50 protein-coding genes, 3 tRNA genes and 1 other RNA gene (2 of these 54 running past the window's edge) are annotated in these 57671 nt (G+C 51.1%); 29 read left to right on the top strand and 25 right to left on the bottom strand.

All coding sequences use genetic code 11. The features are described 5' to 3' along the window. A protein-coding gene (locus A8F97_RS03505) for a TerC family protein (RefSeq protein WP_033071774.1) crosses the window boundary here: on the top strand, positions 1-148 show its 3' end. The gene continues 1439 nt to the left of window position 1, outside the view; 148 of the gene's 1587 nt are visible here — the last part of the coding sequence; its start codon lies off the left edge, out of view; its stop codon occupies positions 146-148. 83 nt (positions 149-231) lie between these two features. On the opposite strand, the gene dcuC is transcribed toward A8F97_RS03505, so the two are convergent. The 5 genes from dcuC to apbC all read right to left on the bottom strand — a co-directional run bounded on the left by dcuC (position 232) and on the right by apbC (position 6372). Continuing rightward, entirely contained in the window at positions 232-1584 is a 1353-nt protein-coding gene (dcuC, locus tag A8F97_RS03500) for an anaerobic C4-dicarboxylate transporter DcuC (RefSeq protein ID WP_015730870.1), read from the bottom strand. A gap of 261 nt (positions 1585-1845) precedes the next feature. Continuing rightward, positions 1846-3681, bottom strand: coding sequence for an outer membrane assembly protein AsmA (gene asmA, locus A8F97_RS03495; RefSeq protein ID WP_015730871.1), 1836 nt, complete (start codon positions 3679-3681; stop codon positions 1846-1848). 63 nt (positions 3682-3744) lie between these two features. Next, positions 3745-4326 carry a dCTP deaminase gene (dcd, locus tag A8F97_RS03490; RefSeq protein WP_014700647.1) on the bottom strand — a complete coding sequence of 194 codons (582 nt, stop codon included), beginning with the start codon at positions 4324-4326 and terminating at the stop codon, positions 3745-3747. 106 nt (positions 4327-4432) lie between these two features. Continuing rightward, positions 4433-5074, bottom strand: coding sequence for a uridine kinase (udk, locus tag A8F97_RS03485; RefSeq protein WP_014700648.1), 642 nt, complete (start codon positions 5072-5074; stop codon positions 4433-4435). A 188-nt stretch (positions 5075-5262) separates the two neighbouring features. Further along, on the bottom strand, positions 5263-6372 hold the full coding sequence (gene apbC / locus A8F97_RS03480) for an iron-sulfur cluster carrier protein ApbC (protein ID WP_014700649.1): 1110 nt from the start codon (positions 6370-6372) through the stop codon (positions 5263-5265). Positions 6373-6594: 222 nt separating this feature from the next. Between apbC and metG the strand changes: the two genes are divergently transcribed. From metG to A8F97_RS03445, 7 genes are all read left to right on the top strand, one after another. Then, on the top strand, positions 6595-8625 hold the full coding sequence (gene metG / locus A8F97_RS03475) for a methionine--tRNA ligase (protein ID WP_014700650.1): 2031 nt from the start codon (positions 6595-6597) through the stop codon (positions 8623-8625). A 281-nt stretch (positions 8626-8906) separates the two neighbouring features. Continuing rightward, positions 8907-11954, top strand: coding sequence for a formate dehydrogenase-N subunit alpha (gene fdnG, locus A8F97_RS03470; protein WP_015730873.1), 3048 nt, complete (start codon positions 8907-8909; stop codon positions 11952-11954). Positions 11955-11966: 12 nt separating this feature from the next. Then, entirely contained in the window at positions 11967-12875 is a 909-nt protein-coding gene (gene fdxH, locus A8F97_RS03465) for a formate dehydrogenase subunit beta (RefSeq protein WP_014700652.1), read from the top strand. After that, positions 12868-13503 (top strand): formate dehydrogenase-N subunit gamma, encoded by a 636-nt coding sequence (gene fdnI, locus A8F97_RS03460; RefSeq protein ID WP_014700653.1) that lies wholly within the window; start codon positions 12868-12870, stop codon positions 13501-13503. Before fdxH ends, fdnI begins: the two co-directional genes overlap by 8 nt. A gap of 265 nt (positions 13504-13768) precedes the next feature. Then, the gene (locus tag A8F97_RS03455; protein WP_025918704.1) at positions 13769-14845 is read left to right on the top strand and encodes a sugar ABC transporter substrate-binding protein; all 1077 of its coding nucleotides are present in this window, start codon (positions 13769-13771) and stop codon (positions 14843-14845) included. A 14-nt stretch (positions 14846-14859) separates the two neighbouring features. Further along, entirely contained in the window at positions 14860-16110 is a 1251-nt protein-coding gene (locus tag A8F97_RS03450) for an LVIVD repeat-containing protein (protein WP_033071775.1), read from the top strand. Between the two features lie 188 nt (positions 16111-16298). Beyond that, positions 16299-17618, top strand: coding sequence for an esterase-like activity of phytase family protein (locus A8F97_RS03445; RefSeq protein WP_050512688.1), 1320 nt, complete (start codon positions 16299-16301; stop codon positions 17616-17618). A 36-nt stretch (positions 17619-17654) separates the two neighbouring features. On the opposite strand, the gene pgl is transcribed toward A8F97_RS03445, so the two are convergent. Continuing rightward, the gene (gene pgl / locus A8F97_RS03440; protein WP_033071777.1) at positions 17655-18653 is read right to left on the bottom strand and encodes a 6-phosphogluconolactonase; all 999 of its coding nucleotides are present in this window, start codon (positions 18651-18653) and stop codon (positions 17655-17657) included. A 1046-nt stretch (positions 18654-19699) separates the two neighbouring features. On the opposite strand from pgl, the gene A8F97_RS03435 reads away from it, so the two are divergent. Next, a complete protein-coding gene (locus A8F97_RS03435; protein WP_014700658.1) occupies positions 19700-20101 on the top strand; it encodes an H-NS family histone-like protein in 402 nt (133 codons plus the stop codon). A gap of 467 nt (positions 20102-20568) precedes the next feature. Here A8F97_RS03435 and A8F97_RS03430 read toward each other — a convergent pair whose 3' ends face one another. Continuing rightward, positions 20569-21045 (bottom strand): DUF2569 family protein, encoded by a 477-nt coding sequence (locus A8F97_RS03430; protein ID WP_015730877.1) that lies wholly within the window; start codon positions 21043-21045, stop codon positions 20569-20571. Between the two features lie 336 nt (positions 21046-21381). Then, positions 21382-21469 (bottom strand) — tRNA-Ser (locus A8F97_RS03425). A 270-nt stretch (positions 21470-21739) separates the two neighbouring features. Here A8F97_RS03425 and A8F97_RS03420 point away from each other — a divergent pair. After that, positions 21740-22561, top strand: coding sequence for a pyridoxal phosphatase (locus A8F97_RS03420; RefSeq protein ID WP_014700659.1), 822 nt, complete (start codon positions 21740-21742; stop codon positions 22559-22561). Between the two features lie 69 nt (positions 22562-22630). Here the strand turns inward: A8F97_RS03420 and glk are convergent, their stop codons facing one another. Continuing rightward, positions 22631-23596 (bottom strand): glucokinase, encoded by a 966-nt coding sequence (gene glk / locus A8F97_RS03415; RefSeq protein WP_033071778.1) that lies wholly within the window; start codon positions 23594-23596, stop codon positions 22631-22633. 187 nt (positions 23597-23783) lie between these two features. Here glk and A8F97_RS03410 point away from each other — a divergent pair, with 187 nt between their 5' ends. The 4 genes from A8F97_RS03410 to A8F97_RS03395 all read left to right on the top strand — a co-directional run bounded on the left by A8F97_RS03410 (position 23784) and on the right by A8F97_RS03395 (position 28478). Beyond that, positions 23784-25028, top strand: coding sequence for an MFS transporter (locus A8F97_RS03410; protein ID WP_014700661.1), 1245 nt, complete (start codon positions 23784-23786; stop codon positions 25026-25028). A 136-nt stretch (positions 25029-25164) separates the two neighbouring features. Further along, positions 25165-26235 carry a sugar phosphate isomerase/epimerase family protein gene (locus A8F97_RS03405; RefSeq protein ID WP_014700662.1) on the top strand — a complete coding sequence of 357 codons (1071 nt, stop codon included), beginning with the start codon at positions 25165-25167 and terminating at the stop codon, positions 26233-26235. Beyond that, positions 26232-27383, top strand: a complete 1152-nt coding sequence (locus A8F97_RS03400; RefSeq protein WP_014700663.1) for a Gfo/Idh/MocA family protein — start codon at positions 26232-26234, stop codon at positions 27381-27383. Before A8F97_RS03405 ends, A8F97_RS03400 begins: the two co-directional genes overlap by 4 nt. Before the next feature lie 114 nt (positions 27384-27497). Continuing rightward, entirely contained in the window at positions 27498-28478 is a 981-nt protein-coding gene (locus A8F97_RS03395) for a LacI family DNA-binding transcriptional regulator (protein WP_014700664.1), read from the top strand. Positions 28479-28556: 78 nt separating this feature from the next. Here the strand turns inward: A8F97_RS03395 and A8F97_RS03390 are convergent, their stop codons facing one another. The 5 genes from A8F97_RS03390 to A8F97_RS22905 all read right to left on the bottom strand — a co-directional run bounded on the left by A8F97_RS03390 (position 28557) and on the right by A8F97_RS22905 (position 32478). After that, on the bottom strand, positions 28557-29420 hold the full coding sequence (locus tag A8F97_RS03390) for a sugar phosphate isomerase/epimerase family protein (RefSeq protein WP_015730880.1): 864 nt from the start codon (positions 29418-29420) through the stop codon (positions 28557-28559). A gap of 239 nt (positions 29421-29659) precedes the next feature. Then, entirely contained in the window at positions 29660-30718 is a 1059-nt protein-coding gene (modC, locus tag A8F97_RS03385) for a molybdenum ABC transporter ATP-binding protein ModC (RefSeq protein ID WP_014700666.1), read from the bottom strand. After that, entirely contained in the window at positions 30718-31404 is a 687-nt protein-coding gene (gene modB / locus A8F97_RS03380; protein WP_014700667.1) for a molybdate ABC transporter permease subunit, read from the bottom strand. Before modB ends, modC begins: the two co-directional genes overlap by 1 nt. A gap of 2 nt (positions 31405-31406) precedes the next feature. Beyond that, entirely contained in the window at positions 31407-32177 is a 771-nt protein-coding gene (gene modA, locus A8F97_RS03375; RefSeq protein WP_014700668.1) for a molybdate ABC transporter substrate-binding protein, read from the bottom strand. 145 nt (positions 32178-32322) lie between these two features. After that, a complete protein-coding gene (locus A8F97_RS22905; protein WP_033072070.1) occupies positions 32323-32478 on the bottom strand; it encodes an AcrZ family multidrug efflux pump-associated protein in 156 nt (51 codons plus the stop codon). Between the two features lie 195 nt (positions 32479-32673). Between A8F97_RS22905 and modE the strand changes: the two genes are divergently transcribed. From modE to A8F97_RS03305, 13 genes are all read left to right on the top strand, one after another. Next, positions 32674-33465: a molybdenum-dependent transcriptional regulator gene (gene modE, locus A8F97_RS03365; protein ID WP_015730883.1), complete on the top strand. Its 792-nt coding sequence runs from the start codon at positions 32674-32676 to the stop codon at positions 33463-33465. A gap of 40 nt (positions 33466-33505) precedes the next feature. Then, entirely contained in the window at positions 33506-34981 is a 1476-nt protein-coding gene (gene modF / locus A8F97_RS03360) for a molybdate ABC transporter ATP-binding protein ModF (protein WP_014700671.1), read from the top strand. A gap of 198 nt (positions 34982-35179) precedes the next feature. Continuing rightward, entirely contained in the window at positions 35180-36199 is a 1020-nt protein-coding gene (gene galE / locus A8F97_RS03355; RefSeq protein WP_015730884.1) for a UDP-glucose 4-epimerase GalE, read from the top strand. A 265-nt stretch (positions 36200-36464) separates the two neighbouring features. Further along, entirely contained in the window at positions 36465-37511 is a 1047-nt protein-coding gene (gene galM, locus A8F97_RS03350) for a galactose-1-epimerase (RefSeq protein WP_033071779.1), read from the top strand. 151 nt (positions 37512-37662) lie between these two features. Further along, positions 37663-38115: a hypothetical protein gene (locus A8F97_RS03345; protein WP_014700674.1), complete on the top strand. Its 453-nt coding sequence runs from the start codon at positions 37663-37665 to the stop codon at positions 38113-38115. 75 nt (positions 38116-38190) lie between these two features. Further along, complete coding sequence (locus tag A8F97_RS03340) at positions 38191-38541, top strand: copper-binding protein (protein ID WP_014700675.1); 351 nt, start codon at positions 38191-38193, stop codon at positions 38539-38541. A 12-nt stretch (positions 38542-38553) separates the two neighbouring features. Next, on the top strand, positions 38554-39813 hold the full coding sequence (locus A8F97_RS03335; RefSeq protein WP_033071780.1) for a TolC family protein: 1260 nt from the start codon (positions 38554-38556) through the stop codon (positions 39811-39813). Continuing rightward, positions 39810-41303, top strand: a complete 1494-nt coding sequence (locus A8F97_RS03330) for an efflux RND transporter periplasmic adaptor subunit (RefSeq protein ID WP_033071781.1) — start codon at positions 39810-39812, stop codon at positions 41301-41303. Before A8F97_RS03335 ends, A8F97_RS03330 begins: the two co-directional genes overlap by 4 nt. Next, a complete protein-coding gene (locus A8F97_RS03325; RefSeq protein WP_015730888.1) occupies positions 41300-44437 on the top strand; it encodes an efflux RND transporter permease subunit in 3138 nt (1045 codons plus the stop codon). The genes A8F97_RS03330 and A8F97_RS03325 overlap by 4 nt, the downstream gene beginning before the upstream one ends. A gap of 137 nt (positions 44438-44574) precedes the next feature. Further along, the gene (gene gpmA, locus A8F97_RS03320; RefSeq protein ID WP_005973959.1) at positions 44575-45327 is read left to right on the top strand and encodes a 2,3-diphosphoglycerate-dependent phosphoglycerate mutase; all 753 of its coding nucleotides are present in this window, start codon (positions 44575-44577) and stop codon (positions 45325-45327) included. A 113-nt stretch (positions 45328-45440) separates the two neighbouring features. After that, positions 45441-46355 carry a LysR family transcriptional regulator gene (locus A8F97_RS03315; RefSeq protein ID WP_014700679.1) on the top strand — a complete coding sequence of 305 codons (915 nt, stop codon included), beginning with the start codon at positions 45441-45443 and terminating at the stop codon, positions 46353-46355. 172 nt (positions 46356-46527) lie between these two features. Further along, positions 46528-47142, top strand: a complete 615-nt coding sequence (locus A8F97_RS03310; protein WP_014700680.1) for an FMN-dependent NADH-azoreductase — start codon at positions 46528-46530, stop codon at positions 47140-47142. 31 nt (positions 47143-47173) lie between these two features. After that, complete coding sequence (locus A8F97_RS03305; RefSeq protein WP_014700681.1) at positions 47174-47563, top strand: DoxX family protein; 390 nt, start codon at positions 47174-47176, stop codon at positions 47561-47563. 115 nt (positions 47564-47678) lie between these two features. Here the strand turns inward: A8F97_RS03305 and aroG are convergent, their stop codons facing one another. Further along, entirely contained in the window at positions 47679-48734 is a 1056-nt protein-coding gene (aroG, locus tag A8F97_RS03300) for a 3-deoxy-7-phosphoheptulonate synthase AroG (RefSeq protein WP_014700682.1), read from the bottom strand. A 295-nt stretch (positions 48735-49029) separates the two neighbouring features. Here aroG and zitB point away from each other — a divergent pair, with 295 nt between their 5' ends. Continuing rightward, positions 49030-49962 carry a CDF family zinc transporter ZitB gene (zitB, locus tag A8F97_RS03295; protein WP_033071782.1) on the top strand — a complete coding sequence of 311 codons (933 nt, stop codon included), beginning with the start codon at positions 49030-49032 and terminating at the stop codon, positions 49960-49962. 7 nt (positions 49963-49969) lie between these two features. Here zitB and pnuC read toward each other — a convergent pair whose 3' ends face one another. Further along, positions 49970-50695: a nicotinamide riboside transporter PnuC gene (gene pnuC, locus A8F97_RS03290; RefSeq protein ID WP_033071783.1), complete on the bottom strand. Its 726-nt coding sequence runs from the start codon at positions 50693-50695 to the stop codon at positions 49970-49972. A 58-nt stretch (positions 50696-50753) separates the two neighbouring features. Then, positions 50754-51815, bottom strand: coding sequence for a quinolinate synthase NadA (nadA, locus tag A8F97_RS03285; RefSeq protein WP_014700685.1), 1062 nt, complete (start codon positions 51813-51815; stop codon positions 50754-50756). 215 nt (positions 51816-52030) lie between these two features. Here nadA and A8F97_RS03280 point away from each other — a divergent pair, with 215 nt between their 5' ends. Continuing rightward, positions 52031-52429: a YjaA family stress response protein gene (locus tag A8F97_RS03280; RefSeq protein WP_033071784.1), complete on the top strand. Its 399-nt coding sequence runs from the start codon at positions 52031-52033 to the stop codon at positions 52427-52429. Between the two features lie 14 nt (positions 52430-52443). Here A8F97_RS03280 and A8F97_RS03275 read toward each other — a convergent pair whose 3' ends face one another. The 8 genes from A8F97_RS03275 to tolA all read right to left on the bottom strand — a co-directional run. Beyond that, on the bottom strand, positions 52444-53160 hold the full coding sequence (locus A8F97_RS03275) for a DUF554 domain-containing protein (RefSeq protein WP_014700687.1): 717 nt from the start codon (positions 53158-53160) through the stop codon (positions 52444-52446). A 235-nt stretch (positions 53161-53395) separates the two neighbouring features. Next, a non-coding RNA gene (locus tag A8F97_RS03270) (RtT sRNA) lies at positions 53396-53524 on the bottom strand. A 58-nt stretch (positions 53525-53582) separates the two neighbouring features. Further along, positions 53583-53658 (bottom strand) — tRNA-Lys (locus A8F97_RS03265). Between the two features lie 41 nt (positions 53659-53699). Next, positions 53700-53775 (bottom strand) — tRNA-Lys (locus A8F97_RS03260). 175 nt (positions 53776-53950) lie between these two features. Next, positions 53951-54727 (bottom strand): cell division protein CpoB, encoded by a 777-nt coding sequence (cpoB, locus tag A8F97_RS03255; RefSeq protein ID WP_014700688.1) that lies wholly within the window; start codon positions 54725-54727, stop codon positions 53951-53953. 9 nt (positions 54728-54736) lie between these two features. Next, positions 54737-55246, bottom strand: a complete 510-nt coding sequence (gene pal / locus A8F97_RS03250) for a peptidoglycan-associated lipoprotein Pal (protein WP_010299226.1) — start codon at positions 55244-55246, stop codon at positions 54737-54739. Positions 55247-55286: 40 nt separating this feature from the next. Continuing rightward, positions 55287-56579 (bottom strand): Tol-Pal system beta propeller repeat protein TolB, encoded by a 1293-nt coding sequence (tolB, locus tag A8F97_RS03245; protein WP_005973936.1) that lies wholly within the window; start codon positions 56577-56579, stop codon positions 55287-55289. Positions 56580-56717: 138 nt separating this feature from the next. Then, on the bottom strand, positions 56718-57671 hold the 3' portion of the coding sequence (tolA, locus tag A8F97_RS03240; RefSeq protein ID WP_014700689.1) for a cell envelope integrity protein TolA. 207 nt of this gene lie beyond the right edge of the window; the window shows 954 of its 1161 coding nt (coding positions 208-1161); its start codon lies beyond the right edge, outside the window — the gene reads right to left on this strand; its stop codon occupies positions 56718-56720.

Below are 57671 nucleotides of genomic sequence, written 5' to 3'. Positions count from 1 at the left end.
GATGGAACACGCCCAGCGGATTCCACAAGTGGGCGATACGCTATCAATCGATGGTTACCAGTTCACTATTTTGGCGGTGGAAAGCCACCGTATTGTGGAAGTCCGCATCACACCAAACGACGAACCACAGACTGACTTTGAAGTGTGATAGAGTCGGTATAGCGCAGCCGCCAACACCGTCTCCATACTCACAGCCCCTTCAAGGACGGTAGGGGCTGTTGCTATATATTATCAGGCAGGGATCATAATCTCTGTAGCAACCACCACCACTATCAGCCCCACCAGCACGGGAACTGATGTGCGCTTCACTACCTCAAACGGCGATATTTTCGCCATCCCTGCTACCGCAACCACTACCCCGGATACCGGAGAAATGGTACGCCCCAAATTGGAAGCCTGAAGCATCGGAATGGCAAGGTAGGCAGGGTTGATACCCATTTGAGACGCCAACTTTGGAATCAGCTCAACAAACGCATAGAACGGCGCATTGCCCGAACCGGTCGTCATTGCGGCCAGCATCGTGATGACCACCAACACCAGCATAATCACCAACCCACCGCTGCCAAATGACTGCGCGAGACCAATCAATCCGCTGATAAAGCCAATCGTGCCAAGCCCCTGAGCAAAGACGCCGGCCGCGACCAGTAGAATAACGACGCTAGAGAAGGCCTCTGCCATGCCACGATAAGCTACATCCAACCCATCAAACACTTTTTGCGCATTGAACGAGCGAAAAAATTCCAGCACTGCGGCAAGCACCATACAGATAACCAGTACGGTGATGATGTGAAGCTCAGGCCCCCATTTGCCATCAAAGACCAGAACGCCCATGATCGGCGTAAACGGCAGAATAGCGTAAAAACGCGGGGCATTCGTCGTGATCTCACTGACATCCAGAATCTCATGGCTAACATTCGCTTTGTTGTCCAGATAGCGCTGCCAGAAAAAATGGGCAACGGCCATGCACACGATCGCTATGATGGAAATGGGCAGCGTAGCCTTAAAAGCGAAATCAACCAATTTCATCTGCGATGCCTGTGCGGCAAGTACCACATCGCCTGACGTCGGCGACAGGATCAACGCTACAGGGGAAGCGCAGATTGCAGCAGCAGCGCCACGGCTAATGCCGACGTTCACCATGACAGGGAACAGCGTTGCCATCAACAACACCCCCAGCCCAGTAGCCGATGACACCGCCAACGACATCAGACAAGCGACAAAATAGGCTGCAATCATCAGCAAATAAGGCGAGTTGATCATTTTCAGCGGGCGGGAAACCAGCTTAACGACGACATCATTGGCACCGATATGCGTCATATACGCAGCAAAGCCACACAGTACCATAATCATCATGCCGAGATCGCCACCGCGGCTCATCAGCAAAATTTTTACGTATTCAACAATATCTGTAGCATTCCAGCCCGTCGCCTTCGCACTGGCTGGCAATACGTTTTTCCCCAGCATGGCGCTGATTGCCAAGAGTAACAGGCCTCCCACCAACAACACGCCAGTCGCGGAGTACCCTTTTATAATGTAACGACCAACCAGAGTCGTTACAGCAACACCAATCAAAAGTTCGAGCATAGTGAGTTTCGATACCTGAGTAATAAATTATCTGACAGAAATTCCCCGGCAGCGGAATATGGCACCGCACCGAAAACAGGGTGCGGAGTTTACTGCTTTAGAAAATAAAAAAAGAGAAAAATATTAATATGCAGCGTTAAAAAAGAGACATCGAACACAAAGCCTGTCTGGGGAAGTATAAAAAAGGAAAGCATTGAGGATAAGCCACCGATTTGCTGACGGAAAGCAGCAAATCGGCCTGGGACACAGTATGTCTGGGAATTAAAGACGGTCGAGCAGTTGCTTCAGGTCTTTGCCCTTCTGGTTTTGCTGATTTTGACTGGCCCAGTCATTCAGGCGTTTCTTCAGTTCATCCTGTAGACGTTTACGCAGTAACTGATCCACCTGTAACTGGTAATTCAATTTATCCCACTCGCCATAGACGCGTAACGGGATTGCCGTATTTTTCAACACGCTGACCAGTTGCTCATCGCCTTGCCATCCCTGCGTGATAGAAACATTCACGTTGACATCACACGTCTGAGCCGGCAAATCGAATTGTCCGACACCGCTTAGTGACAGCAGCTCTGAGCGACCATTAAGATCGGTAAGGCGCAACTTACCTGCGTTCAACTGTACTTTTCCGGTCAGTTGTTGCAGTTCAGTATAACGCTCATAGCGTTCTTGACCGCGCACATTGCCGTTGCTACGTGCCACAGCCATCTGCACCATTTGCTGAATATTCAAGCCCTGCAAACGGACATTATTGGCTTGCAGCACCGCCGTTCCTTGCCACTGCTGGAGCAAAGCAGGCAACGCAAAGCTATTGCCGCTAAATTGTCCTGTCATCGACAATTTTCCACTGACCGCCTCGGCAGGCAGCGTAAACGCAGACATCAGTTGAGACAGTTCAATATCCTTGAGATCGGGTCGTAGCGTGATATTGGTTGATGATTTCGTCACAACTTTACCGGGCAATGAGAAATGCCCACTGCCCAGTTCGCCACTTAGGGTCGAAATATCGAGCAGCCCCGGCTGATTATCTGCCCGTAATATGAATTGGCGGGCATTAAGGCCACGGTAAATCAGTGATGCCGCCTGTAGCGACAGACGCGCGGTGAATCGCTGTAAGCTATCTTCTGGCTTGGACGCTTCAGCTTCATTTGAAATGACAGGAGCTGATGGTTTAACCGCTACCGTAGGCGCGTTATTTTCTTTTACCGCCGCAACCCCCAGCAGAGAATCTAGATCCAGCTTCTCAGACAACAAATCCAGTTCGTAATGGGGAATATCACCCAGAGTCACACTACCTGCCCCCGACAACTGACTGTTATTGGTATTGAGTACAAGCTGGTTAAACGTGATTTTTTCAGGCTGTTGCTGATAACTTACCTGAACACTTCCTGTTCCGCTGATACCGGTTGTCGGTATTCCAGCGCCCTGGAGCTGGTAATCTAGTTTGGTGATAGTGGCATTGACCTGCTCGGGGAAACGCAGCAGATCGACATCTGCTGCGAGAGAGAAGGCGATATCACGCTGATCGCGGTTGATACGACTCGATAGCTCGATGTTAATCTGGCGATCGCTATTCTGCTCCATCGCAAGATTAATATCGCGAACATTAATCTGTTCATTATTACTGCGTTGCAGAATTAACAGGCTATCGGCGACTTTTATCTTATCGATATCCAAACGCCAGCGCCGTTCTTCAGATGGAGCCTGTGATCCCACTGGAGCAATTGGCGCATTGTTGGCCTGCCTGGCTTCACTTTCCGGCGTCAGGCGAATAATAGCCCCTTTCAGCATCACCTGTTTAACTGCCAGCTTATGCGATAGCAGCGGCCACAGTTGCACATCAAGGCGCATATTCTCAGCACTGACAATTGGCGCACTAGAACCCGGCGCACTTAGTGACATACCGCCGGATAAAATACTCAGTTGCGGCCATACGTGCCAGCGCAGATCGCCGTCCAGTTGGAGGCGATAGCCGCTACGTTCCTCAACCTGCTTCACCATGTAAGCGCGGAAGTCATTGGGATTAACCAGTACGACCAAGGCCGCCATTCCTGCCACCAGCACCACAAGCAGAATTGCCAGCGTCGTCAGAAATCTTCTCATGCCACCCTCATTGCGAAACGCGCGACTGCCTGATTATTACGTTACAGGCCTATTGCCAAACGCTCAGTCTTTATCGATCCGGCTCGCTACCGCACCCTGTTGATCTTTATATTTGGCATCCTGACGGCGGTTGTACGGACGAGCAGCCGGCCCGGAAAGCGGTTCAAAACTCAGAGCACCAATCATCATGCCGGGGCGTAACGCCAGCGGCAACTTACCTGAATTATAGAACTCCAGCACAATTCTTCCTTGCCAACCGGGATCGATACGGTGTGCGGTGACGTGAACCATCAATCCCAGGCGAGCCAGAGAAGAGCGACCATCCAGCCAACCTACCAAATTATCCGGCAGTGTGACGGACTCAAACGTTACTGCTAGCGCTAATTCTCCTGGATGCAGAAAAAACGCCTCGCCTTCCGGCAAATTTATTTCATCGCTCATGACGCGATCCAGCGCCGCGCTAACTTCATCTTTAGGGCCACTTAAGTCAATGAACGCCGCAGTGTGTCCGCGGAAAACGCGAAACTGATTCCCCAAACGAACATCAACGGTCGCGCCACTAATTCTCTCCATTGGCGGACGGGGCGTAATCACCAGTCGGCCATCATCCAGCCAGGCTTCAATGTCTCGGTCACACAGTCTCATCTTATTCTCCATTCGACACCGGTATCTATCAGATAAACCTCATCTACTCGTCATATTTCACGCTGCAGTGCATTATCTGTGCAACGTGAAATATTTAAGATATCCACTACTCAAAGAACTGGCTTATCTTGGCTTTCAAAATATCAATCGCAATACGGTTTTTACCACCACGTGGCACGATAATATCGGCATACTGCTTAGAAGGCTCAATGAATTGAAGGAACATCGGGCGCACTGTCTTCTGATACTGCTCCATCACGGAATCCATTGAACGCCCGCGCTCATTAACGTCGCGGCGCATGCGGCGCAGCAGGCAAATATCCAGCGGCGTATCGACAAAGATAGAGAAATTCATCTCATCACGCAGACGTGCATCCGTCAGTAGCAGAATACCTTCCAGGATAATGACCTTTTTCAGCTCAATATGCACCGTTTCCTGTTTACGGGTGTGCTCGACATAGCTGTACTGCGGGACTTCGATAGCCTGACCCGCTTTCAGCATTTGCAAATGCTTAACGAGCAGGCTGTGATCCATCGAACTCGGGTGGTCATAGTTGGTTTTTACCCGCTCTTCCATGGTCAGGTGGCTTTGATCTTTATAATAGCTGTCCTCAGATATCACCCCGATATGCTGATCACCAACCTGATCGCGTAATTCGCGATATAAGGTGCTGGAAATAAGACTTTTACCCGAAGCGGATGCTCCAGAGATCCCGATGATGACGCACTGGTGAGACTGATCAGTCATGGTATTAACGACCTGATTAACATAAATAAAAGAGAGGGGAATGCGCCGACGGGCGCTTTGACGTGCAATTATAGGGAGTTAGCCGCCCTCACGCCACCCTTTCCATGCATTGCGCTCAAGGGGAACTGAGGGCTGGCGCAGATTTAAGCCGGGACAGAACCCGGCGTTTTTACTCACTGACGGATGGGCTACAACGCTCGGAAAGAAATTTCTCCGGGAATAATGTCCCCCTGCCAGTAGAGCTGGGCGGCAACCTGCCCCGCCAGTTCACGATACAGATAAGTAAATTCGCTGTCCGGCTGGCTGACCACAGTCGGTTCACCGCGATCGAGATCTTCACGCAGGGAAATATGTAGCGGAAGCTGGCCTAACAGAGAACAGTGGTATTTTTCCGCCAACTTCTGCGCACCGCCCGTGCCAAAGATCGGCTCCAGATGCCCACAGTTGCTACAGATATGGACACTCATATTCTCAACGATACCCAGCACCGGCACGCTGACTTTTTCAAACATCGCAATGCCTTTCATGGCATCCATCAGCGCGATATCCTGCGGTGTCGTCACAACGACCGCACCAGTGACGGGAATATTCTGCGCCAGCGTCAGTTGGATATCCCCCGTTCCCGGCGGCATATCTAACACCAGATAGTCCAGATCCGGCCAAAGCGTATCCTGCAACAGTTGCAATAACGCTTTGCTGGCCATCGGCCCACGCCACACCATCGCATTATCATCCGTCACCAGATAACCAATCGAGTTGGTTGCCAGGCCGTGCGCGATAATCGGCGCCATATGCTGCCCATCCGGCGAGGTTGGGCGCTCACTGGCCGAACCCAACATGGTAGGAATGGAAGGCCCGTAGATATCGGCATCCAGAATGCCCACATTGGCGCCTTCAGCCGCCAACGCCAGCGCCATATTGACCGCCGTACTGGATTTGCCAACGCCGCCTTTCCCAGAACTGACGGCAATGATATTTTTCACGCCCTTCACACCAGCCTGATCGTTCACCCGGCGCAGCGTAGCGACATCATGTGTTAAGCGCCATTCAACCGCCTTTGCGCCTGATAAACGCAATAACTCATCGCTAACCGTTTCTTTTAAGGCTGCCAAACCGCTCAACCAGACAAACGGCATCGTCAGTTCGAGGTGCAACACATTATCCAACAGCGCACAATGGCGCAGCGCATTCAGTGTCGTCAGGTTATTTTTCAGTGTCGGGTGCTGAAAAGTAGATAAAACCCCGGTGACCATTGCACGCAGTGCTTCAGGACGTTGTTCGGGGACTGTCGCGTTCATTCCGGCTCCTTGAAATTCTCATATTTGACCGTTGAGACTGTGCATAGCATATCAGAGCCATCGCCACCTGACGCCCTTCGGCATCAAAAACGTGGAAACGCTACGCAAAATAGAATCAGCCATGTCGTTTCCTGCCGTTTTACTCACGCCAGCGGTTTACGCAGTAAGGCGCTATCGGTTAACATCGATCTCCCTCTATTCACAAAAGAAAGCAAGTTCCTCATGACTCAAGTCGCAAAGAAAATTCTGGTAACGTGCGCGCTGCCTTACGCTAATGGTTCGATTCACCTCGGTCATATGCTTGAACACGTTCAGGCCGATATCTGGGTTCGTTACCAGCGAATGCGCGGCAACCAGGTTCACTTCATCTGTGCGGACGACGCCCACGGCACACCAATCATGCTGAAAGCGCAGCAGATGGGGATTGCGCCAGAACAGATGATTGCGGCAATGAGTCAGGAGCATCAACAGGACTTTGCCGGTTTCAATATTAGTTATGACAACTACCACTCTACGCATAGCGAAGAGAATCGTGAGTTGTCAGGCCTGATTTATCGTCGTCTGAAAGAGAACGGTTTTATTAAAAACCGCACGATTTCCCAGTTGTACGATCCAGAGAAAGGCATGTTCCTGCCGGATCGTTTCGTGAAAGGCACCTGCCCGAAATGTAAGGCAGCCGAACAATATGGCGATAACTGTGAAGTGTGTGGCGCAACCTATAGCCCAACAGAGCTGATCGAACCGAAGTCCGCGGTTTCTGGTGCGACGCCGGAGATGCGCGAATCAGAACACTTCTTCTTCGATCTGCCTGCGTTCAGCGACATGCTACAAGCCTGGACACGTTCTGGCGCATTGCAAGAGCAGGTTGCCAACAAGATGCAGGAATGGTTCGATTCGGGTCTGCAACAGTGGGACATTACCCGCGATGCGCCGTATTTTGGGTTTGAAGTCCCTGATGCTCCGGGCAAATATTTTTACGTCTGGCTGGATGCGCCAATCGGCTACATGGGCTCGTTCAAGAACCTGTGCGACAAACGTGGCGATCTGAATTTTGATGATTTTTGGAAGAAAGACTCAGACGCGGATTTGTACCACTTTATCGGTAAAGACATCGTTTATTTCCACAGCTTGTTCTGGCCGGCAATGCTGGAAGGCAGCGGTTTCCGTAAGCCGACGAATCTGTTCGTTCATGGCTATGTCACAGTCAACGGTGCCAAGATGTCTAAATCACGCGGCACCTTCATTAAAGCGGGCACGTATCTGCAACATTTGGATGCCGATTGCCTACGCTATTACTACGCAGCCAAACTGTCTTCTCGCATTGATGACATCGACCTCAATCTGGAAGATTTCGTCCAGCGAGTGAATGCGGACATCGTGAATAAAGTCGTGAATCTGGCGTCACGTAATGCAGGTTTCATCAGTAAACGCTTTGACGGCAAACTGGCGGACAAACTGGTCGATCCTGATCTGTACAAAACCTTCACCGACGCCGCCGCCAGCATTGCGGAAGCTTACAACAGTCGTGAATCCGGGCGTGCCATTCGTGAGATCATGGCACTGGCGGATATCGCCAACCGCTATGTTGACGAGCAGGCACCGTGGGTAGTGGCGAAAGCCGAAGGTCGGGATGCCGACCTACAAGCCATTTGCTCAATGGGCATTAACCTGTTCCGCGTATTAATGACGTACCTGAAGCCGGTTCTGCCTTCGCTGGCACAGCGTACCGAAGCGTTTTTGAACACGGAACTGAGCTGGGATGCGATCGCTACCCCGCTGCTGAACCATCAGGTCAATCCATTCAAAGCACTATTCAATCGCATCGATCTGGATAAAGTCAGCGCAATGGTTGATGCCTCTAAAGAAGACATGGTCACCACACAAAAAGCCGTGTCCGGCCCATTGGCAGATAACCCGGTGCAGGACACCATTAACTTTGACGATTTTGCTAAAGTTGATATGCGTATCGCACTGATTAAGCAGGCCGAATTGGTTGAGGGTTCTGACAAGCTATTACGTCTAACGTTGGATTTAGGCGGCGAAACCCGTCAAGTCTTCTCCGGCATTCGTGAGGCTTATCCCGATCCGGCTAAGCTGGAGGGCCGTTTAACCGTGATGGTCGCCAATCTGGCTGCGCGCAAAATGCGCTTCGGTATATCGGAAGGTATGGTAATGGCAGCCGGCCCTGGCGGGAAAGATATCTTCCTGCTGAGTCCAGACAGCGGCGCACAGCCTGGCATGCAGGTCAAATAACAACCCCATCAAGCCGGATTCTTATCCGGCTTTTTTTTTGCAACAATTCCTCCACAAATACCCGCTGATCTCCCTCCAATTGCCTCGTTGCTTTGCATAGTTTGTAACCATGAAATAACAAAATCGTTATGCATTACAATATATAACGAATAAAAAATATACCTCTTTGTAGGTGTAATGGGCATTTAAATACGTAAATTTTGATTTTGCGCAAAGCCCACATTTTATGTGTTGTTAAATTGCTCGCAACAAAAATGACACATAATTACACAGGGAAACTAATGCAACTCAATAGAAGAGGTTTCTTTAAAGTTTGCGCGGGAGGGATGGCTGGAACCACTCTCGCGGTATTGGGCTTTACACCCACAGAAGCAATGGCATCAGTCCGTCAATACAAATTGTTGCGGGCGAAAGAGACACGTAACAACTGTACATACTGCTCGGTCGGTTGTGGTGTGCTCATGTATAGCCTGGGCGATGGTGCAAAGAATGTAAAACCCTCCGTTTTTCACATTGAAGGCGATGCAGACCATCCGGTCAGCCGCGGCTCCCTTTGCCCGAAAGGTGCGGGCCTGGTCGACTACATCCACAGCGAAAACCGCCTGCTCTACCCTGAATACCGCGCGCCAGGTTCAGACAAGTGGCAACGAATCAGTTGGGACGACGCGATTGAACGTATCGCACGTCTGATGAAAGCGGACCGAGACGCTAACTTCCAACGCACCAACGCGAAAGGCGAAATCGTCAACCGCTGGCTGACTACCGGTATGCTGTGCTCTTCTGCCGCCAGCAACGAAACCGGTATTCTCGACCAAAAATTTGCCCGCGCACTCGGCATGGTGGCTATCGACTGTCAGGCCCGTTTGTGTCACGGGCCAACCGTTGCCGCACTGGCACCAACATTTGGCCGCGGTGCGATGACCAACAACTGGGTGGATATCAAAAACGCCAACGTCATTATCGTGATGGGCGGCAACCCGGCAGAAGCACACCCGGTAGGTTTCAAATGGGCCGTTGAAGCGAAAACACACAACAATGCGAAACTGATTGTTGTTGATCCGCGCTTTAACCGCTCCGCTGCCGTTGCCGATCTTTATGCCCCGCTTCGCGCAGGTTCAGACGCTGCTTTCCTACTCGGCATCGTTAACTACCTTATTACGAACAATAAAATTCACCGCGAATACGTGGTGTCTTACACCAACGCCAGCTTGATCGTGCGCGATGATTTCAGCTTCGATGAAGGGTTGTTCAGCGGTTACGACGAACAAAAACGCCAGTACGACAAGTCCAGTTGGCAGTATGAGCTTGATGAATCTGGTTTCGCCAAACGCGATAACTCGTTGTCCCACCCGCGCTGCGTCTGGAATCTACTGAAAAAACACGTCTCCCGCTATACGCTGGAAATGGTGACGTCCCTGTGCGGAACATCAGCCAAAGACTATGAAGAAATTTGCCGCACGCTGGCTGAAACTTGTGTGCCAGATAAAACGGCAACCTTCATGTACGCGCTGGGCTGGACGCACCACACCAACGGTGCGCAAATCATCCGCACAGCAGGCATGATCCAGCTTCTGCTGGGCAATATTGGTATGGCGGGTGGCGGTATCAACGCCCTGCGCGGTCACTCCAATATTCAGGGCTATACCGACCTCGGGCTACTGACGACAAACCTGCCGGGCTATATGCCACTGCCGTCAGAAAAGCAGCCGGATCTGAAAACCTATCTGGGACAAATCACGCCAACCGCCGTACTACCCGATCAGGTTAACTACTGGAAAAACACGCCAAAATTCTTTATCAGTATGATGAAGAGCTTCTATGGTGATAACGCACAGGCTTCGAATAACTGGGGTTATGACTGGTTGCCGAAGTGGGATCGTAGCTACGACGTTATGGTGCAAACCGAACTGATGGTTGAAGGCAAAATGAACGGTTACATCGTTCAAGGCTTTAACCCTGTTGCCGCGTTCTCCAACAAGAACAAAGCGACCGAAGCGCTCTCCAAACTCAAGTATATGGTTGTCATCGATCCGCTGGTCACAGAAACGTCCACGTTCTGGCAAAACTACGGCGAATTCAATGATGTGGATACGAAGTCCATTCAGACTGAGGTCTTCCGTCTACCTTCTTCCTGCTTTGCCGAAGAAAATGGTTCTATCGCCAACTCAGGCCGCTGGTTGCAATGGCACTGGGCGGCGGCTGAGCCACCAGGAGAAGCCCGCCACGACGGGAAAATCCTCGGCAAGCTGCTGATGCGCCTGCGTGAGTTGTATAACGAAGAAGGCGGTGCTTATTCCGATCCGTTGATGAACATCAACTGGAACTATAAAGACCCAGAAGATCCGTCGCCGGAAGAAATTGCCCGCGAAGCCAACGGTATGGCGCTGGCGGACATTTACGACGACAGCGGTAAACTGATCCTGAAAAAGGGCCAGCAGCTTGCTGATTTCTCACAACTGCGTGATGACGGCACAACGTCAAGTTTCTGCTGGATCTACGCCGGTAGCTGGACGGAAGCCGGTAACCAGATGGATAAACGCGATAATGCTGATGCCGGTCTGGGCTGTACACCAAACTGGTCATGGTCCTGGCCACAAAATCGCCGCATTCTCTACAACCGCGCCTCCGCCGACCTGCAAGGCAAGCCATGGGACAGCAAACGCAAACTGTTGGAATGGAATGGCAAGAAATGGCAAGGCATTGATGTGCCTGATTTCGCCGCCACCGTACCGCCGGGCGCAGACACTGGGCCGTTCATTATGCTACCGGAAGGTCTGGCGCGTCTGTTCTCCACCGACAAACTGGTAGATGGGCCATTCCCTGAGCATTACGAGCCGGTCGAGTCACCTATCGGTACTAACCCGCTACACCCTTCAGTGATTTCCAGCCCGGTGACACGCCTGTTCGCACGCGATGCGAAAACCATGGGCACCGCAAAGGATTTCCCTTACGTGGCAACGACATATGCCATTACCGAACTGTTCCGCCATTGGACGAAACACGCACGTCTGAACGCGATTGTGCAGCCCGAACAGTTTGTGGAAATTGGCGAAAATCTGGCGAAGATCAAAGGCATTAAAGCAGGCGATGAAGTCAAAGTCTCCTGTCAGCGTGGCTACATCAAAGCCAAAGCAGTGGTGACCAAGCGTATCAAAACGCTGGAAATTGCCGGGCGCAGCGTGGAAACCGTTGGTATTCCCTGCCACTGGGGCTATGAGGGAACCACGCGTAAAGGGTTCCTGGCTAATACACTCACCCCGAGCGTCGGCGACGCTAATTCACAAACGCCTGAATATAAAGCGTTTTTGGTTAATGTAGAGAAGGTGTAAGGGTAGCCAACTATGTCAATGCAATCACAAGATATTATCAAACGTTCGGCCACCAACGGCTTTACACCGCCTCCGCATGTACGTAATGACAAAAGCGAAGTGGCAAAACTGATCGATGTCACCACCTGTATCGGCTGTAAAGGCTGTCAGGTGGCCTGTTCAGAGTGGAATGACATTCGTGATGAAGTCGGTCATAACCTCGGGGTTTATGATAACCCCGCGGATCTGAGCGCCAAATCCTGGACGCTGATGCGCTTTTCCGAAGTGGAAGAGAACGATCGTCTGGAATGGCTGATCCGTAAAGATGGCTGTATGCACTGTAGCGATCCTGGCTGTTTGAAAGCTTGTCCTTCCGCCGGTGCCGTGATCCAGTACGCCAATGGTATCGTCGATTTTCAGTCTGAAAATTGTATCGGCTGCGGCTATTGCATCGCCGGTTGCCCGTTCAATATTCCTCGTCTGAATAAAGAAGATAACCGCGTCTATAAATGTACACTGTGCGTCGACAGAGTCAGCGTTGGGCAAGAACCAGCCTGTGTGAAAACCTGTCCAACCGGTGCTATTCGTTTCGGTACGAAAGAAGAAATGAAGCATCTGGCGGAAGAACGCATTGCCGACCTGAAAAGCCGTGGTTACGAGCACGCAGGTCTCTACGACCCGCAGGGCGTCGGCGGTACGCACGTGATGTATGTTCTGCACCACGCAGACAGACCATCGCTCTACCACAACCTGCCGGATGACCCGCAGATTTCTACGCCGGTCAATCTGTGGAAAGGCATTCTGAAGCCGCTCTCTGCATTAGGGTTTGTCGCTACGTTCGCCGGGTTAATGTTCCACTACATCGGTGTGGGTCCAAACACCGAGGAAATGGAGCATGAACATGAGGGAGAAGACAAAGAAGGGGGAGACAAACATGAGTAAACCAAAAATGATTTTGCGTACCAAGTTTATCGATCGCATCTGTCACTGGATTGTGGTGATTAGCTTTTTCCTGGTCGCACTCTCAGGGATTGCTTTGTTCTTCCCGACCCTGCAATGGCTGACGCAGACGTTTGGTACGCCGCAAATGGGACGTATTTTGCATCCGTTTTTTGGCGTATTGATCGTCATCTGCCTGATTCCGATGTTCTTCCGCTTTGTTAGTCATAACATTCCGAAGAAGCGCGATCTGCCGTGGTTTCTCAACATTATTGAAGTGTTGAAAGGCAATGAACACGAAGTGGCTCAGGTGGGTAAATACAACCCTGGCCAGAAAATGATGTTCTGGAGCATCATGGGGCTGACGCTGGTTCTGCTGATCACTGGGGTTATCATGTGGCGTCCTTACTTTGCTCACCTGTTCCCAATTGATGTCGTGCGCTATGCCATTCTGATTCACGCGGCTGCGGCTATCGTGCTGATCCATGCCATCCTGATCCACATGTACATGGCATTCTGGGTTAAAGGCTCGATTAAAGGCATGATTGAAGGCAAAGTCTCCAAACGCTGGGCGAGTAAACACCACCCACGCTGGGCGCGTGAAATGGAAGAGAAAGAAACAAAGAAATAATTCACTCTTTCCACTCCATTGCTTTCCTCAAATGCCCGCCTTGCGGGCATTTTTCTTTTCATCCGCAGTCAGTACAAATCGTTATAACTTAAATCCAAACGTCATAACTTCCCCCTCTTTCTCGGCTATCACTCGATAGCCATGATGCAGTATTATTTTTAAATAGACATCCAGACATAAAGACAGCTATAACGTAGTGACGCAAACTACATAACAATACTGTCATCGACACAACATCAATTTATAAAACGCCATGGAGCTGATAATGAAGAAATTTACGCCCGCCCTGCTTGCATTGAGCTTACTGACCGCATTACCGGCACTGGCTAATCAGAGCGCCACCATTGCTCCCGTTCCGGCAGCGATCGCCAATCATAGTGGCCCGGTTCGTATCGCTGTTATCCGCAATCTGGGATCGGATGACAACACGACCCAGTTCGTTTCCGGCGTGCTCGAAGAAGGTAAAAAGTTGGGCTTCAAGGTCAGCACGTTCCTAAGCAACGGCGATGATGCTCGTTTTCAGGATTTCGTAAATCAGGCGATTAGCCAGAAATATGATGGCATCATCCTGTCGCAGGGCCGCGATCCCTACTCTAGCGATTTGATTAAGCGCATCGTCGACAGCGGCATTGCCGTTTCCGTGTTTGATACCGCCGTGAACGGCGAAATTCCAGGCGTAACCGTCACACAGCAGGATGACGCCTCGCTCACTAACGAATCACTCGGCCAACTGGTGAAGGATTTCAACGGTAACGCCAACATCATCAAACTGTGGGTCGCTGGCTTCCCGCCGATGGAACGCCGCCAACTCGCTTATCAACAGATCCTGAAAGCCAACCCCGGCATCAAGGAACTGGAATCAATTGGTGCTGTCTCCTCTGACGTACAGGGTGATACCGCCAACAAAGTCGGTGCAGTACTGGCGAAATACCCTAAAGGCAAGATTGATGCGATCTGGGGCTCGTGGGATGCCTTCAGCCAAGGTGCTTATAAAGCCCTGAAAGAAAATGGTCGGACTGAAATCAAACTGTACAGCATCGATATCTCCAATCAGGACTTACAACTGATGCGCGAAGCGAGCAGCCCGTGGAAAGTCAGCGTGGCTGTCGATCCTAAGCTGATTGGTAAAGTGAACCTGCGTCTGGTTGCCAACAAAATTGCTGGTGAACCGACGCCAGCCACCTACGAGTTCCGTGCCGCTGCAATTCCACAGGCGCTGTTAGCCAGCCAGCCGGGTGCGGTCAACGTCGCCGGACTGGCAAAAATCATCCCAGGCTGGGGCCATACGGATGATTTTATCGCACCGTGGTTTGCTACACTGGAAGCCAAACAGGCGAAATAATACGGAGATAACTCATGGCATCGACACCTCTGCCCACACCCGATTACAGCCGCAATATGCGGCTGATTGGACACAGCGATCAGGGTGGCAGACCCGATGGTGTGCAGGTAATGGTCCATCGCGGCTATGCTTACATCGGGCATATGGTTTCACAAGGTGTGTCGATTGTGGATGTGCGCGATGCCAAGAATCCCAAGCCAGCGGGGTTTATTACTGCCCCGCCCGGCACCTGGAATATCCATCTGCAAACTCACGATGACCTGTTACTCGTCGTCAACGCGCGCGACTTATTTGCCGACGCCAGCTTCGCCGAGGAAAAGGTCTACTACACCCGCTCCGTCGCTGAGACGGTCAGTACTAAACAGCAAGGCAAAAGCTGGAGTGCCGGATTACGGATTTTCGATATCTCTATGCCGGATAAACCACGTGAAATCAGCTTTCTGCCGCTAGACGGCATCGGCATTCACCGCATCTGGTACGTGGGTGGGCGTTGGGCCTATGTCTCCGCTCTGCTCGATGGCTACAGTGACTACATCTTTCTGACTATCGATCTGGCCGATCCGCAGCGCCCGGAAGTAGCCGGGCGTTACTGGTTACCCGGCATGCATACCGCAGGCGGAGAGACCGCAAGCTGGCCGGAAGGTAAACGTTATGCACTTCACCATGCCATCATTAGCGGCGACACCGCCTACGGAAGCTGGCGCGATGGTGGCTTGACGCTGTTGGACGTCAGCGATCGCACCAACCCGCAGCTCATCAGCCACCGTAACTGGAGCCCACCGTTTGGCGGTGGTACACACACTGCGCTACCGCTGCCGGACCGCGATCTGTTGGTCGTATTGGATGAAGCCGTGTTGGATAATCAGGAAGATGGCGAAAAATTGATTTGGGTGTTCGATATTCGTGATCCGAGCAATCCGGTGAGCATCTCCACCTTTCCACAGCCGAAAGAGGCAGATTATGTGAAAAAAGGCGCACACTTTGGCCCACATAACCTGCATGAAAATCGGCCTGGCAGCTTCATTAGTTCGTCACTGATTTTCGCCACTTATCAAAATGCAGGAGTGCGCGCTTACGACATCAGTAATCCATATCAGCCAAAAGAAACAGGCGCACTCGTGCCTGCTGCGCCAACCAGAATGGTCGATAAACGCCCCGGCAGACCGCAGATTATTCAGTCTTGCGATGTGTTTGTGGATGCCGATGGCATCATCTATAGCACGGACTACAACGCAGGTTTGTCGATTATCGAATACCGGGGCTAAGCTCTTTCATCTTCTTCTTACCCCTAGGCGCGGCATCAGTATGCCGCGCCTGTTTTCATACTGCTGTCATTGTCGATTTCTATAGTGGCTAACCTTACGGCTTATTCACCATGACCCAAAAAGGAATCGTAATGAGAACGTATCACCGTTTCCCCCTCCGTTGGCCAACGCTGGCACTTTTCACACTTATGGGATTGAATCATTCATTTGCCACGCAGACATCGGCAACTACCGCCTCTACGGCTGAATTAGCGGGCCACGTGGTTATACCCGCAAAATCTTTTATCCCCGCGCCCAATGATGCCCCAGCGGATATGAAAATCAGCGGTAAATACACGACGGGTTCACGCGTCACGACGCTAAACAGCGTGCCGGCAAAATCTGCGGATCGGTTAACGGGGCTTTCGCTTCCCGTTGAAGGGCAACCGCTGCAAGGCCATTCTGGTATCAAACATATGCCTGATGGCACCTATTGGGTGCTGACAGACAATGGCTATGGCACCAAAGCGAATTCTCCCGACTCGCTTTTGTACCTGAATCACTACCAAATGGATTTTAAGAACAATACCGCGAATCGCTTGGAAACGGTGTTCCTGCACGATCCCGATAAACGAGTGCCGTTCCATATCGTCAACGAAAGCACAGATAAGCGCTATCTTACCGGTGCCGACTTCGACCCGGAAAGTTTTCAATTTGCAGATGGCAGCTTATGGATTGGTGAGGAATTCGGCCCTTATCTCATCAAAACGGATCTGACAGGAAAAGTACAAGCGGTATTCGATACCTATGTTGATGGCAAAATGGTGAAATCGCCAGACAATGCAACACAGCCTTCCCCCGGCACGCCAGACGGCAAACCGAGCTTTCAGGTGTCTCGCTCTAAAGGCTTTGAAGGCATGGCGGTATCAAAAGATGGTTCAAAACTGTACCCACTGCTAGAAGGCGCATTATGGGACAGCGCACGCCAGGAGTATGAGAATATCGCGGGTAAACGTTATCTGCGCGTTCTGGAGTTTGATGTTAAAAAACAAATCTGGACAGGTCGTAGCTGGCAATACGTGCTGGAAGATAACCAGAACGCGATCGGCGATTTCAACATGATTGACGATCGGCAGGGGTTAATCATCGAACGTGACAGCAACGAAGGCACAATGGACAAAGCCTGTCAGGCAGGTACCACAACCACGGACTGTTTCAGTGCGCCAGCCCGCTTTAAGCGAATCTACAAAGTGGGGTTCTCAGATGACAATGTGGGTAAACCTGTCGATAAATCAGCTTACCTCGACCTCATGAACATTCAAGATCCCAACCATCTGGCACGCAAACCGCTAATGCAGGGTGTATTCACCTTCCCGTTTATGACGATCGAAAACGTCGATGTTGTTGATGACCGCCATATCATCGTCGGCAATGACAATAACTTCCCATTCTCATCCAGTCGTCAGCCCAATGCGGCGGATGATAATGAGTTTATCCTGCTAGACGTAAAGGATTTTCTCTCCCAATAAACCATAATGCTCCCCTTCATAGGGGAGCATACCGACTTAATCCAACGCCAGCACCGACACCCACATTGGCCCTTGGCCGACGGCGTAACGCGCCAGCGGTTGCAGATTGCCCGTGTGCTGATCGATGTGATAGACCTCGATGTGCTGAGATTTCTGCCCTGCTGAAATCAGAAACTCACCGGTATGATCGATATTGAAACCACGTGGTTGCGTTTCGGTCGGCTGATGGCCGGTCAACGTTAACGTGCTGCCATCTTTAGACACCTGGAAAACACTCAGCAGGCTGGCAGTGCGATCGCTGATGTACAGGAAGCGTCCATTCGGCGTGATGTGAATATCCGCTGCCCAGCGCGTATCGCTGAAACCAGCAGGCATCGCATCCAGCGTTTGCACTTTCTGTAAATCGCCGCTGGCTGCATCCAACTGATACACATCGACTGAGCTGTCCAGTTCATTCACACAATAAGCAAAACGCTGATTCGGGTGGAAAGCCATATGGCGCGGACCCGCACCTGTTACCGTTGTCATTTCTGCCTGGCGATGTACGCTCAATTCACCTGCTACTGCCAGATCGTACAAACGAATACGGTCTTCTTTCAAACACGGAGCCCACACCACGGTATTGGTTGGATCGATATTGGTAGAGTGACACCCTTCCAATCCATCCAATTGCTGAATCGGCTCGCCGACAATGCCGTTAGCATCAATCGGGCTCACGCTAACGCAGGCACCGCTGTAAGATGCGCTGAACAGGAAACGTCCGTCGTTATCGGTAGACAGGTGCGTCGGGCTACCCGGTAAAGAAGCGACGCCCGCTTGCGTCAATTTACCCTGTGCATCAATACGATAGCTCAGAACCCTGAAATCAGGACGAACCCCGACATACAGATGGCGCTTATTCGGCGCAATCACCATCGGCTGAACCTGTCCCGGCACTTCAACGGTTTGCAATAATGTCAGATTTCCTTGGACACCGAGCTGCCAAACATGGATTTGCTGGCTTTCCGGGCTAGCGACATAAACAACTTGCTGCATCGTATTCTCCTTAATTTCACTCGAATGTGGTGGCGCAGGAAGGCTCAAAAGAGGTAGAGGTTCATTGAAAGGATAGCGAACTGGCTCAACCTGACGCGCGGTATACCATAGATGACCAATCACTCTATTCTACAGTGACATTGCAAGGCTACTATTGATTTAAGTAATGACTGATTTAGCTAACGGGCATTGATGGTGCAGCAATAATGAATGTCCTTCACCAACTGAAAGGTATTCCAACGCAAGCACAGGAACCACCGTTCATGATTGAGCAAGTGAAATCACATCACACCAGCAAGAAGTTATCGAACATGCATTAGCGCATCAATTGGCAGATAAAGTAGGAGCGACTTGTCAGCGTGAAATACGCTGGCCTAAACGTGTTGCGCTGATGGATTCATGTAAAAAGAATCATTTTTTGCCACATCAAGGGATTTCATTTTGATCATATTTAGCTGGTTTCAGCTCTTTTACATTCTCAGGCCAGTCATCTTGTAATCTAAAAAGCATCTTCATTTAATCATTCCTGTTACCGATTGTTAAAATACGATCGTGTTACTTTTCCTGATTTGCACAGTGTTACTGTTTTATCGGCGACCACATAGTTTCCGTTCCATATGGTTCGATAAGCAAGCGGCGATAACGACACGTTATTGATTGTTGTTCAATATTTCAAAATATTTCCCCGCTAATTACGTTGCTAATATTGCACAAGATTTATCAGACATCTTTTTTAAGGTGAGCTTTAGAACACTAGCCTTAGCGTATATCTGGTTATACCCCAACGAATACGCGCTACCTATCGGTGCGTTAAAAACACCACTAACTGGTGGCGCTAGCCCAGAGAAACAGCTTGCGATTAATAAACACACACTCTTTTTTATTGAATGACATAATACCGCCTGAGATTTTTATGTACCCTCAGGAGATAACCAATTTATTTTTTGTTGACACGTGCTTGAGGTATTATTTTATTTTTTAATGTTGCTAAATTAACGCATAGGATTTATGATTAATTCGATAAATAACCATCGGGATAATAAATCATGAGTGAAGCTTTAAAAGTATTAAACAATATTCGTACTCTACGTGCCCAAGCGCGTGAAATCGATCTGGCAACATTGGAAGAAATGCTAGAAAAGCTTACGGTCATCGTTCAAGATCGCCGTGAAGAAGAAGCCAGCACACAGCAACAGAATGCTGAACGTCAGGCCAAAATTGATGCGCTTCGTGCTCAACTTCTTGAGGATGGTATAGATCCGTCTGAACTTCTCGGCACCCCTTCGGCTAACAAATCAACAAAAGCCAAACGTGAACCTCGTCCTGCCAAATACAAATATGTTGATGAAAATGGCAATGAAAAGTTATGGACTGGTCAGGGCCGTACTCCTAAAGCGATTGCTGCGGCGCTTGAGAACGGTAAAAAGCTGGAAGATTTTGAGATCTGATGAACATATCAGCCTGCAATCCTGTTTACTACAGGGTTGCAGGCTGAATAAAGATTCATGATTCTGAATCTTTAAATAATGAACGACCTTGATATTCTTCGCCAACGCTTTACGAATTTAATACTTCCCTCTGACGTTCCGTCATTGGCATCTGCTGGGTAATACCATTACCATTCGGATGTCACACTATTTTTTCAAAACCACTACCCTATGTATGATGATGGGCAACACGTGGATAAACGAAAGTTCAGAATCACCAACTTGAGGCTTACAACAAAGCTCTCATTAAGCGCAGTTCCATTCCTTTTTGGCTTGACGAATCAAGATGAAACCACCATATGATAGCATCAATCTCTGGATTTAAGACTGGAACGTGTCAACGCTATTCAGGGCGAGTCTGTACATAATAAAAAGCCCCATGATAAACATGAGGCTATGATGATATGGATGGGTGGTCGGTTTTCTGACTATTGATATGTGTTCTTTACTCTATCAGATCGGTGTAGATACGAAACCCAAATGGCCGCCCAAATGAAAGTTCTGGCTATGTCTTTAGGTATGTCAGAGTCGACCGCTAAAGCCTCGCTGGGGGGCATCCCTAAAAATAAATAAGGGGATACAATATACCTAACCAAAATAAGAAAAGGGAAAACAACACCGATAATCAGCTTTACAGATATTACGGTGCCAATAACCTTTCTCTTTAAAAGAAGAAACCCAGCATAAAGCAAAACGGCGCCAGATAAAAAGCCTACCACTCTGTCAGCCATCTGAAAATTCTGAAATCCAGAGTGATATATTAACTCAGGGCTTTCTCTTTCAAGGTCTTTCCACTCTAAGCCTCCGATGCTAACTAAGATGTGCAATGCCCCACCAATAAAAATTATTATTACTAAAAACCTAAGCCAACCCGCAACACCAGAAAGCGACCTATCTCTAGTCATGTTAATCCCCAAATACTCGACTTAAACCCAGCTATCTGTCTGGAGTGGTATCACCAGGTTCCTACCAAAAACGCTGATTTCCGTCTTTACGTGCTCGGTTTTTCATTCGCAGCAAATAACCGGGTGACGCCTCTTCCATCATTTGGTTATAGAATGCATGAGCAAATGCAGTTTTGGTATACCAGAGGTTCATAAAGTTAACGCAGGGGGTCACATTAACAGCATCAATGTCAGTGAAAATCGGGGCTGGTTGTGATTGAGGATTTTGGAACCGAATTTTGCCAGAACGGACTCAGAAACGAAAACGGGCTAGCCTAAGCTAACCCGTTGAATTTTTGGCGGAGGAGTAGAGATTCGAACTCTAGAACACTTTCGCGTCGCCGGTTTTCAAGACCGGTGCCTTCAACCACTCGGCCACTCCTCCGCAATGACGCGCACTATAAACAGTACGCCGCGCGTTGTAAAGCGGCGTTGTGGTCAATTGCTTAAAAAATAGATGACAACCTGTTGAAAGCATAGAAAATAAACAGTGGCATTACCAATCCGTCCAGTTATCCTTATTTCTCCTCGCAGCGCCGGCACTTCTTCACCACATGACGTGAGACACATTTATCCATTGTTGTCTGTCTATTTTTCGCCGCGTCCTTTATCGTAAGACGCATTCGATACCCACATTTTTATTTGCGAGACAACGATGACCTACCGAGTAATTGCGCTTGATCTTGATGGTACCCTATTGAATCAACAGAAAAAAATCCTCCCCGAATCCCTTAGCGCACTCGCGCTAGCCCGTCAGCAAGGCATAAAAGTGATGATCGTCACGGGACGCCACCACTCAGCGATCCACCCTTTTTATCAGGGATTGCAGTTGGATACGCCAGCGATCTGCTGCAATGGCACCTATGTCTATGATTACCAGCAGAGCAAAACGTCACATACCAATCCGCTCTCTGTCGAACAGGCAAAAAATGTCATCGCACTGCTAGAGGAATTTGATATTCATGGCCTGATGTATGCCGATGACGACATGTATTATCAGTACTCTACAGGGCATGTGGTTCGCACGCTGGCATGGGCTTCCACATTGCCGGAACCGCAGCGCCCTCGTTTTGCACAGGTGGAAAATCTGTTGTGCCAGACGGAAGCCTCCCGCGCCATCTGGAAATTTGCGACCACGCATACCGATATCCCCACACTGAACCATTTCGCCGCAGAAGTGGAAAAGCAGCTCGGACTGGCCTGCGAGTGGTCATGGCAGGATCAGGTTGATATCGCCCAAACCGGCAACAGCAAAGGTAAGTTGCTTCAGCAATGGCTTGGCGAACAGGGCATCAGTATGAAAGACGTCGTGGCATTCGGCGATAACTTTAATGATATCAGCATGCTGGAAGGTGTTGGATTGGGTGTTGCCATGGGCAACAGCGCCGATGAAATCAAGGCGCGAGCCGATCTGGTGATTGGCAGCAATGAAGAACCCAGCATCGCAGAGGTTATCCGTACCCGTATTCTGGCATAACCAATAATGGCGCAATCAGGCAGGCAAGAAGCATCGCCTTTCCTGATTGCGTTCGACGACCAGACTGACTTATAGCGCGCTACCCAACACCTGTCGCAGGTAAGCTCCCGCCCCCATTAACCCCGGCTGCTCATGGGTAATCAGGTACACAGGGATATCTTGCATATAGCCTTTAAATCGCCCTTTGTCTTCAAAAGCCGCACGAAAGCCAGAAGCTTTAAAAAATTCAAGAAAGCGCGGTACGATGCCGCCAGCAATATACACCCCACCAAATGTGCCTAAATTTAACGCCAGATTGCCACCGAAGCGCCCCATGATGACGCAGAAAAGCGAGAGCGCGCGGCGACAATCCACATCCGTATTATTGACCGCCCGTTCGGTAATATCCTTCGGCTCCAGCGCCTCCGGCGTGCGATCGTCAGACTGCACGATGGCACGGTAAATATTTACCAGCCCCTGCCCGGACAGCAAGCGCTCCGCGGAAACATGTCCTAATGATTGGCGCAGAATAGCGAGAATATGGTCTTCTTCATCGCTATTGGCCGCGAAATCTACATGTCCGCCTTCACCCGGCAAGCTGATCCATTGGTTGGCGACATGAACCAGGTGAGCAACCCCCAGCCCGGTGCCTGCACCATACACAGCGACGGGCTTACCCGGCACCGGTTCCCCGCCACCGAACTGGAGCAAACTCTCACGCCCCAGCACCGGAACCGCCATGGAAACAGCAGTAAAATCGTTGATGACCTCAAAATGGCGTAAACCCAGACTCGCTTTCATTTCAGCAATGGAAAATGCCCAGGTGTGATTCGTCATCGCCACCCAGTCACCGGTAATCGGGCAGGCAATCGCGATACAGGAATCCTGTACCGTGGCCTGCCGAGAATCGAGATAATCACGGATCGCCCCTTCCAGAGAAGGAAAATCCAACCCAGAATACGTTTCGATTTGCGACAATTCGCCTGTCATGGCGTCACACAGCGCCAAACGCGTATTGGTGCCACCAACGTCGCCCACTAGAACAAAGTGCGTCATTCTTCTTTTCCCCTCAAGCAAAACAGATACCCGATCATTGCGCGAAAACAGCCCGCTACGCTATGGCTATATAACTTTCTAGTGATAAGGATCTCATTTATGGCTAAAAGCTGCGGTTAAGTTAAAAGTAATCGATTACATTCTTAAAACACAAATTGTAATCGATTACTTTTAAGAGGGATACCGCATGGTTTCTTCATCTGAAAACACAGCTACCAAATCGTTACAGCCGACCTTCGTGGTTCCCAGACTGTCGCTCATGATGTTCTTAGAGTTCTTCATCTGGGGTTCATGGTCAGTCACCCTAGGTCTGGTTATGACACAGTATAATTTGGCCGCCATGATTGGCGACGCCTTCTCCGCTGGGCCGATCGCTTCGATCCTTTCTCCGTTTGTGCTGGGCATGGTGGTTGACCGCTTCTTCCCATCGCAAAAAGTCATGGCGCTGCTGCACCTCATCGGCGCGGTCATCCTGTGGTTTGTACCAACCGCGTTGATCAACGAAGACGGCTCACAGCTACTGATCCTGCTGTTCGCCTACACGCTGTGCTTTATGCCAACGCTGGCATTAACCAACAACATCGCGTTCCATAACCTGACTAACAGTGAAAAAAGCTTTCCGGTTGTGCGGGTCTTCGGCACCATCGGTTGGATCGTTGCCGGAGTCTGCATCGGGACGGCAGGCATCTCCGCAAGCGTCAATATTTTCTACGTCGCTGCGGCGTGCTCCGCCATTCTGGCGGCCTACAGTCTGACGCTACCGCATACCCCAGCCCCGGCAAAAGGCTTGCCGCTGGCAGTGCGCGATTTGTTCTGTGCCGATGCGTTCGCGCTGCTGAAGAAAGGCCATTTTCTGGTATTTGCCATCTGCGCCATGCTGATCTCCATTCCGCTAGGCACCTATTATGCTTACACCGCGTCCTTCCTGAGCAATGCGGGCATCAGCGACGTCAGCACCGCCATGTCGTTTGGTCAGATGTCCGAAATCGTCTTTATGCTGATCATCCCGCTGCTGTTTAGAAAGCTGGGTGTGAAATACATGCTGTTCATCGGCATGGTGGCGTGGTTCGTGCGCTATGCCCTCTTCGCCATGGGCGTGAATGAAGAAACACGCTGGCTGCTCTACATCGGCATCCTGCTGCACGGCGTTTGCTATGACTTCTTCTTCGTCATTGGCTTCATCTACACCGACCGCATCGCCGGAGAAAAAATCAAAGGTCAGGCACAGAGTCTGGTGGTTCTGTTCACCTACGGGATCGGCATGCTACTGGGATCGCAGGTTTCTGGCGCGATTTACAACCGCCTCTTCGACAACGGTACGTTAAACGCTCCCGAAATCTGGGCGACGTTCTGGTGGATCCCTGCGGTTGCCGCAGCAATCATCGCTGTCATTTTCCTCTTCTCCTTCAAATATAAAGAAGAGCACGCCTAACCGTCTGATACGGATTATTTAAGGAGAAAAAGGATGAGGTCGCCTATGGCACCTCATCCTTACACATTTTCCACTACTGCTATCGCAATCGTGCAACGGTATTCATGACCACAACCCGTTGTCAAAGGAGGTAATAATGAAAACGTTAAAAGGACCGGGTATTTTTCTCGCCCAGTATATTGGCGATCAGGCTCCCTTTAACTCGCTGGAAAATCTGGCGCAATGGGCAGCCGAATTAGGTTTTAAAGCGCTGCAAATTCCCTGTAACCATCCGCATATATTCAATCTCGTCACGGCTGCCGACAGCCAAACGTACTGCGATGAGGTGAAAGGCCTATTGGCACAACATGGGCTGACCATCAGCGAACTGTCGACCCATCTGGAAGGACAGCTTGTCGCCGTCCACCCTGCGTATGACGCTGCCTTTGACGATTTCGCCCCACCGGCCTACCGCCGCAATCCACAGGCTCGCCAACAGTGGGCCATCGCAGCGATAAAGCAGGCAGCAAAAGCCTCTTCACGCTTAGGGCTCAACGCCCACGCCACATTTTCTGGCGCGCTGGCCTGGCCCTATTTTTATCCGTGGCCACCGCGTAAAGACGCCCTGATTCAAGAGGCCTTTAAAGAACTCGGCCGACTGTGGACGCCGATCCTTGACTGTTTTGACGAGCACGGCGTGGATGTGTGTTACGAGCTGCACCCTGGAGAAGATTTACACGACGGCGTAACCTTTGAACGCTTCCTTGATGTCGTCAATCATCACCCGCGCGCCAATATTCTTTACGATCCGAGCCATATGCATTTGCAGCAGATGGACTACCTTGGCTTTATCGATCGCTACCATGCGCGAATCAAAGCGTTTCATGTGAAAGATGCAGAATTTACCCCATCGAGCAAAAGCGGCGTCTATGGTGGCTATCAGTCATGGGCGGAACGTGCCGGACGCTTCCGGTCACCGGGGGATGGTCAGATCGATTTTGGCGCGATCTTCAGCAAACTTGCCCAATACGATTACGACGGCTGGGCGGTGCTTGAGTGGGAATGCTGCCTGAAAGACAGCAACTGCGGGGCGAAAGAAGGTGCGGCATTCATCAATCGCCACATTATCCCTGTCGCTCAGCGCGCCTTTGACGATTTCGCCGCCACCAGCGACGATCGTCCGTTGGTAAGAAAAATGTTGGGATTAAAAGAGGAAGACACAGAATGATCCGCGTTGGCATTATTGGTTCCGGTTTTATCGGCCCGGCACATATAGAAGCGATTCGTCGCCTCGGTTTTGTCGATGTGGTGGCGTTGGCGGAAAACTCGCTGGATGTCGCTCAGCAGAAAGCTCGCCAGTTAAATATTCCTCATGCCTACGGCAGTGTCGCTGATTTGTTAAACCATCCAGATATTGACGCGATCCACAACTGCACGCCAAACCACCTCCATGCGGCGATCAATAAGCAGATTATTCAGGCTGGCAAGCACGTCTTTTCAGAAAAACCGCTGTGTATGACCAGCGAAGAAGCGCGTGAACTGGTCGCACTAGCAGAAGAAAAGGGTGTTGTCCACGGCGTCAGTTTTGTCTATCGCCAGTTTGGCATGGTGCAGCAGGCCGCCAGCATGATTAAGCGTCAGGAGATCGGCCGCCTCTTTGCAGTACACGGCGGCTATCTGCAAGACTGGATGCTGCGCGACACCGACTATAACTGGCGCGTTGAACCGGAGTATGGCGGCATTTCCCGCGCAGTGGCCGATATCGGTTCACACTGGTGCGACACGGTACAGTTTATTTCCGGCCGAAGAATTGTCGAGGTTCTCGCCGATTTCGCTATCGTCCATCCGGTACGCAAATCCAATCGGAATGGCACTGCCACGTTCTCCTCATCCGACACACCACTCGAGTACGACGATAAACCGGTCAAAACCGAGGATTACGCGACCGTGTTGCTACGTTTTGATGATGGCAGTCGCGGATCGTTTACCGTTTCTCAGGTCAGCGCTGGCCGGAAAAACCGCCTTACATTTGAAGTCAATGGCAGTGAACGATCGCTGGCTTGGGATCAGGAAACGCCTCAGCAGTTATGGATTGGCCATCGTGATAAGCCAAATCAACTGTTGTCGGACGATCCGGCGTTGCTGAATCCAGAAGCCGCCGCCGCGGTCCATTTCCCCGGCGGGCATATCGAGGGCTGGCCGGATGCGTTCAAGAATATGATGGCGAATTTTTACAGCTATCTGCGCGACGGCAAGCAACCGGGCGTCGATCCGTTCAATTTCGCTACCTTCTACGACGGTGCGAACATCATGTTTATCATTGACGCCATCGTGCAAAGCCATCAGCAACAAACGTGGGTGAAGGTCGCCAAATAAGGTATCAGGCCCCATGATATTCATCCCGCAGGGGCGATGCCTGCGGGATGCAGCCAGAGATATTTATGGTAATCTGCTCAGCCAAGCATAAGTAGCGTGAGTGCCTTCTGAATTATGTCGATTCAAAAAATAGCACGGATAGCTGGAGTCTCGGTTGCCACCGTTTCACGGGTGTTGAACAACATTGGTACCGTGAAGCCGCAAAACCGGGAACGTGTTCTCAATGCGATAAAAAGCAGCAATTATCAGCCGAACTTACTGGCCCGCCAGCTACGTACCGCGCGCAGCCAGATGTTATTGGTCATGGTTTCCAACATTGCCAACCCTTTCTGCGCCGATGTGGTGAAAGGCATTGAGGCGGAAGCGGAAGAAAACGGCTACCGCATTCTGCTGTGCAATTCAGGTGCCGATATCGTTCGCGCCCACTCCAGCCTGCAACTGCTGTCCGGTAAAATGGTCGATGGTGTGATCACCATGGACGCTATTTCGACGCTTTCTGCGCTTCAGGACATGATTGGCAACGCACCTTGGGTGCAGTGCGCCGAGCATGACGATACGTCTGCTATTTCATCCGTCGGTATTGATAACGCAGAGGCATCCCGTTTTGTGATTAATCACTTTATTGGCAAAGGCCGCCGCCGTATCGCCATGATTAACCACGATATGAATTACCTCTACGCCCAGCAGCGAGAAAAAGGTTATCGCGACGCGCTCGCGGAGAATGCGTTTGATTATGACAGGGTAGAATACGCCAACGCGTTGAGCTACCAAGGTGGAAAAGCGGCAATGAACGAGCTACTTAGCGCCCCAGATAGGCCGGATGCCGTCTTTGTGGTGTCCGATACGCTGGCCGCAGGCGCATTGTCGGCAATCTGCGAGGCGGGGCTGAGTGCGCCACAGGATATTGCCGTCATCGGTTTCGACGGCTCGGAGCTGGGTTACATCACTTCCCCCCAGCTCAGCACCATTCAGCAGCCGTCTGCACATATCGGCAGACAAGCCGTGAAGCTGCTATTGCAACAGATCGACCAACCTGACAGCGCAACAGAAAAGCGTTTACTGGAATGGACGTTTGTCGAACGGGCATCCAGCTAACTCACGCTACATTCACCTTTCGCAATCCTACTTCTGATAACCTGCGGTTCGCTGACCGCAGGTTGATATTTCCGCTTCTTACTTATTTTTTACCTTACTTAGCTTTTCATACAACGACTGGTAGGCCGCGGAAATAATGGCTTGTGGATCTTTCGGCAAGTCATGCTCAGCAACAAACCAGTGTGCACCCGCCTTAGTCGCCGCAGGGATAATTTCTTCCCATGCCAAAATACCTTCGCCCGGTGGAGCAAAGTTCATTTCATCATCACGGATACCGATGGAAGTATTGTCTTTCGCATGAATCGAGTAGATACGGCCTTTGTATTGGCGCAGAAGGCGCGCAGGATCCTGCCCTCCTCGGGATACCCAAGCGACATCCATTTCCAGCATCAGGTTCTCTGGCTCTGCGGCATCTAACATGATTTCCAGCGCCGTTTTACCGCGATACTTCTTCATCTCAAAATTATGATTGTGATAAGCCAACTGCATGCCCTGCTTCTTCAGTTCACGCCCAAGGTCGTTCATTTCCACACCAAAGCGCTGCCATCCCTCTGCGCTATTCGGTCGGTCTTCAACATTGAGCCACGGCACGATAATCATGCGGTTGCCTATCACCTTGTTAAAGGCCACAACCTCAGACATATTACTTTTCAGCTCGCCAAACTGGACATGCGCCGCAATGGCTTTCAACTGATATTTGCCCAGCAACCCCTTCATTTCTGGCGCACTAATATCGTGCGTTCCCACTAACTCAACCGCCTTAAAGCCAGCGTTGTGCGCCATGGAAAATTGCTCATCAAGCGTACTCACGCTACGCAGCGTATACATCTGCAACGCGATTTTCTGATTTTCTGCTGGACGCTCGGCAAGCGCCAGACCTGATGAAACCATCAACAACAGCGGTATCGCAAACACACGGCGCAACAATGTCATAGCAGGCATGTCCTTCTCCTATTTTTATCCCGTAGTACAGGTGAAAACAAAAAAGTAATCGATTACTTTTTATGGTGAAAAAATAATAACGCGGGAATAATTTATCTGACTACCCTGTTCATACGGTAGGAAAAACGAATTGAAAATCACTCTCAATGTGTATTCTGTTATCTTAGTCACAGAATACTGACGAAATTAACACGATAAACCGAGCGATACGGATCACATCTCTATCGCTCGGCCTGTGTTTACGCCGTAATCGACACGCTCTTAATCTGCGCATAGAGCGTTTGACCTGGATGAAGCGCGAGATCGTCCCGAGCCCACGGCGTGATACGGGACCACAACGTCTGCTGACCAATCGCAAGCTTCACTTCAACCTGTTCGTCGACATCAATGCACTCCACCACGCTGGCACACAGTACATTACGAATACTGCTTTTTTCCGGCGGCTGTAGCACCAGAGAGACATCGGCAGCATTCACGCGAATACGCAATGCAGCGTCCTGCGGCAACTCGACTTTTCCGACCCACACCTGCTGGTCGCCTAATGCCAATGCCGTCATGGCGTAATGCTCATGCTGAGCCAACACGTGCGCACTGAGAATACTGCTCTGCTCGTCTTTCGGTAACCAAGGACGTAGTGCACTGCTTGCCCACACATCCTCCAACAAACCTTGTGCTTTCACTTTGCCTTTATCAAGCACCACAACATGATCGGCTAACCGGACTATTTCTTCCAAACTGTGGCTGACATACAGAATCGGAATATTGACCTCTTTCGCCAGCCGTTCCAAATACGGCAAAAGTTCACGCTTTCTCGGCAAATCCAGCGACGCCAGTGGTTCATCCATGAGCAACAACTCCGGCGCAGTCAGCAACGCCCGGCCTATCGCAACACGCTGCTTTTCGCCACCAGACAGCGTCAACGGATAGCGATTTAGTAAATGTTCAATACCCAGCAAATTGACAATGTCATCAAACTGCGATGCCATTTTTTCAGCCATACCGTAACGCAAATTGCCGCGCACACGATAATGCGGAAACAGACGGGCATCCTGAAACACATAGCCGATATGCCGTTTTTCTGGCGGAAGAAAAACACGCTGCTGCGTATCCACCAGCACATGCTCATTAAGCACAATCCGACCACTATCGGGCCGAGTCAGGCCAACAACCGCGTTGATCAGCGACGTTTTCCCTGCTCCGGACACGCCAAAAATCGCGGTAATACCGTTCGCGGGCAATTCAGACTGAACGTGGAGTTCGAGGCTACCCAGTTGTTGATAAAAATCGAGTTGTAGCATTATCCCCCCAACCGCTTGCGGCTCCAGTTTGTTAGCCATTCCGATGCCAACAACGCTGCCAGCGACAGGACGATGGCAATGATACATAGCCTTGCAGCATCCGCCTCCGCGCCTGGCGTTTCAATCAAGGTATACATCGCCAGTGGTATGGTTCGGGTTTCGCCGGGGATATTAGAAACAAACGTAATGGTTGCGCCAAACTCACCCAGAGAGCGAGCAAACGCCAATACGGTTCCAACCACAATTCCGGGAAAAGAGAGAGGTAAAGTGATGGTGAAAAATACGCGCCAAGGCGAGGCACCCAGTGTTCTAGCGGCTTGTTCCAGATGCGTATCGACAGCATCAAGCGAGAGACGAATCGCTCTGACCATTAGCGGAAACGCGACTACCGCAGACGCTAATGCAGCACCGCGCCAGCTAAAACTAAAGCTGAAGCCGAACCAATCATAGAGCCAGGAACCGATTACGCCACGTTTTCCCATCGCCACCAGTAGCAAATAACCAATGACCACTGGCGGCAGCACCAGTGGTAAATGGATAATGCTATCCAGCAATGACTTACCGGGGAACCGACAGCGTACCAAAACCCACGCCATCAGTATCCCAAACGGCAAGCTGCAAGCCACAGCCACAACGGATACTTTGAGGCTCAGCTCAATAGCCTGCCATTCGTAATCACTCAGCATCGTTAACGCGGCGCAAAGCCATAACGTTTAAACACTGCTGCAGCTTCTGGCGTTTTCAGGTAGTCATAAAAACCAGTAACCGCAGGGTTTTTATGTTCTTTTACTACCGCCATTGGATATTCGACAGGCTTGTGGCTCGCGGCAGGGAACGTACCGACAACTTTAACTTTGTCGCTGGCAACCGCGTCAGAACCATAAACAATGCCCAGCGGCGCTTCTTCTCGCTCCACCAGTGCCATAGCTGCACGCACGTTGTTAGCCCGTGCCATCAGCGGGGAGAGTTCATCCCAGGCTTTCAGATTCTGTAAAGCTTCTTTAGCATAGATTCCGGCAGGCACATGATCTGGGTCGCCAACGGCCAGACGGCCGCCTTTCAACAGGCTTTTCCAGTCAGTTTTATCATCAATTTTGATATCTTTCTGCGCACTTGCCTTCGGCGCAATCACCACCAACTCATTGCCCAGCAGTGTGTGACGTGTGGCAGTATCCATCAGGTTTTTATCCTGCGCATAGTCCATCCACTGTTGGTCAGCGGAGATGAACAGATCGGCAGGTGCACCTTGTTCAATCTGGCGCGCCAACGTTGAGGAAGAGGCATAAGACGCCACGACAGCAACGTTTTTCTCTTTCTGATACTGCGCGGCGATTTCCTGCAACGCATTGGTGAGTGATGCCGCGGCAAACACCGTGACTTTATCTTCTGCTGCTGCGGGCAGCACCATTCCTGCACTGAGGGTCAATGCGGCAAACCATTTTAACCATTGCGGCTTCATTCTTGTCTCCTGACAATTATCGTTGTGTAAATAATGATATAACGAATCATGAAGCACTGTCATGCGCTTTAAAGAGGTAGATGTGGAGAGGTAGAAAAGCAATGTCCGGCAAACGCCGGACATTAAAATAGAAAAGGATCGTAAATCAGTGCTGATTATTTACGCGCTGACCATCGGAATGGCCGATGCGGGACAACACGTTAAATACTTCGCCCAGGCAATAAATTGAGCCCATAATCAGCACCATCATCACCGGAACCATGGCCACTGCAAACAGCAGGCTCTTCAACAACTCCAACATGCTTACCTCACTTATTGCAACGGTTACCGCTACTTTAGCCGCCTGATGCGCTATTTTACGATAAGCCGAAATCGTCGTAATTGCCATGTAGTCTACCGCAGTAATAGAAAATAGTGCGTCTATTTGTGCGATTTGCCCCTGATGAAGAAAATAGCGACAATACAGCCAATTAAACTCACCGACGGTGCTCTAACTATGCAGGCCGAAATTCTTCTCACCCTGAAACTCCAACAGCGTTTATTCGCCGACCCGCGGCGTATTGAATTGCTCAAGCAAATTCGTCATACCGGTTCAATCAGCCAGGGGGCCAAACTGGCGGGGATTAGCTACAAAAGCGCATGGGATGCCATCAATGAGATGAACCAACTGGCCGAGCAAACCATCGTCGAGCGTATGACCGGCGGTAAAGGCGGTGGCGGTGCGCAACTCACTCGTTATGGCGAACGTCTTCTCCAATTGTACGATTTGCTCGCACAGATTCAGCAAAAAGCCTTTGATGTATTACAGGAAGACGGGTTGCCGTTGGATAGCCTGCTGGCAGCCATCGCGCGTTTCTCGCTGCAAACCAGCGCACGTAACCAATTTTTTGGAACCGTGCTCGCACGAAGTGAAGAACAGGTACAACAACATCTGGATATTTTGCTCGCCGATGGTAAAACAGCGATCAGCGCACTGATTACGCAGCAAAGCGCCGAGCGTCTGCAATTACAGAAAGGGAAAGAGGTACTGGCACTCATTAAAGCACCGTGGATCGATGTATACGCTGCCACCTCTACCGCGCCCGCCGTTGATAACGTCCTACCAGGGCGGATTCAGACCATTCAGCAGGGTGTGGAGAACAGCGAACTTTTGATTACGCTTAACGGAGGCGAAACCCTGTGTGCCATGGTGCCGAATACCTTGCTTGAGCAACAAAAACTACAGCAGGGAACGGACGTAAAAGCCTGTTTTAATGCCGACCGGGTCATCATCGCCACGCTTTGTTAATCACGCGGGTATGCCACAGATCACTGACGAGGGATAGAAGATGTCATTGTTGAAAATCATGCAGGGGTTATTTCGTCTCAGCGATACCCGCATGCTGCGTCTGGACGAATTGACGCTTAAACAAAACCAGTGTTGGGCCTTTGTCGGGGCCAATGGAAGTGGTAAATCGGCACTGGCGCGGGCGTTATCCGGCGAACTGCTTCTCTTGAATGGTGAACGCACCACGGGATTCCAATGCCCTGTTCGTCTGTCGTTTGAACAATTACAAAAACTGGTTTCTGACGAATGGCAGCGTAATAACACCGACATGCTGAGTGAAGGCGAAGATGACACCGGGCGCACCACGGCAGAAGTGATTCAGGATAGCCTCAACAACCCAGCACGTTGCCAACAGTTGGCACACCAGTTTGGCATTACGCACTTGCTGGAGCGTCGCTTCAAGTACCTCTCTACGGGGGAGACTCGGAAGGCGATGCTTTGCCAGGCGCTAATGCCTCACCCCGATCTGCTGATCCTTGATGAGCCTTTTGACGGACTAGACGTCGCCTCCCGCCAGCAGCTTGCCGATGAGTTGCGGAAACTGGCGGACAGCGGCTATACGCTGGTGCTCATTCTCAACCGCTTTGACGACATCCCTGACTTTATCAACCATGTTGGTGTGCTGGCAGACTGTACGCTGACCCGCGTTGGCGAGCGTGAAGCGATCCTCTCTGAGGCGCTGGTGGCCCAGCTCGCTTTTAGCGAAAAGCTATCTGGAAGCTCGCTGCCAGAACCCGAACATCCACTTCAATATATGACACTTCCCACCGATGAAGCACGCATTCTGCTGCGCAACGGCGTGGTACAGTACAACGATCGCCCTATTCTTCACGAACTAACGTGGGAAGTCTTGTCCGGCCAGCATTGGCAGATTGTCGGGCCAAATGGCGCAGGAAAATCGACACTGCTCAGCCTGATTACTGGCGATCACCCACAAGGCTACAGCAATGACCTCACCCTGTTCGGCCGTAAACGCGGCAGCGGTGAAACGATCTGGGATATCAAGCGCCACATCGGTTATGTCAGCAGCAGTTTCCATCTGGACTACCGCGTCAGCACTAGCGTGCGTAACGTTATCCTCTCTGGATTCTTTGACTCTATCGGTATTTATCAAGCTGTCTCCGACCGTCAGCACCATCTAACCGAACAATGGCTTACCCTGCTTGGACTCAATGGCGCTATCGCCGATACACCGTTTCAGTCGCTTTCTTGGGGTCAGCAGCGCCTGACGCTGATTGCTCGTGCATTAGTCAAGCACCCCGCTCTGCTCATTCTTGACGAACCCTTACAGGGGCTCGATCCGCTCAATCGCCAGTTGGTACGCTGCTGGCTGGATATCTTGATTGGCGAAGGGGAAACACAGCTACTCTTTGTCTCCCACCACGCGGAAGATGCGCCCGAGTGCATCACACACCGGCTCACTTTCGTTCCGCATAACGACATCTATCGCTATCAGATTGATGAGTTATGTAAATAATGCCTAAAAACAGGGATGATAACGCTACCACAAAATAAAATGTAGGGTAGAAGACCAGGCTCATTTACACTATAGCCTACGTTTCACTACGTTTATTCGTAAAAAAACCATCGATAACAGAGGCGGATTCTCGCTGTAGATCACCTTTTTCAGTATCTAGCCATGTTATTTTGCAACATTGCGATAATAGAGGTCATTATGAACGTTCTCATCACTGGTGGTAGCGGTTACATAGGGAGTCATACTTGTGTACAATTGCTGGCAGCCGGGCACACTCCCGTCATCCTCGATAACTTGTGCAATAGCAAGGCTAGCGTCGTTAAAACCATTACACGTTTAACGGATAAAGCGCCCATTTTTTATCAAGGAGATATCCGCGACAGCGCACTGCTGGACGATATTCTCGCTAAACATTCTATTGATTCCGTCATCCACTTTGCCGGCTTAAAAGCGGTGGGGGAATCCGTGCGTGAACCGCTGAGTTACTATGACAATAACGTCAACGGTACGCTCGTGCTGGTTGAGGCGATGAAGAAAGCGGGCGTGAAAAACCTGATTTTTAGCTCTTCCGCCACCGTCTATGGCGATCAACCACACACGCCTTATCAGGAAAGTTTCCCAACGGGACACCCCGCTAGCCCCTATGGCCGCAGCAAGTTGATGGTTGAGCAAATCCTGCAAGACTTACAGCATGCCGAGCCAGAATGGAGTATTACGCTGTTGCGCTATTTCAACCCAGTTGGCGCACATCCATCCGGTGAGATGGGCGAAGATCCACAGGGCATTCCCAATAATCTGATGCCGTATATCGCTCAGGTTGCTGTCGGGCGTCGCGACTCGCTGGCGATTTTCGGTAATGACTACCCTACCGTTGATGGTACTGGTGTTCGAGACTACATCCACGTCGTCGATCTGGCCGACGGCCATATCGCCGCCATGAATACCCTGCAAAATCGTGCTGGTGTGCACATTTACAACCTCGGAGCAGGCGTAGGCTACAGTGTATTACAGGTTGTGGAAGCTTTTAGCCAAGCCTGTGGTAAACCGCTGGCTCACCATTTTGCTCCGCGCCGTCAGGGCGATCTACCTGCTTATTGGGCGGATGCCGGACGTGCAGCGAAAGATCTTAACTGGCGAGTCACGCGCTCATTAAAAGAAATGGCGCAGGACACCTGGCGCTGGCAGTCCAACCATCCCAATGGATACGAAGAGGCGTAGCAGCGTTTTTTATGCCCGGTGACGAATTAGGGGATAACTACTTTAAATAATTCAAGTTTCAGGACAAAACGTTAACGTTTTAAACAACGCAGGGCGTTGGCTCTTTAGAGCGAGGCCCACGCAAGTGGGTCGAGTAGCGTAGCCAACGCACACGCACACGCAACTTGAAGTATGGCGAGTATAAGCAGAACTGATTTCTGTTACCTTCCCCAACATTACGCACATCGCCGCCCTCTATCTTGTCGGGCCTCTACAGGAGCAAGTTATGTTGAATGAAAATCTTGGCACGCTGGCACCAGATGGTCAGCCGTTTCAATTAACGACCTTGCAGAACCAGGCGGGTATGCGTGTTTGCCTAATGGACTGGGGGGCAACCTGGCTTTCCTGTGAACTTCCTCTATCAGAGGGTGAGGTGCGAGAAGTGCTATTGGGCTGCGCCTCGCCCGAACAGTATCCGCAACAGACGGCTTATCTTGGTGCATCAATTGGCCGCTATGCTAACCGCATAGCCAAAGCCACATTCAGCCGAGAGGCAGAAATCTTTCATCTGGTTCCAAATCAGAATGAACACCAGTTGCATGGTGGCCCGGAAGGTTTCCATGCCCGCCGTTGGCGAATTATCAGTCACGATGCGACGCAAGTTACTTACCAATTGCACTCACCAGATGGCGATCAAGGGTATCCGGGACATCTCAACGTACAGGTGACCTACGCACTGACCGAGCATAATTCGCTGGAAATATCGTATCAGGCAACGGTAGAAAAAGCCTGCCCTGTCTGTCTGACTAACCATGCGTATTTCAACCTTGATGGCGCGCCGACTGATGTACGTAAGCACCAGTTGCAACTGTTTGCCGACTATTATTTGCCGGTCAATAGCGCGGGGATTCCCAACGCCGATCTGACGCCGGTAAACGCTACTGGAATGGATTTCCGCCAGCCGAAAACGCTGGAAGAAGATTTCCTGCGTGACAGCGTTCAAATGGCCGTCGGCGGCTACGATCACGCCTACTTATTGCATCGCACCTGTGGTTCCAGCGAAAGCCCTGCGGCCAATCTATGGTCACCTGATGGTCGCGTGCTGATGAGCGTTTTCACCAGCGCCCCCGCCTTACAACTCTATAGCGGCAACTTTCTGGCTGGAACTCCCTCACGGGACGGTGGCCAGTATGAAAACTATGCTGGTGTCGCGCTGGAAAGCGAATTCCTGCCTGATAGCCCGAACCATCCAGACTGGCCGCAGCCTGACTGCTGGCTGAAGCCGGGGAAAATCTATCGCTCGGATACCACGTACCAGTTCCTCATCCAGTAACCGAACGATTAAATGTAATTAACTCATTGATAACATTGGCAGGTGGATACCTGTCAATTTACAAAACGACTTTACAAAACTATGCCATTCCCCGCTTGCCCCCTTCCAGCGTAGACGCTTACACTGCAATGACGCCCAAAAAGGAAATGCAATGTCCACATCATCACGGTCTCCACTATTCATCCATCATCTGCGCCATAAAGGCAGGTGGGGATGGCTATTGGCGCTGTGCTGGCTTTTCCTGAATGCACAATTAGCTATCGCAGGTCATCAATGCGACATGACGCTCAGTCAGGCATCCCCCGCGATCCAGCATCAAGCACATCTGCAACAGGGTGATGCTCAACCCTTATCGCCTCACGCTCATCATGCGACGAAAGCGTCTTACGCAACGGACCAGCAAACGCCGCTGTGTGAAAAGCACTGCGTGCCGGATAGCGTGAAGCAGGATAATGGCTCACTGGCATTATTAGCGTTGCCTGTCAGTAGCGAACTGGTGTTAGCGGATCACTCTGTCACACTGAATCAGTCATGCGATACCTGGCTCTCTCCTCCTGCGGCTGGCCCTCCGGCTGAGATCCGCTTCTGCCGATTCAGAGAATAACCCAAGCGATTGATAACACCTGCGCCATCGAGCGCAAACTTTTGTTTATCAATAACTTTTATTGGGATTATTTCTATGCGTATCACTTATTCGGCTATTATCAGCAGCCTGATTTTTTTCGTTTCTTCTTTTATCTCCCCGGTGTGGGCAAACGACCACCAGCACCATGCGATGATGCATACCACTCCCCCTGCGGCGACTGCCGTTTATCAGACTACCGGGATTGTTAAGCAGTGGAACGCCGACAGCGTCACGCTCTCTCACGCCCCGGTTGCCGACCTAAAATGGCCAGCGATGACAATGGCATTCACACTGCCATCAACGAGCGAAATAACGCCACTCGCTGTTAATACGCCAGTCACGTTCAGTTTTATCCAAACTGATAGCGGCTATACCCTGACCGCGATTACGCCACAGCAGCCTTAACCGGAGCACATCATGAACGTATCCAAACACGACGCCGCGCGCGCGTGTCTGGCGATGTTGCTGTGGCTGCCTGCCGCCGTTTTTGCGGCAGATCTGAGTCTTGATCAGGCTTTACAGGCGGCGGAACGTTATTCCGCCGATCTGTCAGCCAATCAACACCAGATTAACGCGCTACAGAACATGGCTGACTCCGCCACACAACTTCCCGACCCTAAACTAAAATTTGGCGTCGAAAACCTGCCATTAGGCGGCAACAACGGTAGCCGACTCACGCGAGAAGGCATGACGATGCAGCGTATCGGTGTCATGCAAACCTATGTCAGCAGCCGTAAGCGTGATAGCAAAGCGCAGGCTATTCGGGTAGAAGCCGATGCGCTGCAAAGTAATAGCGAAAGTATCCGTGCTCGCCTGCAACGGGAAACCGCGCAGGCATGGCTAGATCTGGCGCTCTCGCGCAAAGCGTTGAGCGAGGTCGCGGTGCTGGTCAACGAAAGTCAGCGGCAGATCGCCTCGCAAAAAGCGAGTGTGGCAGCAGGCAGCGAAGCCAGTAGTGTACTGGATGCGCGTCTGACGCTGGCGGCCATGCAGGACAGACTGGCCGATGCCGAGCGAGATACCCGTATCGCGCACGCCAGACTGGTGCAGCTTACCGGTATCGCGGACATCAATGTGAACGGCGAACTGCCCCGCTTTGAACGCTTGCCCGCCTCACCGGAGGTGTTAGGCAACGCCATTCATCAGCATCCCGAAATGCAACAGGCACAGCGTGAAGCCGAACTAGCTCAGGCCCGCTCGGCACAGTCAGCCGTTGCCGCCATCCCCAATGTTGATGTTGAAGTCTATTACGCGAAACGCGGAGATGATTACGACGATATGGCGGGCATGATGGTGACGGTCGATCTGCCGCTGTTCAAATCTAAACGTCAGGATAAAGACTACGCCGCAGATGTATCGCGCAGTATGGAAGCGCGCGACAAAGTCTTGCTCACCGAACGAGAACATCAGGCACAGCTCGATACGCTGATTGCCCAATATCAAGCCGCACAGTCACGCTGGCAGCGTCAGAATAACGAGATTCTTCCGCTACAACAGCAGCGTATCAAACTGATTCAGGCTCAGTATCAATCTGGCAGCAGTAATCTTTCAGCCGTACTGGACGCCCGCCGGGCGCTACTCGAAAGCCGGATTGCCGTTCAGGATACCGCACGGGAGATGGCTCAATATTGGGCCGCCATTCGCTACCTGACGCCACAAGGAAACCCTACGCGATGAGCAAAACAGTAATGAGAAAATCACTGATGTTTAGCCTGATTACGCTGGCTATTCTCAGCGCGGGTAGCGTGGGCTATCTGGTGGGTAAACAGCAAACATCACTCTCCCCCCCTACTACAGAGTCAGAACGGTCAGTTCTCTATTGGTACGACCCAATGGTGCCAGATAAGCGGTTCGACAAACCGGGAAAATCGCCCTTTATGGATATGGAATTGGTTCCCCGCTATGCCGATGATGTGCAGGAAGACGGCGGAGTCACCGTCAGCGCCCGGCAGCAGCAAAATCTTGGCGTTCGCACAGCCCGCGCAGAAATGCGCGAACTTGCCGACCGCAGCACGGGTTACGGCACCGTCGCGCTCAACGAACGCGGATTGCACACGCTGGTCGCACCTAGTGGTGGTATTGTCGAGAAACTCACGGTCAACGCGCTGCAACAACAGGTGAAGAAAGGCGAGACGCTAGCCATATTGTGGAACCCAACCTGGGCAGCGGCACAGCACGAATATCTGGCGGTACGGCACCTGGGCGACAAAATGCTGACCCAATCGGCTCGCCAGCGCCTGGCGCTGCTCTTCATGCCGGAAGCGATTATTCTCCAAGTCGAGCGTAGCGGCAAACCGCAGGATAGGATCGCGATTATCGCACCAGAAGATGGCTACGTGAATAAACTAGAGGTGCGACAGGGTATGCAGTTGAGCCCTGCTCAGCCGCTATTCGAGATTGCCAGCCTGAATCCGGTTTGGATTGATGTCGATTATCCCGAGACGCAGGCCGCGCAGTTAACGATCGGCAGCGATATCGGTGCCACCAGCGCCGCCTGGCCGGGTAAAACCTTCCGCGGCAAAATCAGCGAACTGCTGCCCGTATTGGATAGCGCCACACGCACGTTAAAAGCACGCGTCATACTCGACAATCCGCAGCAGCAACTTAAACCCGGCATGTACCTGACCGTACAGCTTTCTCACGCTCAGGCACAGTCGCGTCTGGCGATCCCGCAGGAGGCCTTGTTGGTCAGCGGTAGCCAAAATCGTGTCTTGCTAAGCGACGGTAACGGCCATTTTACTCCACGTCACATCACTGCAGGCGCATCGATGGGCGACTGGGTGGAAATCATTGATGGACTGAAAGAAGGCGACAATGTGGTCACCTCCGGTCAGTTCTTGATTGACTCCGAAGCCAGCCTGCGCAGCGCCTTACCGCAGTTTGGTGCTGAAGCATCAACAACACCTACAGCTCCCGCAGGCTATCAAACGCAAGGAGTGATCAAAGCGATAAACAGCAACCAGATCACCATTGAGCATGAAGCCGTTCCGGCACTCAACTGGTCACCGATGACGATGGATTTCACGCTGCCGTCGTCAGGGTTGCCACAGGGTGTGGGTGTCGGCAGTACCGTCAACATCCAGTTCACTATGGATGACAACGGGATTCACATTCTGCATTTTTTGTCCGCTAACAATCCGCATGCCGAACACGGAGGTCATCCATGATTGCCTACGTGATTCGCTGGTCACTTAAAAACCGCCTGCTGGTTTTACTGGCTGCGCTGTTCATGGCAGCGTGGGGCCTGCTTTCTCTGCAAAAAACGCCGCTGGATGCCCTACCCGATCTGTCTGATGTTCAGGTCATCATTCGCGTTAGCTATCCGGGGAAAGCACCGCAGGTAGTGGAAAATCAGGTGACCTACCCATTAACCACCACCATGCTTTCCGTTCCGGGTGCCAAAACGGTACGGGGCTTCTCCATGTTCGGCGATGCCTACGTCTATGTGCTGTTTGAAGATGGCACCGATCCTTATTGGGCACGTTCCCGCGTACTGGAATATCTCAGTCAGGTGCAATCCAGCCTGCCTGCCGAGGCCAAAACCTCGCTCGGCCCGGATGCCACTGGCGTCGGCTGGATTTACGAGTACGCGCTGGTCGATCGCAGCGGAAAATACAGTCTGGCCGATTTACGCGGCTTTCAGGACTGGTTGCTGAAATATGAGCTGAAAACCGTGCCCGATGTGGCAGAAGTCGCCAGCGTGGGCGGCATGGTCAAACAGTATCAGATCGTCGTCGATCCAGAACGTATGAGGACGCAGGGTATCACCCACCAGCAGATTGTGAGCGCCGTTCAGGCAGCCAATCAGGAAAACGGTGGCTCGGTGCTGGAGTTGGGTGAAGCCGAGTACATGGTACGCACCACCGGTTATCTGAAAACCGCACAAGACTTTAACCACGTGGTGATTACCACCCGCAACGGCATTCCCGTGCTATTGCAAGATGTGGCAACGCTTCGCGAAGGCCCGGAGATGCGGCGTGGTATCGCCGAACTGAACGGTGAAGGTGAAGTAGCAGGCGGCATCATCGTTATGCGCTATGGCAAAAACGCGCTGAATACGCTGCATGCCGTCAAAGCGCGGTTACAGGAAATACAAAAAAGCCTGCCTGCGGGCGTGGAGATCGTACCAACCTACGATCGCTCACAACTGATTGAACACGCCATCGACACGCTGAGCTTCAAACTGCTGGAAGAATTTGCCGTCGTCGCGGTCATCTGCGCCCTGTTCCTGTTTCACTTCCGCTCAGCGTTAGTCGCGATCATCAGCCTTCCGCTGGGGATTCTGGGGGCATTCATCATCATGCGTTATCAGGGGGTGAACGCTAACATCATGTCACTGGGCGGTATCGCGATTGCCATCGGCGCAATGGTGGATGCCGCCATCGTAATGATAGAAAACATGCATAAAGTCATTGAACAGTGGCGACATGAAAACCCGGGAAAACAGCCGCAGAATAACGAGTGGTGGCAGCTAGCAGAACGAGCAGCGGTGGAAGTGGGCCCCGCGCTGTTTTGCAGCCTGCTGATCATTACGCTGTCGTTTGTGCCTGTGTTCTCATTGGAGGCGCAGGAAGGCCGCATGTTTTCACCGCTGGCCTTTACTAAAACCTATGCCATGGCCGTCGCTGCGGGATTAGGGATTACGTTGGTGCCGGTGTTAATGGGGTATTTCGTTCGCGGAAAGATACCGGACGAGCAGGCGAATCCAATTAACCGTTGGCTGATCGCGCTCTATCATCCTGTACTACAAAAGGTATTGAGCTACCCAAAAATCACGCTGCTGGTTTCTGGTCTGTTACTGCTACTGACGCTATTTCCGCTCAGCCGTTTGGGAAGCGAATTTATGCCGCCGCTAGATGAGGGCGACCTACTGTATATGCCCTCTACTCTGCCCGGCATCTCCGCACGGGAAGCAGGCCGACTGCTGCAACAAACGGACAGGTTAATTAAAACAGTACCCGAAGTCGAGTCGGTCTTCGGCAAAGCAGGCCGTGCCGACACGGCGACTGACCCAGCACCGCTGACCATGCTGGAAAGCACGATCAGGCTGAAACCACGCGATCAATGGCGCGAGGGTATGACGATGGACACGCTGGTTGCCGAGCTGGATCGCACTGTCAACTTGCCGGGTATTGCCAACGTGTGGGTGCCGCCGATCCGCAACCGACTGGACATGCTGGCTACCGGAATCAAAAGTCCGGTGGGTATTAAGGTTAACGGCAATAATCTGGAGGATATCGAACGTACTGCCGCGCAAATCGAGCAGGTGGTAAAACAGGTTCCAGGCGTGACGTCTGCGCTGGCTGAACGGTTAGCCGGAGGGCGATATATCGATATTGATATCGACCGTCAGCGTGCCGCACGCTACGGCGTGTCCGTCGAGGAACTGCAGTCGGTGGTGGCTACGCTAATTGGCGGGCAAAACATTGGTGAAACCATTGAGGGTCGTCAGCGCTACCCCATCAATATCCGCTACCCACGTGAATTACGCGATTCGCTACAAAAGTTGCGTGACCTACCCATCGTGACAGCCAATGGTAGCAGAGTCACACTGGCCGAGCTGGCCGATGTTCGCGTCAGCGAAGGGCCGCCCATGTTGAAAAGCGAAAACAGTCGACTGTCGGACTGGATTTATGTCGATCTGCGCGGCCGCGATCTGAAATCTGCCGTTGAAGACATGCAACAAGCCGTCGCCCAGCAAGTCACGCTACCGGAAGGCGTGTCGTTAAGCTGGTCCGGGCAGTTTGAGTATCTGGAACGTGCCACGGAGAAAATGAAGGTCGTCATCCCCTTCACGCTGCTGATCATTTTCGTGCTGCTCTATATCACCTTCAACCGCATCAAAGATGCACTGCTGATTATGGCAACGTTACCCTTCGCGCTAATAGGTGGCGTCTGGCTGCTCTATCTCCTTGACTATAATCTTTCTGTCGCCGGTGCGGTGGGCTTTATCGCACTGGCGGGGGTATCGGCCGAATTTGGCGTCATCATGCTACTGTACCTCAACCATGCGGTAGAAAAGCACCGTGTGGTTGGTCAGGCACTTTCGCGCCAACAGTTGATGGATGCCATTCACGAAGGTGCCGTTCTGCGCGTGCGGCCGAAAATGATGACCGTGGCAACCATTATGGCAGGGCTGCTCCCCATTATGTGGGGCGGCGGTAGCGGCTCCGAAATCATGCAGCGGATCGCCGCACCGATGATTGGCGGCATGGTCAGCGCTCCCCTGCTGTCAATGCTGGTGATTCCAGCCGTTTACCTGTTATTGCACAAGGGAGATTCCGGTTTGCTGAAACGGTAAAGCCCGAGCGTGATTTTACGCAAATAACCTGCGGATAAATCACGCTTGCCATCGACTATCGATTGCCGATAACCGTTCTCCCCCCCTATAATGAAATCAGTTATCACAGAAATCTTAGGATAGGAAGGAGTTTAGCTATGGCTGTAACTAAGCTAGTACTGGTAAGACACGGTGAGAGCCAGTGGAACAACGAAAACCGCTTCACAGGCTGGTACGATGTTGATCTGTCCGACAAGGGCCGTTCAGAAGCCAAAGCCGCAGGTCAACTGCTGAAAGACGAAGGTTTTGCCTTTGATTTCGCGTATACCTCCGTGCTGAAACGTGCCATTCATACACTGTGGAACGTACTGGACGAGCTGGATCAAGCCTGGTTGCCAGTTGAGAAATCCTGGAAACTGAACGAGCGCCATTACGGTGCGCTGCAGGGTCTGAACAAAGCCGAAACCGCTGAAAAATACGGTGACGAGCAGGTTAAACAATGGCGTCGTGGTTTCGCCATCACGCCTCCAGAGTTGACGCGTGATGACGAACGTTTTCCAGGCCACGATCCACGTTATGCAGCGCTGAGTGACAAAGAGCTACCGCTGACTGAAAGCCTGGCTCTGACCATCGAACGCGTTGTGCCTTACTGGACCGAAACCATCCTGCCACGCATCAAGAGCGGTGAGCGTGTGATCGTTGCGGCTCACGGTAACTCGTTGCGTGCCCTGGTGAAATACCTGGACAACATGGGTGAAGACGAAATTCTGGAACTGAATATCCCAACTGGCGTACCGTTGGTGTATGAGTTCGACGAGAACTTCAAACCAATCAAACGTTACTATCTGGGCAACGCGGATGAAATCGCCGCAAAAGCTGCCGCAGTAGCGAACCAGGGTAAAGCGAAGTAATTTACCTTTGAAATAAAAAAACCCGGCCTGTGCCGGGTTTTTTTATTTCATAATCTTCAGCACTGGCATTCACAATCAATGCCTCATTGATAAAAAGACGAGGGCTACTTTGTATGATAAATGGAGTATCGCTTGATCAATTAAGAACATTCATCGTTGCAGTTGATGAAGGAAGCTTCTCCGCCGCAGCACGCAAACTCTATCGCGCGCAATCTGTCATCAGCGATTTGGTGAGTAATCTCGAAGCGCAGATGGGCGTTCAATTATTCGATCGGTCCGGGCGATATCCCAAACTCACTCCGGCTGGGCAGGCTTTGCTGGCCGATGCACGCGGCATCGTAACCTCTGTCGATTTCATGAAAGCACGGGCAAAGGGGTTATCAGAAGGGCTGGAAGCAGAGCTTTCCGTTGTCATCGATGTGCTGTTTCCTATTGCCACTGTTGCTACTATTGCAAACGAGTTCAAACAGCGCTTTCCTGGTACGCCTCTTCGAGTGTTCGTCGAGGCGCTGGGAGCCACCTATCATCGCGTGCTCGACGGGACGGCGGCGATCGGGGCTGTCGCGGCCTTGCCGAGCGCGCTTGCCTCACTGAGCACCGAGCACCTTGCTGGCATCACACTGGTTATGGTCGCCTCACGTAATCATCCGCTTGCCGCATTCAGGGGATTCATCCCTAAATCGGAACTGGTAAAGCATGTGCAGCTTGTCCTTACCGACCGAACAAGCCTATCCGAGGGGATTGAATACGCCGTTATGTCCTCATCGACCTGGCGGCTCACGGACTTATTTGCCAAGCACGCTTTTCTTCTTAGCGGACTAGGCTGGGGCGGTATGCCATTACACGTAGTACAGCGTAACATTGCAGAAGGAGAGCTGGTTGAACTGATGCTTGAGGATGTCCCGCCCGCAGGCATCTCTGTCCCCATGTCCACCATCTACCGAACAGCAGCGCCCCCCGGCCCTGCCGGGCGTTGGTTCCTTGACCGCCTGAAAAGTCTTCATGGGGAAACAACCGCTGGCCAATAAACGCTCAAAAAGGCGTTCGGCTCACACCGACCTATCGCAGGAACCGATAGGTTCGTTCGGAAAATATCGGGTTTTCGGGTGTCTTTAGCGCAAATATACTGACATGGAAACGATCGGTGCCTGATCGTTGTGCTTATTCGTTATGCTACGAAACCAGTCAGGAAGTCACCTTATGAAAATTCTTCATATCGATTCCAGCATACTCGGCGACTATTCCGTCAGCCGACAACTTTCCGCCGATATTGTCGTAAGGCTGCGTGAATTACACCCAGGTTCCGAGGTCGTCTATCGCGATCTTGTCGAAGATGCCGTGGGTCATCTTTCTGGAGCATATATGGCCGTAATTCGCGGCGGTGGCAATCCCGATCCGCAATTGAGCGACGAAATTGCCCATGGCGATGCTTATATCAACGATCTCTTTGCCGCCGAGATCATTGTCATTGGTGCCCCCATGTATAACTTTACCGTTTCTTCCCAACTCAAAACCTGGATTGATCGTGTCGTTATCGGCGGACGCACATTTGCTTACGGGCCCAACGGACCGCAAGGGCTAATACAGAAAGGGAAGAAACTGTTCATCGCTTCAACTCGCGGCGGAACCTACAGTAGTGATGATGCTACCGCCACGCTTGAACATCACGAAACGTATCTGAAGGCTGTACTTGGTTTTATCGGCCTGACCGATGTAACGGTCATCCGCGCCGAAGGCTTGGGCCTGGGAAATGAAGCAACTAAATCAGCCATCATTAGCCAGGCAAAGCTCAGCATTGCAACGTTAGAAGCCTAACAACGCCAACAGACCAAGAAAGGGAATCGCCATGGAAAAGAATGCTTCAATCATTTCAACAATCGGCCGAGCACTCATTGCAATTGTTTTTGTACTGAGTGGCCTGAGCAAAATTGGTGCATCAGAAGCCACCCAAGGCTACATCACCTCGGTCGGTTTACCCTTTCCTCTTCTCGGTTATTTGATCGCCTTAGTGGTCGAAATCGGCGGAGGAATTCTTTTACTTATTGGTTACCACACGCGAGTGGTTGCTCTCGTGCTGTCCGCCTTTACCGTCGCCACGGCGGTGTTTTTCCATCATAATTTTGCAGACCAGAATGCGATGATTAATTTTCTTAAAAATATAATCATTGTGGGGGGACTGTTACAAATTGTGGCTTTTGGGCCGAGCAAATTTAGCCTTGATGCAAGACGTCACTAGGTGGGCATTTATCATTGACGGCAGTGTTGGCCCGGTTTGCGTTTTCACGAACACAAAACGCAAGACTTTCACTGCCGTTTTTTCACTGGCGTACCGGATAGCACGCCATTCGATATTACTTGCTGCGGCGTTCGCGTACAGCAGACGCTAACTGACGCAGCAGAGATTCCGTATCTTCCCAGCCAATGCAAGCATCGGTCACGCTACGGCCATAAACCAGCGGCTCACCACTTTCCAGATTCTGGTTGCCTTCAACCAGATGGCTTTCCACCATCACACCCATAATCGCTTTTTCGCCCTGAGCGATCTGCCCACAGACATCAGTACAGACTTCCATCTGCTTTTTGAACTGCTTGCTGCTGTTCGCATGGCTAAAATCGATCATGACCTGTGGAGTCAGACCCGCTTTTTCCAGACCAACTTTCACGTCTTTAACATGCTCTGCGCTGTAGTTCGGCGTTTTACCACCGCGTAAGATAATGTGGCAATCGTTATTACCGCTGGTATTCACGATAGCCGAATGACCCCATTTGGTGACAGACAGGAAGCAGTGTGGTGCGCTGGCAGCGTTGATCGCATCAATCGCTACCTTGATCGTGCCGTCCGTACCGTTTTTAAAGCCAACAGGACATGACAGGCCAGATGCCAGCTCACGGTGTACCTGAGATTCCGTAGTACGTGCGCCGATAGCGCCCCAGCTCATCAAATCCGCCATGTATTGCGGGGTAATCATGTCCAGAAACTCACCCGCAGCCGGTAAACCGATATCGTTAATTTCCAACAGCAGTTGGCGCGCAATGCGCAAACCATCATTGATCTGGAAACTATTATTCATGTGCGGATCGTTGATGAGCCCTTTCCAGCCAATTGTGGTACGCGGCTTCTCAAAATAAACCCGCATAACCACTTCCAGATCGTCGTTCAGCTCATTGCGCAACGTCAGCAGACGCGCGGCGTACTCTTTCGCCGCTTTTGTATCATGGATCGAGCAAGGGCCAATCACCACCAGCAGGCGATCGTCATTGCCGTTAAGAATTTTATGGATGGCTGTACGCGCGAACGATACCGTTTCCGCGGCCTTCTCCGTGGCTGGAAACTTTTCTAACAAAGCAACCGGCGGCAAAAGTTCATTGATCTCTTTAATTCTTAAATCGTCATTTTGGTAATTCATAAATAAATCCATCGGTTCCGAAACGGTATGTTAACCCCATCCAATATGCGCCATCCCACCTGTGCGGGCAGCCTGAAAAACGGGATGTTTCATATTGAAGATTGATTATTATATGTCAAGCTGGTGTTATCGGGGCGCTGAAATCAGTAGGATTTACGCGATCAAATGCTCTCAGATGCCGCATCCGTCCTATTTTCACCAGAAAATAGCCCTATCGACAGGCCAGCGAGCGGTAGGATAGGTTTCTCTGTCGGGTTCCAGTAACGCAGCATAGCAACGAAACTTAGGGTAATTTATGGCACATAATCACAGCCACACGGGATCCAGCAACAGTAAACGTCTGTCGGCCGCATTTATCATTACCGCCACGTTTATGGTGGCAGAAGTCATTGGCGGTCTGCTGTCCGGCTCTCTTGCTCTACTTGCGGATGCGGGTCATATGCTGACGGATGCCGCTGCGCTGTTCGTCGCCCTTATCGCTGTACGTTTCGCTCAGCGTAAGCCCAATGCGCGCCATACCTTCGGTTATTTACGGCTCACCACCCTCGCCGCCTTTGTGAACGCACTGACGTTGATACTGATTACCGGCTTCATCTTCTGGGAAGCCATTCAACGCTTCTATGACCCTCAGCCCGTTGCTGGCGTCCCCATGTTGCTTGTCGCCATTGCCGGGCTGCTGGCAAACATCGTGGCGTTTTGGCTGTTACACCACGGCAGCGAAGAGAAAAACATTAACGTCCGTGCGGCGGCCCTACATGTGCTGGGCGATCTACTGGGCTCCGTCGGTGCGATTGCTGCCGCCGTCATCATCCTTTATACCAACTGGACGCCTATCGACCCGATTCTCTCTGTTTTAGTGTCGTGTCTGGTGCTACGCAGTGCATGGTCGCTGTTGAAAGAAAGTATTCACGAACTGCTAGAAGGCACACCGAGCCAACTCAGCGTTGAGGTTCTACAGAAGGATCTGACGCTGAATATCCCCGAGGTCAGGAATATCCACCATGTTCATTTGTGGCAGGTTGGTGAAAAAACCATGATGACACTGCATGCACAAGTGGTTCCACCTCACGATCACGATGCATTGTTAAGACGTATCCAGGAATATTTACTGAAGCATTATCAGATTGAACACGCGACGGTTCAGATGGAATATCAACGCTGTGATGATGACCACTGCTCTTTTCATCAGGAAAGCCATGATACAGAAGGCCACCATCACAAGCATTAAGTTTGGATTACGCGCCGTTTGAAACCATACTGACGCGATTTTCCTGTGCGCTCTTAATCCACAACCAGGAACCGTTCAGGGCAATCAACGTCAGGATCGCGTATTCTACCGCCATCGCATACACGCCCTGATAAGCAAAAATCACCACGCTTATCACATCAATCACCACCCACAGCAGCCAGTTCTCGACGTATTTACGCGTCATCAGGATCATCGCCACGATCGACAACACCATCATGGTGGAATCCCAGAATGGGAACGCATCTGGCTGAAGATTAGGCATCTGCACCGCCAATCCGAGTCCCTGCATGCCAGAAACAGCGATACGCGTCAGCACCACAAATACCGCATCAATGTAGAACGTCATCAAGCCAATCGTGATAATACAGGCCACCGACCAGCCAATCAGCTTCTGCACCGGCAGCCAGCGGATACGCAACTCCACTCCCTGCGCATCGGTCTTACGCGTCCAGGCGTACCAGCCATAAATATTGGCGGCGAAGAAGAAAATTTGTAGTAACAGGCTGGCGTACAGTTGGATCTGGAAAAAGATCACGGCAAACAGCGTGACATTAATCAACCCAAACAGATAGTTGATATTTTTTTCCTGACTCGCGAACCAGATACACAGCAAGCCAAACAGCGTGCCGATCGCTTCAATCCAGGAAAGCTCATATCCCCCTTCGCCAAAAGGGATATGAATTAAAATATTACTGGTACTAAAAAAATCCATCTCACCACCCTGTCTCAATTATTGTAAGAAACGCCTATCAAACTGCCTGGGATCCCCGTCAGGCATTCCCCTTCACACGCAATTTTAGCGAAGCCGCAAAATCCAGCATGCGATTCAGCGGGATTAACGCGCCTTCTCGCAGGGCTGCATCAACATGAATCTCATGTTCATGGCCACCTTGCTCCAGACCGTTAGCAATCGCCTCCAGCCCATTCATCGCCATCCACGGGCAGTGAGCGCAACTACGGCAGGTTGCTCCCTCTCCCGCAGTCGGCGCTTCCAGCAATGTTTTCTCCGGGCAGGCCTGCTGCATCTTGTAGAAAATGCCACGATCGGTTGCCACAATCAGTTCGCGCTGTGGCAGTGTTTTCGCCGCCTGAATCAACTGGCTGGTTGACCCAACGGCGTCAGCCATCTCTACCACACTCTGTGGTGATTCTGGATGAACCAAAATCGCCGCATCGGGGTACAGGATCTTCATACGCTGCAGCGCCTGCGTTTTAAACTCGTCATGCACAATGCACGCACCCTGCCAGCACAGAACATCCGCCCCTGTCTGCTTTTGCACATAGCTTCCCAGATGGCGATCCGGTGCCCAAATAATCTTTTCTCCCAGACTATCCAGATGTTCGATCAACTCCACCGCGATGCTGGATGTGACAACCCAATCTGCACGCGCTTTCACCGCCGCTGAAGTATTGGCATACACCACCACGGTTCTATCTGGATGCGCATCACAAAAACGGCTAAATTCATCAATGGGGCAACCGAGATCGAGCGAACATTCGGCTTCCAATGTGGGCATCAGAACCGTCTTTTCTGGGTTGAGGATCTTGGCCGTCTCTCCCATAAACCGGACCCCCGCCACCAACAGCGTCGATGCTGCATGGGTGCTGCCGAAGCGCGCCATTTCCAGCGAATCCGCCACACAGCCGCCCGTTTCTTCTGCCAACGCTTGAATTTCAGGATCGGTATAGTAGTGAGCAACCATAACCGCGTTTCTTTCCCGCAGCAGTGCCTTTATCCTGCTACGATAGTGCTGTTTTGCATCAGCCGATAATGGCTTGGGCTTTGGCGGAAAGGGATAAATGGTCTCATTGCTATCAAAAAGAATACTCATTATGGATTTCCACGATGATAATTCGGGTTGCAACACCTAACACTGATTTAGCATCGGTATCGGAGTTTTTTATCCTAAACAAAATACCGAAAACACGCCGCAAAGTCGCGGTATTTTTTCCAGATCACACACCATTTTGTTTATTATGCTTAAAATAATGGAATGAAATGCATGAAAGGTATTATCTGTAGAAGAGAGACAAGGAGATAAATGGCATGGCCAGCCTCTATATCAGAATATATCGCGATACGCTGATGCTCAGAAACGTGGACACTAAAAAAGAGGTGGCCGGGCAATCAGAACCCCCTTTTACCACCTCGCGCTTACTGCTCGGACAGATGATCCCGGCGATGAAGCTATTGGATCAACTCTCACGCAAAGTGGCGGGAAAGCGACTGGTTGATCTATTCACCTCGCACAAGGTCATCATCCATGCCATGGAGATGAATGAAGGCGGACACAGCCAAGTAGAATTTGCCAGCTACATAGAGCTCGCCAGGAGCATCAGCCCGCAAGGAAAGCATATTTATGTGTGTAGCAAAACTGTGCCGCTTACCGACCAGGAAGTTATACAAATATTTAGCGGCGACATGCCTTCGATCGTCAACCGCTAACCCGACGTTGTGCTTTAGGCGAAGAGCCGATGCCAATAGAGAGAGAGCGGAATAATCAAAACCAAAGCGGGAAGAAAGTTAACCACCGCAAATGATTTTATCTGCGCAATCCGTAACCCAACGGCAATCATGATAATCCCACCACAGGCAGAAAAATCGCCCATCGTGACATCTGTCATAAAGGGCATAATCAATTTGGCGGAGAAGAACAACAGCGCCTGAACAATCATCTGCGGTATCGCAATCGACATCACAGCAAGGCCAAGCGTGATGGAAAAAATCAGTGCGGTGAAAATATCCAAAGCAGATTTGATAATCAGTAGCTGATAATCACCGGTTAATCCTTCCGTCAACGCCCCAACCACACCAGTACCGCTGGCACAAAACAAGACGATTAGCGCGGTAAAATTCTGAGTATACACATCCTGCGGTAAACGGTGTTCCTGTGCAGGCAGAACGCGGTTTAATCCTTTTTGAATCATCATGCCAGCCCGCTGCACGGCAGACTCCATGCGTAGCAATTCTCCTAACGCAACACCAATCACGATAGCCAGCGCCACCGCCGGCAGTTGCTGAACTTTAACAACCAGCGTGATACCCATTGCAATCGATACCATCGCAAACGCCGGAGGCAGGCCATCCTGCAAACGTTGGGGAATAAAGCGACGCAAGGCAATGCCCAGCCCACTACCAATCAAGATAGCGGCACCATTAATCAACGGACCAATCATATACTTTCCTAAACAGGGCAACGCACGCTTCCCTGTGGCAATGACTCCATCCCTGCTCGATAGGTTTAGAAAACCGTTCCTGATGGGTTATACAGTCGATAGAGAGGGATAAAGACCCTAATATACTCCAAAGGCTTAACGAGCAGGGAATGATAATGGGGTTTTATCTCATCGACACGGTACGTGTGCTAGCCATGACGTGAGTTTCTTTGAGGGAGGAAGTTTATTACTGAAGTGGTGGGTCGTGCAGGATGACTCGTCCTTCGGACTCGCCCCTTCGGGGTCAACGCTGACGCGTTGCTGTCTCGCTTCGCTCGGCTCGAACCTGCGACCAATTGATTAAAAGTCACGGTGTTCGTTATGTTGGTAACCGGAGAAGCTAGATTATTTAATTTAGAATCGTGTTGCTAATTACTAGAAGATGGTGGGTCGTGCAGGATTCGAACCTGCGACCAATTGATTAAAAGTCAACTGCTCTACCGACTGAGCTAACGACCCGCAATGCGGAACTGCTTTGATACTACAACTACATTTGAAATTGGTGGGTCGTGCAGGATTCGAACCTGCGACCAATTGATTAAAAGTCAACTGCTCTACCGACTGAGCTAACGACCCAATTTCATGCTGCTTTAGCGTTTCGCTGTTTGCCTTGGCAACGGCGGCACATATTACTGATTTAAATTTTCAGCGCAACCTATTTTCTTAAAAAACTGTTTGATTGCTTACTCTTAAGACGTTTAGGCACAAAAACCGCTCATGATGCGCAATTTTTGTGCCAATTAATACGGTATTACGATCCTGATAAACGCTTTTGCGCTTGCTTTGCACTTTCCGTATTGGGGTACATTTTTACAACTTGCTGGTAAACGGCTTTGGCTTTATCAGCCTGACCTTTTTCCTGCATGATCACCCCAACCTTCAGCAAGGCCTCGGAACTTTTTGGTGACTTAGGGTAGTTTTTAACAACATTGGCGAAATAGTACGCAGCATCGTCCTTTTTCCCTTTATTGTAATTCAACTGACCAAGCCAATAGTTGGCATTCGGTTGATAGGTTGAATCTGGATATTTCTTGACGAATGCCTGAAATGCGCTAATAGCCTGATCGTACTGTTTTTTCTCCAGCACGAGAGCGGCTGCGGCATTGTAATCACTATTCGCATCACCCGTACTGGCCGGTGCAGCCGTATTGGCCGCACCAGTATCAGTACCCACAGCAGCGGAAGGCGTACTGCCTGTCGTCGGAGTAGAAGATGATTGCGAACTTAATCCATCAATTTGCTGATAGATCTGTTTCTGCCGTTCAACGATCTGATTCAACTGATACTGACTTTCCTGGATCTGCCCGCGGAGGCTGTCAATATCTCGCTGGTTATCAGACATCTGCTGTTGAAGTTGAGTTAAAAGCTGACTGTGAGCGTTAGAAATACGCTCCAATTGAGTGACGCGGTCTTCGACCGAGCCTGAGCCGACATTACTGATTGGCGCTTGGGCAGTAGCGGCCCAAGGGACCGCTACGCCAACCAGTAACGACAGACCCAACAGGTGACGTCTGAAGTTACTGCTCATGCGATTCTCTTAATATACCAGAACGGCACGACGGTTTTTGGCATAGGCCGCTTCGTCATGACCGAGAACTGCTGGTTTTTCTTTACCGTAAGAAACGATAGAGATCTGATCGGAAGAAACGCCTTTGCCCTGCAGGTACATTTGTACTGCGTTGGCACGACGCTCACCCAGAGCGATGTTGTATTCTGGCGTACCGCGTTCGTCCGCGTGACCTTCGATAGTCACTTTGTAAGATGGGTTGCTACGCAGGAATGCAGCGTGGGCGTCCAGCATCTGAGCGAATTCAGAGCTAACATCATACTTGTCCAGACCAAAGTAAACGATGTTGTTGCGCTGTAATTCTTGCATCTGCAAACGAGCTTGCTCAGAAGAAGACATGTTGCCGCCGTCCATCATGCCGTTGTTACCAGCACCCATGGAAGATTGGTCATTGTCCGCATTCTTGTTGGAGCTACAAGCGGCCACTGCCAGTACCGGCAGAGCCAACATCAGGCCTTTCAGCACTTTATTGAATTGCATTTCTTATGTCCTTTGACGAGTTTATTGTACATATTTGTACTTATAGATACGGCGACCAGGCAGGGAATTTAACCTGTCCATCAGTAGCCGGAAGACGCGCTTTGAAACGACCATCGGTCGAAACCAGTTGTAGCACTGAACCCAGCCCTTGTTTAGAACTGTAGATCACCATCGTGCCATTTGGTGCGATGCTTGGCGTTTCGTCCAGGAACGTGTCCGTTAATACTTGTACGGCACCCGTTACCAGATCCAGTTTGGAAATATGCTGAGCCCCACCATTCGAGCCCACCGTTACCAAAAATTTCCCGTCGGCGCTCACATCAGAGTCCTGGTTCTGAGAACCTTCCCAGGTCACACGCTGTGGAGCACCGCCGTTAACATTAACTTTGTAAACCTGAGGACGACCAGCCTGGTCTGAAGTATAGGCCAAGGTTTGGCTATCTGGGAACCAGGTTGGTTCCGTGTTATTGCTGCGGCCATCAGTCACCTGACTGATCTGACCCGATCCCAGATTCATCACATACAGATTCAGACTACCACTCTTAGACAGAGCAAATGCGAGTTTGCTGCCATCAGGAGAGAAAGAAGGTGCACCGTTATGACGCGGGAAGGAAGCAACCTGACGGATCGCGCCATTGGCCAGCGTTTGAATAACCAGCGCAGAACGACCGCTTTCAAACGTGACATAGGCGAGTTTGCTACCGTCGGCGGACCAGGCCGGAGACATCAGCGGCTGTGGTGAACGATGAACAACGAATTGATTGTAGCCGTCATAGTCGGCAACGCGCAGCTCATAAGGGAACTGACCACCGTTGGTCTGAACCACGTAAGCAATACGAGTACGGAATGCACCTTTGATACCACTCAGTTTTTCAAACACTTCATCACTGGCTGTATGCGCGGCATAGCGCAACCACTGTTTGGTTACTTTGAACTGGTTCTGAGCCAGTACGTTCCCTGGGTTACCCGACGTATCGACGAGTTGGTAAGAAACCAGATAGCTACCATCAGCACTCGGTTGAACTTGACCAACAACCACCGCATCAATGCCCAACGCCGTCCATGCAGCAGGCGTCACTTCAGATGCCGTTGCAGGTTGCTGTGGCATACGATTTGCGTCGATCGGGTTGAATTTACCGCTATTACGTAAATCAGCACCCACGATACCGCCTACGTCTTCAGGCGCAGCGCCCGGCCCGGCCCATTTGAACGGAACCACACCGATTGGGCGTGCAGAGTCTACCCCTTGGGTAATCTCTATACGTACTTCCGCGTGCAGCACCGCTGCCCACAGCATTAAAAAGCTTACTGCAACTTTCAGTACTTGCTTCATCTCATCTCCCTTATCCAGACACGAAGTCTACGATAAATTAGCAGAATTTTAACAAAAACAAACCAATGTCAACAAAACAACATAACCTGGTTCATTTACCATCGTCATAATCTTAAATCTATTGGGTAAACAGCCCGGTTACTGCGGTTTAAAGTCTATTGGCGCATTTTTGAAAGCCTCATAAACATCCGTACTCGGTGGCTTCGGTATTTTGGCCTGTTTGGCAGCCGCAATAGCCGCCTGACATAACGCTGGATCGCCGCCTTCAGCCGTGACATCAACCAGCAAGCCATCAGGCGCCAATTTAATCCGTAGTGTACAGGTACGCCCTTTATAGAGCTGCCAGTCATAAAACTTACTCTGAATGGCTGAACGTACCTGACCACCATAACTATCGAGCGCCGCACCTGATGCACCACTCTTCTTATTGTTACCCGCGCCAGCAGGTGCTCCGCCGCCAGACTTCGGCGCATTTTTCGACGAAGCCAGCCCGCCTAGCAAATCATCAACGGCGCTTTCCTGCTTAGCAGCCTCTGCTGCCGCTTTCTTTTTATCATCAGCAGCTTTTTTAGCTGCAGCGGCGGCCTCTGCTTTTTTCGCTGCATCAGCCGCTGCTTTTTGTTTCGCTTGCTCAGCCTCTTTTGCTGCCTCTGCTGCTGCCTTTGCCGCTTCTGCTTTCGCAGTTTCTGCTGCCTTTTGTTTGGCAGCCTCAGCGGCTTTTTCTTTAGCCTCTTCTTCCGCCTGCTTCTTAGCAGCAGCGGCCGCAGCCGCTTGTTTCTTCGCTTCGTCTTCCGCTTTCTTTTTAGCGTCTGCTGCTGCTTTCGCCTGCTGTTCAGCTTCAGCCTTCGCTTTTGCGGCCGCCGCTTCGGCTTGCTTCTGCTGTTCCTTAGCTTGCTGTGCCGCCGCTTCAGACTGCTTACGTTGTTCAGCCTGCTCCTGAGCCTGCTTTTTCGCTTCTTCCTGTGCTTGCAGACGCTCTTTTTCTAGCTCTTTCAGCCGCTGCTGTTCAGCGGCTTGCTTCTGCTGAAGCTCTTCGGCCTGCCGTTCAGCCTGCTTTTGACGCTGCTGTTCAGAACGTTTCGCATCGGTCTG

It is taken from the genome of Pectobacterium parmentieri, from assembly GCF_001742145.1.
Classification (GTDB): Bacteria; Pseudomonadota; Gammaproteobacteria; order Enterobacterales; family Enterobacteriaceae; genus Pectobacterium; species Pectobacterium parmentieri.
Note: the sequence above shows the minus strand (reverse complement) of the source record. Positions and strands in the feature narration are given on the sequence as shown.

Excerpts from the sequence above, each read along its gene's own strand:
- glk (WP_033071778.1), bottom strand. The coding sequence starts at position 23,596 with ATGACGCACTTTGTTCTAGTGGGCGACGTTGGTGGCACCAATACGCGT.
- A8F97_RS03390 (WP_015730880.1), bottom strand. The coding sequence starts at position 29,420 with ATGCCTGCTATGACATTGTTGCGCCGTGTGTTTGCGATACCGCTGTTG.
- zitB (WP_033071782.1), top strand. The coding sequence starts at position 49,030 with ATGGCACATAATCACAGCCACACGGGATCCAGCAACAGTAAACGTCTG.
- modE (WP_015730883.1), top strand. The coding sequence starts at position 32,674 with ATGCAGGCCGAAATTCTTCTCACCCTGAAACTCCAACAGCGTTTATTC.
- pgl (WP_033071777.1), bottom strand. The coding sequence starts at position 18,653 with ATGCAGCAAGTTGTTTATGTCGCTAGCCCGGAAAGCCAGCAAATCCAT.
- A8F97_RS03330 (WP_033071781.1), top strand. The coding sequence starts at position 39,810 with ATGAGCAAAACAGTAATGAGAAAATCACTGATGTTTAGCCTGATTACG.
- modB (WP_014700667.1), bottom strand. The coding sequence starts at position 31,404 with ATGCTGAGTGATTACGAATGGCAGGCTATTGAGCTGAGCCTCAAAGTA.
- metG (WP_014700650.1), top strand. The coding sequence starts at position 6,595 with ATGACTCAAGTCGCAAAGAAAATTCTGGTAACGTGCGCGCTGCCTTAC.
- A8F97_RS22905 (WP_033072070.1), bottom strand. The coding sequence starts at position 32,478 with ATGTTGGAGTTGTTGAAGAGCCTGCTGTTTGCAGTGGCCATGGTTCCG.
- A8F97_RS03420 (WP_014700659.1), top strand. The coding sequence starts at position 21,740 with ATGACCTACCGAGTAATTGCGCTTGATCTTGATGGTACCCTATTGAAT.
- pnuC (WP_033071783.1), bottom strand. The coding sequence starts at position 50,695 with ATGGATTTTTTTAGTACCAGTAATATTTTAATTCATATCCCTTTTGGC.
- A8F97_RS03345 (WP_014700674.1), top strand. The coding sequence starts at position 37,663 with ATGTCCACATCATCACGGTCTCCACTATTCATCCATCATCTGCGCCAT.
- fdxH (WP_014700652.1), top strand. The coding sequence starts at position 11,967 with ATGTCAATGCAATCACAAGATATTATCAAACGTTCGGCCACCAACGGC.
- A8F97_RS03430 (WP_015730877.1), bottom strand. The coding sequence starts at position 21,045 with ATGACTAGAGATAGGTCGCTTTCTGGTGTTGCGGGTTGGCTTAGGTTT.
- dcd (WP_014700647.1), bottom strand. The coding sequence starts at position 4,326 with ATGAGACTGTGTGACCGAGACATTGAAGCCTGGCTGGATGATGGCCGA.
- A8F97_RS03340 (WP_014700675.1), top strand. The coding sequence starts at position 38,191 with ATGCGTATCACTTATTCGGCTATTATCAGCAGCCTGATTTTTTTCGTT.
- fdnI (WP_014700653.1), top strand. The coding sequence starts at position 12,868 with ATGAGTAAACCAAAAATGATTTTGCGTACCAAGTTTATCGATCGCATC.
- A8F97_RS03445 (WP_050512688.1), top strand. The coding sequence starts at position 16,299 with ATGGGATTGAATCATTCATTTGCCACGCAGACATCGGCAACTACCGCC.
- A8F97_RS03405 (WP_014700662.1), top strand. The coding sequence starts at position 25,165 with ATGAAAACGTTAAAAGGACCGGGTATTTTTCTCGCCCAGTATATTGGC.
- A8F97_RS03410 (WP_014700661.1), top strand. The coding sequence starts at position 23,784 with ATGGTTTCTTCATCTGAAAACACAGCTACCAAATCGTTACAGCCGACC.
- tolB (WP_005973936.1), bottom strand. The coding sequence starts at position 56,579 with ATGAAGCAAGTACTGAAAGTTGCAGTAAGCTTTTTAATGCTGTGGGCA.
- galE (WP_015730884.1), top strand. The coding sequence starts at position 35,180 with ATGAACGTTCTCATCACTGGTGGTAGCGGTTACATAGGGAGTCATACT.
- modF (WP_014700671.1), top strand. The coding sequence starts at position 33,506 with ATGTCATTGTTGAAAATCATGCAGGGGTTATTTCGTCTCAGCGATACC.
- modC (WP_014700666.1), bottom strand. The coding sequence starts at position 30,718 with ATGCTACAACTCGATTTTTATCAACAACTGGGTAGCCTCGAACTCCAC.
- modA (WP_014700668.1), bottom strand. The coding sequence starts at position 32,177 with ATGAAGCCGCAATGGTTAAAATGGTTTGCCGCATTGACCCTCAGTGCA.
- cpoB (WP_014700688.1), bottom strand. The coding sequence starts at position 54,727 with ATGAGCAGTAACTTCAGACGTCACCTGTTGGGTCTGTCGTTACTGGTT.
- asmA (WP_015730871.1), bottom strand. The coding sequence starts at position 3,681 with ATGAGAAGATTTCTGACGACGCTGGCAATTCTGCTTGTGGTGCTGGTG.
- galM (WP_033071779.1), top strand. The coding sequence starts at position 36,465 with ATGTTGAATGAAAATCTTGGCACGCTGGCACCAGATGGTCAGCCGTTT.
- aroG (WP_014700682.1), bottom strand. The coding sequence starts at position 48,734 with ATGAATTACCAAAATGACGATTTAAGAATTAAAGAGATCAATGAACTT.
- dcuC (WP_015730870.1), bottom strand. The coding sequence starts at position 1,584 with ATGCTCGAACTTTTGATTGGTGTTGCTGTAACGACTCTGGTTGGTCGT.
- A8F97_RS03280 (WP_033071784.1), top strand. The coding sequence starts at position 52,031 with ATGGCCAGCCTCTATATCAGAATATATCGCGATACGCTGATGCTCAGA.
- nadA (WP_014700685.1), bottom strand. The coding sequence starts at position 51,815 with ATGAGTATTCTTTTTGATAGCAATGAGACCATTTATCCCTTTCCGCCA.
- A8F97_RS03310 (WP_014700680.1), top strand. The coding sequence starts at position 46,528 with ATGAAAATTCTTCATATCGATTCCAGCATACTCGGCGACTATTCCGTC.
- pal (WP_010299226.1), bottom strand. The coding sequence starts at position 55,246 with ATGCAATTCAATAAAGTGCTGAAAGGCCTGATGTTGGCTCTGCCGGTA.
- A8F97_RS03455 (WP_025918704.1), top strand. The coding sequence starts at position 13,769 with ATGAAGAAATTTACGCCCGCCCTGCTTGCATTGAGCTTACTGACCGCA.
- A8F97_RS03400 (WP_014700663.1), top strand. The coding sequence starts at position 26,232 with ATGATCCGCGTTGGCATTATTGGTTCCGGTTTTATCGGCCCGGCACAT.
- A8F97_RS03450 (WP_033071775.1), top strand. The coding sequence starts at position 14,860 with ATGGCATCGACACCTCTGCCCACACCCGATTACAGCCGCAATATGCGG.
- A8F97_RS03395 (WP_014700664.1), top strand. The coding sequence starts at position 27,498 with ATGTCGATTCAAAAAATAGCACGGATAGCTGGAGTCTCGGTTGCCACC.
- apbC (WP_014700649.1), bottom strand. The coding sequence starts at position 6,372 with ATGAACGCGACAGTCCCCGAACAACGTCCTGAAGCACTGCGTGCAATG.
- A8F97_RS03435 (WP_014700658.1), top strand. The coding sequence starts at position 19,700 with ATGAGTGAAGCTTTAAAAGTATTAAACAATATTCGTACTCTACGTGCC.
- gpmA (WP_005973959.1), top strand. The coding sequence starts at position 44,575 with ATGGCTGTAACTAAGCTAGTACTGGTAAGACACGGTGAGAGCCAGTGG.
- A8F97_RS03275 (WP_014700687.1), bottom strand. The coding sequence starts at position 53,160 with ATGATTGGTCCGTTGATTAATGGTGCCGCTATCTTGATTGGTAGTGGG.
- A8F97_RS03315 (WP_014700679.1), top strand. The coding sequence starts at position 45,441 with ATGATAAATGGAGTATCGCTTGATCAATTAAGAACATTCATCGTTGCA.
- A8F97_RS03335 (WP_033071780.1), top strand. The coding sequence starts at position 38,554 with ATGAACGTATCCAAACACGACGCCGCGCGCGCGTGTCTGGCGATGTTG.
- A8F97_RS03305 (WP_014700681.1), top strand. The coding sequence starts at position 47,174 with ATGGAAAAGAATGCTTCAATCATTTCAACAATCGGCCGAGCACTCATT.
- fdnG (WP_015730873.1), top strand. The coding sequence starts at position 8,907 with ATGCAACTCAATAGAAGAGGTTTCTTTAAAGTTTGCGCGGGAGGGATG.
- udk (WP_014700648.1), bottom strand. The coding sequence starts at position 5,074 with ATGACTGATCAGTCTCACCAGTGCGTCATCATCGGGATCTCTGGAGCA.
- A8F97_RS03325 (WP_015730888.1), top strand. The coding sequence starts at position 41,300 with ATGATTGCCTACGTGATTCGCTGGTCACTTAAAAACCGCCTGCTGGTT.